This window comes from Pusillimonas sp. T2 (assembly GCF_002236805.1).
Classification (GTDB): domain Bacteria; phylum Pseudomonadota; class Gammaproteobacteria; order Burkholderiales; family Burkholderiaceae_B; genus Neopusillimonas.
Map to the genome: position 1 here is coordinate 230,133 of NZ_NIQA01000004.1, position 57,671 is coordinate 287,803.

Sequence of the window (57,671 nt, forward strand, 5' to 3'; positions counted from 1 at the left end):
GCCTTGCGGAAATCGGCGAAAATACTAATAGCGTTTTGCAATATTTTGTTTGTTAACCTCGAGGCCATCATGTCCGATTCAGCTTCCAAGCCGCGTCCGCAGTTTCGCAATATCAGCGTTCCGCAGATCTTAAGCTACCGTCTTCCCTTGGCGGGAAAATCGTCAATTCTGCACCGTGTCAGCGGCGCATTGCTGTTTCTCTGTCTTCCGCTTGTTCTGGTGCCGCTGTTCGCGCTTAGCGTCACGTCGCCCGACAGTTTCGCGTCTATTCAGGGCTGGGTGGCCAACCCAATCGTAAAACTCATTTTGCTTGCGCTTATCTGGGGTTATTTGCACCACTTCTGTGCTGGCATCCGCTACCTGATTCTTGACCTGCATATTGGCATGGACAAGGTCTCTGCTCAAAAAAGCGCCGGCGTTGTTTTTGGGGTCAGCCTAGCGCTAACACTGGTTTTTGGTCTTAAATTGTTTGGGGTTTGGTAATGGCTACTAAAGAACGCGTAGGCGCAAAGCGCCTGGTCGTTGGTGCGCACTACGGCACCTTTGACTTCATCGTTCAGCGTTGCACGGCCGTCATTATGGCGATCTACACGCTGGTTCTCTTTTTCGGGGTTCTGTTTACTTCCGACATGAGCTTCGAAAGCTGGCAAAACCTGTTCACCTTCACCGTGGGCGTCATCCCGGTAGGGCAGTTGCTGGCGACGCTGGCTTTCTTCTCGCTGGCATGGCATGCCTGGATCGGTGTGCGCGACATCTGGATGGATTACGTCAAGCCTGCAGGCGTTCGTCTGCTGTTGCAAGTGCTGACCTTGCTCTGGCTTGCGGGTTCAATTATTTATTTCGCTAAAGTTCTCTGGAGTTTATAAGCCGTGGCTGCTGTCAAAAATTCCTTACCTCGCCGCAAGTTCGATGTTGTGGTCGTAGGCGCCGGCGGGGCCGGCATGCGTTGCTCTTTGCAACTGGCGCAGGCGGGCTTGTCGGTCGCCGTCTTGTCCAAAGTGTTTCCTACCCGTTCGCACACTGTAGCCGCTCAGGGTGGCGTTAGTGCAGCGCTGGGTAACATGAGCGAAGACAACTGGTACTGGCACATGTACGACACCGTTAAAGGGTCTGACTGGCTGGGTGACCAAGACGCCATCGAATTCATGTGCCGTGAAGCGCCGTCCGCCGTTTACGAGCTCGAACACTTCGGTATGCCGTTCGACCGTAACCCCGATGGCACCATTTATCAGCGTCCGTTCGGTGGTCACACTGCCAATTTCGGCGAAAAGCCCGTTCAGCGCGCCTGTGCCGCAGCCGACCGTACGGGTCACGCCATGTTGCATACGCTGTATCAGCGTAACGTTTCCGCTCGCACCCAGTTCTTCGTCGAATGGATGGCCCTCGATTTGCTGCGCAATGACGACGGCGATGTCGTCGGTGTTACTGCACTCGAAATGGAAACCGGCGAAGTCTACATCCTTGAAGCCAAGACAACAGTGTTGGCAACCGGCGGTGCAGGCCGTATCTGGGCAGCGTCCACCAACGCCTTCATCAATACCGGCGACGGTTTGGGTATGGCCGCGCGTGCGGGTATTGCGTTGCAAGACATGGAGTTCTGGCAGTTCCACCCCACCGGCGTGGCCGGTGCCGGCGTACTCATCACTGAAGGTGTGCGCGGCGAGGGCGGTATCTTGCTGAACAAAGATGGCGAGCGCTTTATGGAGCGCTACGCACCTACGCTGAAAGATCTGGCCCCGCGCGATTTCGTTTCTCGCTCGATGGACCAGGAAATCAAAGAAGGTCGTGGCTGCGGCCCCAACGGTGACCACGTGCTGCTTAAGCTCGATCACCTGGGCGCCGACGTCATCAACAAGCGTCTGCCGTCCATTCGCGAAATCGCGATCAAGTTCGGAAACGTCGACCCCATCAAAGAGCCTATTCCTGTTGTGCCCACCATCCATTATCAAATGGGCGGTATTCCGGCTAACTATCATGGCCAGGTTGTCGACTTCAAGAACGGCGAAACCAAAGTGGTTAACGGTTTGTATGCCATCGGCGAATGTGCGGCTGTTTCGGTGCACGGCGCCAACCGCCTGGGTACAAACTCGCTGCTCGACCTCATCGTTTTTGGTCGCGCCGCCGGCAAGCACATTGTCGAGTCGCACCTCGAGCGTCAACTGTCGCACCAACCTCTGCCTCAGTCGTCCGTCGATTACTCCCTCGACCGCCTCAACAAGCTCGAAAGCCGCACTTCGGGTGTCAAGGCGCAAGAAGTGGGCAACGCAATTCGCACCGGTATGCAAACGCACTGTGGCGTTTTCCGTACCCTCGAACTGCTCAATAAAGGCGTCGACGTCATCGAAAGCCTGGCACCTCAGGTCGAAGAAATCTACTTCAAAGACAAGTCCAAAGTATTCAATACCGCGCGTATCGAAGCCCTTGAATTGTCCAACATGATCGAAGTCGCGCGCGCCACCATCAAGTCGGCCGCAAGTCGTACCGAAAGTCGTGGCGCTCACGCCCTCGACGATCACCCCAATCGCGACGACGAAAACTGGTTGCGCCACACTCTCTGGTATTCAGAAGGCGGCCGTCTCGACTACAAGCCGGTTCAAATGAAACCGCTGACCGTCGACAGCTTCCCACCCAAAGCACGGACCTTCTAAGCAGGAACTGAAATGAGCCAAAAACGTATCGTTAAGTTTGAAATCTACCGCTACGATCCTGACAAGGACGAGCGTCCGTACATGCAAAAGCTCGAAGTCGAGCTGCAGCCGACCGACAAAATGTTGCTCGACGCGCTGGTGCGCATCAAGAACGATGTTGACGACAGTCTGGCTATCCGTCGTTCGTGCCGCGAGGGTGTTTGCGGTTCCGATGCCATGAACATCAATGGCAAGAACGGTCTGGCTTGCACGACCAACCTGCGCGAACTGTCCGAGCCTATCGTTCTGCGTCCGCTGCCTGGTTTGCCTGTGGTGCGCGACCTGATCGTCGACATGACCCAGTTCTTCAACCAGTACCATTCGGTCAAGCCGTTCCTCATCAACGACACACCGCCGCCCGAGCGCGAGCGTTTGCAGTCGCCCGAGGCGCGTGAAGAAATCGACGGTCTGTACGAGTGCATTCTGTGCGCATGTTGCTCGACATCGTGCCCGTCTTTCTGGTGGAACCCCGACAAGTTCGTTGGTCCCGCTGGCTTGCTTCAGGCCTATCGCTTTATCGCCGACTCGCGCGACGAAGCCACCGCCGAGCGTCTCGACAATCTCGAAGACCCATACCGTCTGTTCCGTTGCCACACCATCATGAACTGTACAGACGTCTGTCCTAAGGGGCTGAACCCCTCGAAGGCGATTGGCAAAATCAAAGAACTGCTGGTTCGGCGCAGTATCTAAGTGCTGCACTCATGAGCACTCTGACCGAACTTGAGCGTGCCCGTCTGCGTTGGCGGGCACGCCGTGGTCTGTTGGAAAACGATTTGATCATCACGAATTTTCTGGATCAATACGAAACCCAACTTACCGATACTGATGTTGTCGCCTTAACCCAATTATTCGAGATGGGTGACAACGAATTGCTCGACGTTTTGTTGGGCCGCAAGTCGCTAGAGGGGGTGTACGATACGCCCGATATTCAGCGGCTGGTTGAGCAAATGCGAGCGCTGTAAATTTTTGAGGAAGAAAGATGCAACTGTCAGATAAAAAAGCAACCCTATCGTTTTCGGACGGTAGCGCATCGGTTGATTTCCCGGTGTACAAAGGCTCGATCGGCCCAGACGTCATCGACATTCGCAAGCTGTACGGCCAAACCGGCATGTTCACGTATGACCCGGGTTTCTTGTCGACCGCTTCTTGCGAGTCGGCCATTACCTACATCGACGGCGACAAAGGCCAGTTGCTGTACCGTGGTTACCCCATTGATCAGCTCGCTCAAAACAACGACTTTCTCGACGTCTGCTACCTGATTCTTAACGGTGAGTTGCCTAGCGCCGAGCAGAAGCTTCAGTTTGACAGCGAAGTCACCAACCACACCATGGTGCACGAACAGTTGGCCACTTTCATCAGTGGCTTCAGCCGCGATGCACACCCAATGGCCATGCTGACCGCCGCCGTTGGCGCTTTGTCTGCGTTCTACCACGACGCTACCGACATTACCAACGCCGAGCACCGTCGTCTGTCGGCGATCCGTCTGATCGCGAAGATGCCGACGCTGGTGGCCATGGTCTACAAGTACTCGTTGGGTCAGCCGTACATTTATCCCCGCAACGACTTGTCGTACACCGGCAACTTCCTGCGCATGATGTTCGCTAATCCTTGCGAAGACTACAAAGTTAACGACGTCGTCGAGCGCGCGCTTGACCGCATCTTCATCTTGCACGCCGACCACGAGCAAAACGCCTCTACTTCTACGGTGCGTTTGTGCGGTTCGTCGGGCACCAATCCGTTTGCGGCCATTTCGGCGGGTATTGCCTGCTTGTGGGGCCCCGCGCACGGCGGCGCCAATGAAGCTTGCCTGCAGATGCTTGAAAACCTTCAGGCCAACGGCGGTGTTGCCAAAGTTGGCGAGTTCATGGAAAAGGTCAAAGACAAAACATCGGGCGTTCGTCTGATGGGTTTCGGCCACCGCGTATACAAGAACTACGACCCACGCGCCAAGCTCATGCAAGAAACTTGCAAAGAAGTGTTGTCGGCATTGGGTCTCGAAAACGATCCGTTGTTCAAGCTGGCCATGGAACTCGAGCGTATTGCCCTCGAAGATCCTTACTTCGTCGATCGCAAGCTGTACCCGAACGTCGACTTCTACTCGGGTATTGTTCAGCGCGCTATTGGCATCCCCACACCGTTGTTCACCGGCATTTTCGCCCTGGCACGTACAGTGGGCTGGATCTCCCAGTGGGACGAAATGATTTCCGATCCAGATTACAAGATCGGCCGTCCGCGTCAGCTTTATACAGGCTCACCAGTTCGCGATATCAAGCGTTAATTGGTTCAGTGGTCGTAAAAAAACCGCCTTCGGGCGGTTTTTTTATGGGCCTCCATGTCTTGACGTTGCACGCTGCCGGCCGATGGGTGCCTTTTGCGTATAAAAATCACTGGTTGCCAGAGCCCGCCGGCATATAAAAAAGCCCCGCTTGTGACAAGCGGGGCTTTGGACTGGGGCCTGCGGCGCGCGCAGGCGCGCTAGGCCAATACAACGCGCTTATTTGCTGCTGGCGCGTTGCTGTGCTTCTTGCTGAGCATCGACTACGGCCAGGGCCGTCATGTTAACGATACGGCGAACGGTCGCGCTTGGCGTCAGGATATGAACCGGACGTGCCGCGCCCAGCAGTACCGGGCCCATAGACACCCCGTTGCTGCCAGTCATTTTGAGCATGTTGTACGTGATGTTGCCTGCATCGAGGTTTGGCATGATCAGCAGGTTTGCCGGCCCTTTCAGGGGTGAGTCGGGATATGCGCGCAAGCGGATCTTTTCGGACAGCGCCGAATCTGCATGCATTTCGCCGTCGACTTCAAGGTGTGGTGCACGTTCGTTGACCAGTTGACGTGCACGTGCCATCTTGCGCGACGATTCGGTAGAGCGGCTGCCAAAGTTGGAGTGCGATAGCAGTGCAACTTTGGGCACGACACCAAAGCGCAATATTTCTTCGGCCGCTTGGATCGTCATGTCGGCGATTTCTTCGGCGCTGGGGTTCTCATTGACGTGGGTATCGCAGATGAACAGCGTTTGGTCTGGCAGCATCAGTACGTTCATGGCAGCAAACGTTTGCACGCCTTCTTTCAGCCCGATGACTTCTTGTACATACTTAAGCTGATTGTCGAACTTGCTGGCTACACCGCAGATAAGGGCGTCGGCATCGCCGCGCTGCAACAGCATCGAACCGATGAGCGTGTTGTGTTTGCGCACCATGGCCTTGGCGATTTCGGGTGTGACGCCGTTGCGGCCTTGCAGCTTGTAATAGCCGCTCCAGGTTTCGTTGAAACGATCATCGTCTTCTGGGTTGACCAGTTCGATGTTCTGACCCGGGATCAGGCGCAAGCCAAATTTCTTGACGCGCATTTCGATTACAGCGGGGCGGCCAATAAGAATCGGCTTGGCGATGTTTTCGTCGACGACCGTTTGAACCGCACGCAGTACGCGTTCATCTTCGCCATCGGCATAAATTACGCGCATAGGCGTATTTTTGGCCTGCATGAACAGCGGGCGCATGAGCTGGCCGGTGTGGTAGACCAGGCCCATCAGGCGCTGGCGGTAGGCTTCGATGTCTTCAATTGGGCGCGTGGCCACGCCTGACGCCACAGCCGCTTCGGCGACGGCCGGTGCGATCTTGATGATAAGGCGCGGGTCGAAGGGCTTGGGAATAATGTAGTCAGGCCCGAAAGACAAGTCTTGCCCGGCGTAGGCCATGGCAACTTCGTCGTTTTGTTCGGCTTCGGCGAGCTCGGCGATGGCCTTCACGCAGGCCAGCTTCATTTCTTCGTTAATAACGGTTGCGCCGACGTCTAAAGCCCCGCGGAAAATGAACGGGAAGCACAGTACGTTATTGACCTGGTTGGGGTAATCGGAACGACCAGTGGCGATGATCGCGTCGGGGCGAGCGGCCTTGGCGACTTCGGGGCGAATTTCCGGTTCGGGGTTTGCCAGCGCCAGAATAAGGGGCTTGTCGGCCATGGTTTTGACCATGTCGGCGGTCAGTACGCCGGGTGCAGAACAGCCCAGGAATACGTCAGCGTCTATGCAAACGTCTGCCAGGGTACGGGCCTCTGTCTTTTGCGCGTACTCGGCTTTGGTCGGCTCCATGTTGGCTTCGCGGCCTTCCCAAATCACGCCGCGTGAATCGACGACAAAAATGTTTTTGCGTGGGATGCCCAGGCTGACCAAGAGGTTAAGGCATGCGATGGCTGCCGCACCTGCGCCCGAACACACCAGCTTGACGGAATCGAGTGCTTTGCCAACGACCTTCAAGCCGTTCAGGATAGCGGCCGCCGAAATAATGGCTGTGCCGTGCTGGTCGTCGTGGAAAACGGGGATCTTCATGCGCTCGCGCAGCTTCTTTTCAATGTAGAAGCACTCGGGCGCCTTGATGTCTTCGAGGTTGATGCCGCCCAGGGTGGGCTCGAGCGCGGCGATGATATCGACCAGTTTGTCCGGGTCCAGCTCGTTGAGCTCGATGTCGAAAACGTCGATGCCCGCAAATTTCTTGAACAGGCAGCCTTTACCTTCCATGACGGGTTTGGCCGCCAATGGGCCGATGTTGCCCAGCCCCAATACAGCAGTACCGTTGGTGACAACACCCACCAAATTAGAGCGCGATGTGTATTTCGCAGCGGCTTCTTCGCCGCCTTCGTAAATGGCCATACTGGCCACTGCAACACCCGGAGAATACGCCAGCGAGAGGTCGTCTTGGTTGGCCAGTGTTTTAGTTGGCGTTACCGAAATCTTACCGGGAGTAGGGTAAGCGTGGTAATCGAGGGCCATTTTTGAGAGGTCCGCCTTGGCGTCCATAAGGTACTGCTCCTGAAATTGTACGAGTAAAAGAAACGTAAAAAATACACCATTAGCGCGATGTCTGCATCTCGTCGCCCCGGTTTTGCGCCGGGTGTCAGTAAAAATCAACGTCTGGTTTTCAAAATGCCCGTGTTTCGGGCCTCGCGGTTACATCCGCAGGTGTTTGTGGTTATACTAACTTCAATACGGCTACTCAAGGCGTCGTACTGTTGCCTTCTGCCCCCGCTATCCGCTAACCGGTCTGGCCGTGTCGCGGAAGGTTGTCCCCCCTGCATCAAACGAGTGAAGCACTCGGTAAGGTGAAGCGAACACATGTCATCACAATCAGAGTCCCTTTCAAATTCCTACCTTTTTGGTAGTAACGCCCCTTACGTAGAAGAACTCTACGAATCCTACCTCGACAATCCCGGCTCAGTTTCCGACGAATGGCGCGCCTACTTCGACCAGTTGCAGCATCTGCCTGCCACCGACGGTAAAGAAGTCACCCGCGACCAGGCCCATGCGCCTATCATTCAGTCGTTTGCCGAGCGTGCCAAAGCCAACGCGTTCCTTACCGTTCGTGCTCAGCAGCCCGATTTGTCGGTAGCCAGCAAGCAGGTTTATGTTCAATCTCTGATCGCTGCGTACCGTACTCTTGGTTCGCGCTTCGCCGAACTCGACCCGCTCAAGCGTCACGATCGCCCGGTTATCCCCGAGCTCGATCCTTCGTTCTATGGCCTGACCGAAGCTGACCTTGACCAGGTGTATTCAGCCACCAACACATATTTCACCAAGTCCGAGACCATGACGCTGCGCGACATGCTCAAGGCCTTGCGCGACACTTATTGTCGCACCATCGGCGCCGAGTTCATGCACATGTCCGATCCGGCCGCCAAGCGCTGGATCCAGGAACGCCTGGAATCGTCTTTCGGCGTGCCTTTGTACTCGCCCGAACGTAAGCGTCACATCCTTAAACAAATCACCGAAGCCGAAGGCCTCGAACGCTTCCTGCATACCAAATATGTGGGTCAAAAGCGCTTCTCCCTCGAGGGGGGTGAAAGCTTCATCGCCTCTATGGACGAGGTCGTTAACCACGCCGGCGAAAACGGCGTTCAGGAAATCGTTGTGGGCATGGCTCACCGCGGCCGCCTGAACATGCTGGTTAACATCATGGGCAAAATGCCCGGCGACCTTTTCGCCGAGTTCGAAGGTAAGTACGCTCAAACCCTTACCGACGGCGACGTCAAGTATCACAACGGTTTCTCTAGCGATTTGTCCACCCGTGGTGGTCCGGTTCACCTGTCGCTGGCGTTCAACCCGTCGCACCTCGAAATCGTCAACCCCGTGGTCGAGGGCAGCGCACGCGCACGCCAAGACCGTCGCGGCGATACCGAAGGCGCACAAGTGTTGCCCGTGCTGGTACACGGCGACGCGGCTTTCGCCGGCCAGGGCGTCGTCATGGAAACTCTTAACATGGCGCAAACCCGCGGTTACGGTACCGGCGGCACGCTGCACATTGTTATCAATAACCAAATCGGCTTCACCACGTCCGACCCGCGCGACTCGCGTTCTACGTTGTACTGCACCGACGTCGTCAAAATGATCGAAGCGCCGGTGTTCCACGTTAACGGCGACGACCCCGAAGCGGTTGTCTACGTTACCGAATTGGCCCTTGACTACCGTCGTCAGTTCAAGCACGACGTTGTCATCGACATCGTTTGCTTCCGCAAACTGGGTCACAACGAGCAAGACACGCCGTCCCTGACACAACCCTTGATGTACAAGCGCATTGGTCAGCATCCCGGCACACGTAAGCTCTACGCCGACAAGCTCGTCGCACAGGGCGTGCTGTCCGAAGAAGAGGTCGATGGTCTGGTCAAAGAGTACCGTCAGCTCATGGAAGACGGCCAACGTACTGTCGAGCCAGTCCTGACCGACTACAAAAACAAGTACGCGACCGACTGGACGCCGTTCCTGAACGCCAAATGGACAGACCATGCCGACACCGGCGTACCTTTGGCTGAACTTACCCGTATCGGCGAGCGTATCACCCAGGTCCCTGAAGGTTTCACCGTTCATACGCTGGTCAACAAGCTGCTCAACGACCGTCTTAAAATGGCGCGCGGCGAAGCCCCCCTCGACTGGGGTATGGGCGAGCACCTGGCGTTTGCCACGCTGGTGTCGTCGGGCTACACCATTCGTATTACGGGTCAAGACGCCGGCCGCGGTACCTTTACACACCGCCATGCCGTACTGCACGACCAGAAGCGCGAGCGCTGGGACGACGGTTCGTACATTCCGCTGCAAAACGTCTCCGAAAACCAGGCGCCTTTCACTGTTATCGACTCGGTACTGTCCGAAGAGGCCGTGCTAGGTTTCGAATACGGTTACGCGTCGGCCGAGCCCAACACACTGACCATCTGGGAAGCCCAGTTCGGCGACTTCGTCAACGGTGCGCAGGTTGTTATCGACCAGTTCATCTCGTCGGGCGAAGCCAAGTGGGGCCGTCAGTGCGGTCTGACACTCATGTTGCCTCACGGCTACGAAGGTCAGGGCCCAGAGCACTCATCGGCTCGCATCGAGCGCTTCTTGCAGCTTTGTGCCGACAACAACATTCAGGCCGTTCAGCCGACCAACGCGTCACAGATTTTCCACGTGCTGCGTCGTCAGATGATCCGTCCTTTCCGCAAGCCGTTGGTGATCTTCACGCCCAAGTCGTTGTTGCGTAACAAAGACGCCACGTCGCCGCTGTCCGATCTGGCCACAGGTACATTCCTGCCCGTTATCGGTGAAACAAACGCCGACATCGATCCGGCCAACGTCAAGCGCGTTCTGGTTTGTTCGGGCAAGGTGTACTACGACCTGGCCAACGCCCGTGCCGAGCGTGAGCGTTCCGATGTCGCGATTGTGCGTATCGAACAGCTCTATCCGTTTGCTCACAAGGCATTCCAGGCCGAGCTGCAAAAGTACAGCAATGCCAAAGAAATCATCTGGGTACAAGACGAGCCTCAAAACCAGGGGCCATGGTTCTATATCCAGCATCACCTGTACGAGAACATGGTCGAAGGTCAGCGTCTGGGTTATGCCGGTCGTCCTGCTTCTGCCTCACCGGCGGTTGGCTATTTGGCCAAGCACCAAGAGCAGCAAAAGGCACTGATCGAACAGGCGTTTGCCGAAAAATTCAAGGGCGTGTCCCAGTCGTCCAAGTAAAGAACACACTACATTACGGAAAATATCTATCATGGCTATTACAGACGTTCTCGTACCCCAGTTGTCAGAGTCCATTTCTGAAGCGACTTTGCTCAACTGGAAAAAGCAACCCGGCGAAGCAGTCCAGGCCGACGAAATCCTCATCGAAGTTGAAACCGACAAGGTTGTTCTCGAGGTGCCGGCGCCTGCATCGGGCGTGCTTAGCGAAATCGTTAAAGCAGATGGCAGTACGGTTGGTTCAGGCGAGGTTCTCGCACGTATCGATACCGAAGGCAAAGCCACTGCAGCAGCTGCACCCGCAGCCGAAGCACCTGCTGCCGCGGCAGCGCCCGCTGCTGCACCTGTTGCTGCTGCGTCTTCTTCAGTTGCGTCGCCTGCCGCCGGCAAAATTCTTGCCGAAAAAGGCATCGATGCCGCCAACGTCGAAGGCACAGGCCGCGGTGGTCGTATCACCAAAGGTGATGCCCTGGCTGCTGAAGCCGCGCCTGCCAAGAAGCCCGCTGCGGCTCCTGCGCCAACCAGCCTTTCTCTCGACGGTCGCCCCGAGCAGCGTGTGCCCATGAGCCGCCTGCGCGCTCGTGTTGCCGAGCGCTTGCTTCAGTCGCAATCCGAGAACGCCATTCTGACAACGTTCAACGAAGTCAACATGCAAGGCATCCTCGACTTGCGTGCCCGCTACAAAGACCAGTTCGAAAAAGAGCACGGCGTCAAGCTGGGTTTCACCTCGTTCTTCGTCAAGGCCGCAGTGGCTGCGCTTAAAAAGTACCCCGTCGTCAACGCGTCGGTCGATGGTAAAGACATCATCTATCACGGCTATTTCGACATCGGTATTGCCGTCGGTAGCCCACGCGGTCTGGTTGTGCCTATCTTGCGCAACGCCGACCAGCTCAGCATTGCCGAAATCGAGAAGCAGATCGCCGATTTTGGTGCCCGTGCGCGCGACGGCAAGCTCAGCCTCGACGAACTCACTGGCGGCACGTTCTCCATCTCTAACGGTGGTGTGTTCGGCTCCATGTTGTCCACGCCTATCATCAACCCACCTCAATCGGCTATTTTGGGCATTCACGCCACTAAAGACCGCCCGGTTGTCGAGAACGGTCAAATCGTGATTCGCCCCATGAACTATCTGGCGCTTTCCTACGATCACCGTATCATCGACGGTCGTGAAGCGGTGTTGTCGCTGGTTGCCATGAAAGAAGCGCTCGAAGATCCTCAGCGTCTGTTGCTCGACGTCTAAGGCACACACGCCGGGCCCCCGGCTTAGGTCGTTGCGCTGTGTTGCGCGCGGCCCGAGCCCGGGCCCTTTTCTTTTCAGGCAGCGCGCACCCGGTGTGCGTTCGCAGAACAAATTACTGGAAATACAATGGCTAAAAATTTTGATGTCGTCGTAATCGGGGCCGGCCCCGGTGGGTATATCGCCGCAATTCGTGCGGCTCAACTGGGTATGTCGGTCGCATGTATCGACGCGGCTTCCAACGCCGATGGCAAGCCGGCGCCAGGTGGTACATGCACCAACGTCGGTTGCATTCCTTCAAAGGCGTTGTTGCAGTCTTCCGAGCACTTCGACCAGGTCAATCATCACTTCTCTGAGCATGGCATCGAAGTTAAAGGCGTTAGCCTCAAGCTCGACACCCTAATTGGTCGCAAAGACAACGTTGTTAAACAAAACAACGAAGGCATTTTGTACTTGTTCAAAAAGAACAAAGTGACGTTCTTCCATGGTACGGGTACGTTTTCGGCCTATGTTGACGGCGGCTGGTCCATCAAAGTGTCGGGTCAAACCGAAGAAGAGCTTATCGCCAAGCATGTCGTGGTTGCCACCGGTTCGGCACCCCGTCAGTTGCCCGGCCTCGATTTCGACGAGAAAAAAATCCTGTCCAACGATGGCGCCTTGCGCATTCCAGCCGTACCTAAAAAGTTGGGTGTGATTGGCGCTGGTGTTATCGGCCTTGAATTGGGTAGTGTCTGGCGTCGTCTGGGTGCTGAAGTTACCGTCCTCGAAGCTGCACCCGAGTTTCTGGCCGTTTGTGACCAACAGGTCGCCAAAGAGGCCCACAAAGTTTTCACCAAGCAGGGTTTGAATATTCAAACCGGCGTCAAAATCGGCGAAGTCAAAACGGCTGCCAAGTCGGTGACGGTACCCTACACTGACGCCGCTGGGGCAGAGCAGTCCATTACTGTCGATCACCTGATCGTGTCCATTGGCCGCGTGCCGCACACACAGGGCCTGGGCGTTGAAACAGTTGGCCTCAAGGTCGATGAGCGTGGTTTTGTCGTGGTTGACGATGACTGCCGCACCAACCTGCCTAACGTATGGGCAGTCGGTGACGTGGTTCGTGGCCCTATGCTTGCACACAAGGCCGAAGAAGAGGGCGTTGCCGTTGCTGAGCGTATCGCTGGTCAGCATGGTCACGTCAACTTTGGCACGATCCCCAGCGTTATCTACACCTCGCCCGAAATCGCGTGGGTTGGCAAAACCGAGCAGCAGCTCAAGACTGAAGGCGTTAACTATCGCGCCGGAAGCTTCCCGTTTTTGGCCAACGGCCGTGCACGGGCCTTGGGCGACACTACCGGCTTTGTCAAGATTCTTGCCGATGCCAAGTCAGACGAAGTCCTGGGTGTACACATTATTGGCCCCAGCGCGTCCGAGCTGATCGCAGAAGCCGTGACTATCATGGAGTTCCGTGGTGCTGCCGAAGACATCGCCCGCATCTGCCATGCTCACCCCACGTTGTCCGAGTCGGTTAAAGAAGCCGCTCTGGCTGTTGATAAGCGCTCGCTCAATTTCTGATCGGGCGGTTGTCGTTGGCAATTGCTGATTCAAAAAGGGGCTGCAATGCCCCTTTTTGTATTTAACCTATGAACGTTAAACAATATTACGAGCACGCACTGGCCGAGCGCGGCTACAAACCAGATCTGGCTCAGATCGAAGCCATCGACCGGCTGCAGCAGTTCTACGACGACTGGGTCGTATACAAGCAGGCGCGTTCGAGCACACTAAAAAAAATCTTTCGTCGGCCCGATATCCCTCGTGGGGTGTATATGTGGGGCGGAGTCGGCCGTGGTAAAAGTTTTTTAATGGATGCCTTTTACGCCACGGTGCCATTGAAACGAAAAGGGCGTCTGCACTTTCACGAATTCATGCGGGGCGTGCATCAGCAGCTCGATGAAGTCAAAGGCCAGCAAGATCCGCTCGACGAAGTCGCGCGGCGTATTGCCAAGCGGTATCGCCTGATCTGCTTCGACGAGTTTCACGTCTCGGACGTTGCCGACGCCATGATTCTGTATCGTTTGTTACTGAAGCTTTTCGAGCACGGCACGTCGTTTGTCATGACCTCAAACTACGAGCCCTCTACCTTGTACCCCGATGGGTTGCACCGCGACCGTATTTTGCCAGCCATCAAGCTGATTCAAGAGCGTATGGACATACTGAATGTCGATACGGGTACCGACTATCGTCGACGGGCGCTTGAGCAAGTGCGAGTGTATTTGTCGCCCATTAATGCCGATACACGTGCCGAGATCCAGGAGGCGTTTGATCGCTTGTCTGATACGGCGCCCATGAAGCCCGTGCTAACCGTCGAAAATCGCGAACTTAAGGCGGTGGCCTTAAGCGGTAGTGTCGTGTGGTTTGATTTTGCGACTTTGTGCGGCGGCCCGCGCTCGCAAAATGATTACCTCGATCTGGCCAGCCGTTTCCAGACAGTGGTTTTGTCTGACGTACCACGCATGACGGCCCGTCAGGCTTCGGAAGCCCGGCGTTTTACATGGCTGGTCGACGTTTTTTACGACCATAAAGTTAAACTGATCATGTCGGCCGAATGCGAACCTGAAGGCTTGTATACCGACGGCCCCATGGCCAACGAGTTTCACCGTACGGTTTCGCGTCTGCTCGAGATGCAATCGCGTGAGTATCTCGAATCCGAGCGCCGTGTTGCGGCGACCCTGTAATCCATCAAGAATAAATTCAACATGAAAACCCGAGTCCTGACCGGCATCACTACGACCGGTACCCCGCATCTGGGCAATTACGCCGGCGCTATTCGTCCGGCCATCGAAGCCAGTCGCCAACCCAATGTCGACGCCTATTTCTTCATGGCCGACTATCACGCGCTTATTAAATGCGAAGACCCTGCGCGGGTGGCACGTTCGCGCCTTGAAATCGCAGCTACCTGGTTGGCGGGCGGGCTTGATGTCGATAAGGTCACGTTCTATCGGCAGTCCGATATTCCCGAAATTCCTGAGCTTTGCTGGTTGTTGACCTGCGTTACGCCTAAGGGGTTGATGAACCGGGCGCATGCCTACAAAGCCTCTGTCGACCAGAACACGGCACGCAATATTGACCCTGACGATGGCGTAACCATGGGTCTGTTTTCTTATCCGGTACTCATGGCAGCCGACATCCTGATGTTCAACGCTCACAAAGTACCCGTGGGCCGTGATCAGGTTCAGCACCTTGAAATGGCTCGCGATATTGCTCAGCGGTTCAACCATTTGTATGGTCAGGGTAAAGAGTTTTTTGTCTTGCCCGAGGCTCAAGTCGACGATGAGGTCGCGACGTTGCCCGGCCTGGATGGCCGAAAAATGTCCAAAAGTTATGACAACACCATTCCGTTGTTCGAGGGCGGCAGTAAGGCCATGCGTCAGGCGGTTTCGCGTATCGTGACCGACTCGCGCCAGCCTGGCGAACCGAAAGACGCCGAAGCATCGCATGTCTACGCCCTGTATCGTGCTTTTGCCACACCGGCGCAAGCGACAGCGTTCAAGGCAGCACTCGAGGGTGGGCTTGCGTGGGGCGAAGCCAAAGAGGCCTTGTTTACTTTGCTTGATGGTATCGTCGCACCCATGCGTGATCGCTACGCACAGCTGATGGCCGATCCCCGACAAATCGAGGATATTTTGCAGGCGGGTGCAGCCAAGGCGCGTCGTGAGTCGGCCGAGCTCATGGGGGCTTTGCGTGAGGCTGTGGGTTTGCGTCAACCCAGTCAGGTTGCCGCAGCCTCAAAAGCCAAGCCCAAGGCCGGTAAGACCGCTCGTTTGGTCAGTTTCCGCGAGGGCGAACGGTTTCATTTCCGATTGTTGTCGGTCGATGGTGCCGAGCTCTTTTTATCTGAAGGGTTTGATAATCCCAAAACAGCAGGTCAGCTGATGTCCGAGCTCAAAACCCGGGCTTTGTCAGGCCTTGCCCAGGTCGAGAACGGTCAGGTGACGCTGGTTGTCGATAATCAGATTGTCTGCCGATTCCCCGAAAGTGAACTCGAGGCGGTCGAGCAGGCATTGGCGTCGCTCAAACAAGACTGACGCAGGGCAGACAGCTAGCTTTTAGCCAACAAAAAAACACCCCGCGGGCCTATGGTTGGCCGGCGGGGTGTTTTTGTTTGGAAGGTCGACGGCTTACTTCTTCAGCTTTGCGAAGGCGGCAGCCATGGCACCCAGACCATCTGCCGCGCCCGTTGCTTTGTCGCGGCGATCACCCGAGCTACGCTGATTACCACCGGCATTGCGGCCGCCCTGGGCTCGGCCGCCGCTGCTCGCGCTTGTCCGGCCCGATGGTGCATCATCGTTCAAGCGCATTGTCAGGCCAATGCGTTTGCGTTCGATGTCTACCTCCTGGACTTTGACTTTGACGGTCTGTCCGACACGTACGACATCGCGCGGGTCGCTGACGAAGCGATCGGCCAGTGCCGAAATATGCACCAGACCGTCTTGGTGGACGCCGATGTCAATAAAGGCACCGAAGTTGGCCACGTTGGTGACGACTCCCTCAAGAATCATGCCCGGTACCAGATCTTTCAATGTGTTCACGCCTTCTTTGAATTGGGCGGTTTTGAACTCCGGACGAGGGTCGCGCCCTGGCTTTTCAATTTCGGTAAAGATATCGCGTACGGTGGGTAGACCGAAGCGTTCGTCGGTAAATTCGGCAGGTGACAGCCCGTTAAGGGCGCCTTGACGTCCCATGACCTGTTTGGCGTCGGCCTGAATTTTCTCAAGAATACGTTTGACCACCGGGTAGGCCTCTGGGTGAACGGCAGAGGCATCTAGCGGGTTGTCGCCATTGGCAATACGCAAGAAGCCTGCGGCTTGCTCAAAGGCCTTGTCGCCGAAGCGGCTGACTTTCATCAGCATCTTGCGGTTCTGAAACGCGCCGTTCTCGTCACGCCAGGCCACAATGTTGCGGGCCAGGCTAGCATTCAGGCCCGATACCCGGCTCAGCAGCGGGGCGGATGCTGTATTGACATCTACACCCACGGCGTTCACACAGTCTTCAATGACGGCATCAAGCGATCGGGCCAGTTCGCGCTGGTTTACATCGTGCTGGTACTGGCCAACCCCAATAGCCTTGGGCTCGATTTTGACGAGCTCGGCCAATGGGTCTTGCAGGCGGCGCGCGATCGAAACGGCACCGCGCAAGCTGACGTCAAGGTCGGGAAATTCGTGAGCGGCAAGCTCCGAGGCCGAATACACCGAGGCGCCAGCCTCGGAGACGACGACGCGTGTCGCCTTGATGTCACTGAATTTTGCGGCCATGTCGGCAGCCAGTTTTTCTGTTTCGCGCGATGCCGTGCCATTGCCGATGGCAATGAGCTCAACTTTGTGTTTTAGTGCGAGCGCTGCCAATGTATTGATCGAACCCTCGTAGTCGCGCCGAGGTTCAAAGGGATAAATGGTGGCCGTGTCCAGCAGCTTGCCCGTGGGGTCGATAACCGCTACTTTGACCCCTGTTCGGATCCCCGGGTCCAGGCCCATCACGGCTTTTGGGCCAGCGGGTGCAGCCAGCAGTAAGTCTTTCAGGTTGGCGGCAAATACGCGTATGGCTTCTTCTTCGGCCTTCTCGCGTAGCTGATTGACCAATTCAGTTTCGAAGGTCGTCAGGAGCTTCACACGCCAAGTCCAGCGGCAGACTTCGCCCAGCCACTTCTCGCGAGGCTTTGCGTCGGCATCAAAGCGGGCACCCAGCGCAAGAAAAGCGGCGACCCGGCTCACGCACGGATGAGGCGTTTGTGTTTCAAGTTCAGGGGCCAAGCCGATACGAAGATCGAGTACGCCTTGTTGACGGCCGCGCAACAGAGCCAGGATGCGGTGTGATGGTAGTGTGCGCAAGGGTTCGTGAAAGTCGAACCAGTCTCGGAAATTGGCGCCCTCGGTTTCTTTGCCCTCAACAACTTTTGCATACAGCAGACCCGACTGCCAGAGATGATCGCGCATGTCGGCCAGCAAATCGGCGTTTTCGGCAAAGCGCTCGGCCAGAATGTCGCGTGCACCGTCGAGTGCGGCTTTTCCATCGTTAATATTTGCCTCGGCATTCAGGTAACTCTCTGCCAGTGCGGCCGGGTCGGCCGTGCGGTCAGCCAGAATGGCGTCGGCCAGCGGCTCAAGCCCGGCTTCGCGCGCAATTTGTGCGCGAGTGCGACGCTTGGGCTTGAAGGGAGCGTACAAGTCCTCGAGGCGCTGTTTGGTCGTCGCCGCCAAAATTTCGCCGGTCAGTTCGGGGGACAGTTTCCCCTGTTGCTCGATCGACTCGATCACGGCAGCGCGCCGGTCTTCGAGTTCGCGTACGTAGACAAGCCTTACCTCCAGGTTACGCAACACCGTGTCATCCAGACCGCCCGTGACTTCTTTCCGATAGCGGGCGATAAACGGGACGGTTGCGCCGCTGTCCAGCAGCTCAACGGTAGCGGCTACCTGTACCGGGCGCACGCCCAGTTCTTCGGCCAGCAAGGCAACGATGCGTTCAGGGGAATTGTTCAGCGCCACTTTGGGTGCTGCATTTGAGGTAACTGTCATGGGTAAGTCATCTGGTTTACATCATCAAGCGGGGCATTTTGCCACATCCAGGCCGAACAGGTCTTCGCGCGCGGTTATCATTCTGGTTTAGTCTGATGTGTCTGGAACGTCCCATGTTGCTGCAAGAGCTCGATGCCATTTTTGCCGAAGACGGCCCTATTGCGGCTGCGTTGCCGGGCTACCACGCCCGTCAGGCTCAGTTGGAGTTGGCGCGTGCTATCGATCAGGCGATCACCGACGGCAGTACGCTCATCGCCGAGGCCGGTACCGGCACAGGCAAAACCTGGGCGTATCTGGTGCCTGCTTTTTTAAGCGGGGTGAAGGTGCTCGTGTCGACCGGCACCCGAACTTTGCAAGACCAGTTGTTTCGGCGCGATTTGCCCCGGCTACGCAATGCGTTGGCCTTGCCTGTGACGACGGCCCTGCTTAAAGGTAGGGGTAATTATGTCTGCCACTACCACCTCGAACGTCTGCAAGGCGACGACCGCGCACTCAAGTCTCGTGCCGAAATCGGTCAGCTTCGTCATATTCAGGTGTTCGCACAGCAATCGCGTACCGGCGACAAGGCAGAACTGGCCGAGGTGCCTGAAGAGGCAGATATCTGGAATCGCGTTGTATCGACACGCGACAACTGCCTGGGCCAAGACTGCCCCAATGTGCGCGACTGTTTTGTGCTCAAAGCGCGTCGCGAGGCGCAGGAAGCCGATATCGTCGTGGTCAACCACGCCTTGTTCATGGCAGATCTGGCGCTTCGTGAAGAGGGGATCACCGATTTGTTGCCTGAAGTGCAACTGGTGGTGTTCGACGAGGCTCATCAGCTTCCCGATGTGGCCACGCGCTTTCTGGGCAGCAGTGTGTCTTCGCATCAGCTGATCGACCTGGCCCGTCAGGTCGAGGCCGCCGGGCTGGCTCACGCCCGCGAAGCCTGTAACTGGACAGAGCAAGGGCAGCGCATCGAGCACGCCGCTCGTGAGTTGCGTTTGGCGACTGCGGCGATAGACCGTTTACCTGGTAAAAAAGCGACTTTCGAAACTTTGCCTGATGCCGAGGCTTTCGACACTGCACTTGAACGTTTGATTGAAGTGCTTGACGATTGTGTGCAACGGCTGGGCATCGTGGCAGAAAAACACCCAGACCTTACTGCCGCCTCAAAAACATCGCTCGATTTGCGGGCGCGTCTATTCCGCTGGAGCCAGCCCGACAGGCAGGGCCGGAACGCACTGGCCGCTGCTGCTGCGGCCGACGGTGGCCCGGGGGCAGACGAAACGGCCGTTAGGTGGGTGGAGTCCAGTAGCCATGGCATGCGCCTGCATAGTGCCCCTTTGTCGGTAGCGCGTATTTTTTCGCGGTTTCGCCGGCCCGAGCAGGCCTGGGTCATGACCTCGGCCACTCTGTCCATCAATGGTGATTTTGGTTTTTTTCAACGGCAATTAGGCCTGCACGATGCGGTCACCGGCCGCTGGGAGTCACCGTTCGATTATTCGGCGCAGGGGGTTTTGTTTGTACCGTCTACGCTGCCTTTGCCTAACCACCCGCAGTTCAACGAAAAATTTGTTGACCTGCTGGTGCCGTTAATCAAAGTTGCGCAGGGTGGCGTACTGGTTTTGTGTACCACTTTGCGTGCGGTTGATCGTATTGCCGAGCTACTTGATGAACGGCTCGACGCCGCAGGTATTGATCGTCTGCTGTTAAAGCAGGGTGACACTTCAAGGCGGTTGCTGCTTGACCGGTTTCGTGACGCGCGTAATGCGGTGTTGGTCGGTAGCGCCAGCTTCTGGGAAGGGATCGATGTGCCTGGAGACGCGTTGACCCTGGTTGCGATCGACAAGCTGCCGTTTGCGCCGCCTGACGACCCAGTGCTTGAGGCACGTTTAAACGAAAGTCGTCGCCGTGGGGGTAACCCCTTCATGGAGTTCCAGTTGCCCGAGGCCGCCATTGCGCTTAAGCAGGGTGCTGGCCGATTGATTCGGTCGGAAGGGGACTGGGGGGTATTGATGGTAGCCGATACCCGTATTGTTGATAAACCCTACGGGAAGCTGCTTTGGCGGGGTTTGCCGCCGTTTTCACGCACCCGAGAAGTTGCTCAGGTGGTGAAATTTTTCAAGGCGAGGCAGGTTAGAACCAGTTGACGGGGTTCCACATACTGCCGCTGGCTTTGGCAAAACCCTGTTCGTAGTACTTGCTGTTGGGGAAGTTGCTGTCGAGTACGCGCTTGGTGTCGTCACGCAGCTCGGGCATATTCAGCTTGTCGTAGGCCATGACCATGATGTACAGCGCTTTTTCGGCGGCCGGGACGCCCTGAAATTCGGTAATGACGGTTTGTGCGCGATTGATGGCGGCCAAATAAGCGTAACGCTCGTAGTAGTACTGCGCCACAATGACTTCGTTTTCTGCCAAGGTGTTAACCAGCCAGGTCAGACGCTTTTTGGCGTCGGGCGTGTAACGGCTGTCGGGGTAGCGGGAAACGAGCTCGCTAAAGGCCTCGTAAGATTCACGCAAGCCCTTCGGATCGCGCTCGGCCGGGTCTTGGCGTGTAATGTTCGAAAACAGTGCGCTGGGCGGCGTAAACGTGACCAGGCCCTTCAGGTAGAGCATGTAGTCAGTACCTGGATGATTGGGGTATTGCTGCTGGAAACGGTCGATGGCTGCCAAGGCCTGCTCTGGCTCGTCGTCTTTCCAGTTGACATAGGCCAGGTCAATGAGGGCTTGTTGAGCGTAGCCGCCAAACGGATAGCGGGCCTCGAGTGCCTCGAGGCGCTGGCGGGCTTCGGGCCAGTTGGCATCGCTGATTTCGGTACGTGCTTCGCGGTAAAGACGATCAGCGCTCCAGCCTGCGGTGGGGTCGACATCGCCTTTGCTTAGCGCGCCGCAGCCTGCAACAACTGCAGCCACGAGAAAAACGCCGGCCAGACGGGCTACCCGGGAAGCCCCGGAGCAAAGTACAGAATTGAAGTTAACGCGAGTCACAAAAGCATCCTTGGTGTTAGCATTGCAGGCTGATTATATGATTTGTCGCCATGCCTGACACAGATATTACTAAAGAAAGTTCTTCGTGCACGCCAGACGATGAGCCCCTACTGTTCGAGCTACCACTTAAAACGATGCCCGAACGCCTGGATAAGGTCCTGGCCCGTCTCATGCCAGACCACTCCCGCAGTCGTTTGCAAGCCTGGATCGAATCAGGGCACGTCAAGGTAAATGGCCAAGCGGCGCGTGTGCGTCAAACGGTTGGCCCTGCTGACTGCATCGAAGTCTGGGAACAGGTCGCGCCAGAGCAACAGGCGTTCAGTCCTGAGCCTGTCGATTTTGATGTGGTGGCTCAAAGTCCGGACTGGGTCGTCGTTAACAAACCCGCCGGTCTCGTGACGCATCCGGGCGCCGGAAATTGGTCGGGTACCTTGCTCAATGGTTTGTTATACCGGTTCCCCGAACTGGCCATCGTACCGCGTGCTGGCATTGTGCACCGACTCGATAAAGATACATCGGGCCTGTTGGTCGTGGCCCGCCACGAAAAATCACAAACGCATCTCGTGCGTCAACTGCAAAGTCGCAGCGTTAGCCGGCAGTACACCGCTTTGGCACACGGCTGGGTGCGTCATGGCGGTACCGTCAATGTGCCCATTGGCCGCGATCCGCGTGTGCCCGTGCGCATGAGTGTCGAGAATCCCATTGCCCCGCGCGAGGCCATTACGCATTACGAACCGCTTCGCATCGGCACAACCGCCGAAGGTCAGCAGGTCAGCCAGGTCATTTGTCGGCTGGAAACGGGGCGAACCCACCAAATACGCGTTCATATGGCCAGTGTGTGTCATCCGCTTGTCGCCGACGTGCTGTATGGTGGCCGACTGATTGCCGGCGCTTCGCGCCAGATGTTGCATGCGCAGGCATTGAGTTTCGATGATTTTTCCAGTGGCGAGCGGGTTTCTTTCGAGGCGCCGTTGCCTGCCGATTTCGAACAGGTATTAGGGCATCTTGCGTGGCAATAACAACACAGTTGGGTTCGTTTCAGGTGGTTAGCGGCACCCCTTGGCGGGGTGTCAGGTACTTTTGTACGACCCGTTTAGGTGGGTACAGCGTACCTCCCTTCGACACGCTCAACTTTGCCGCCCATGTTGGCGACGACGCTGCTTCTGTTCAGGCGTGTCGTGAGGCGTTGGCAGCCCAAATCGGCGTTACGCCGGTCTGGCTTGATCAGGTGCACGGCACGACTGTTCACGATGCCGACGCCTCTGCATTTGCCCCGGGGGGCGCACCAAGCGGTCAAGCCTCATTGGTTGCGCCGGTTGCCGACGCAGCGATCACATCGTGCGAAGGTCGTGCACTGGCTATTCTGACGGCCGATTGTTTGCCAGTGGTTGTTGCCGACGAAGCGGGGCGGGCGGTGGCCGTTGCGCACGCCGGATGGCGCGGCTTGGCCGCGGGGGTGCTCGACAATACCGTTTTGGCCCTTCGGGCGCGTTTGCCTGACCAAGCTGTATTGCGGGCCTGGATCGGGCCCGCCATCGGCCAGTCGGCCTTCGAGGTCGGGCCAGACGTCTACGCCGCTTTTTGCGACAGTCAGCCCGAATGCGCCGTTTACTTTGCGCAGCGTCCTGGCACCGAAAGCGTTGGAGGTAAATGGCTGGCCGACCTTGCCGGTTTAGCCCGACACCGGTTGGCGGCACTTGGGGTGCGTTATATTGAACAGAGCAGTTGGTGTACGTATCGTCATCCCGAGCTTTTTTATTCGTATCGATTCAAACACCCCACCGGACGCATGGCAACGTTGGCCTGGCTTGATCCGGCTACCGACTTACCCTGATTGACAGTCAATCGCCAGGCCCGCAACATGAAGGTGTTCTGATGCAAATAGTCACACAAGGCAGGTTTACTTAATGAGCATTCCGTTTTCAGCTCAACAATTCAATGAAATCCAGGCGGAATTCTCCAAAAGCTGGCAAGAATTGCTCCACAAGGCCGAGCACGGCCAGCTAGAACTGCCCAAAGACAGGCGCTTCAGCGCTCAGGCCTGGGCCAGTCATCCAGCCTATTTGCTTATGGCGCATGCCTATCTGTTGTCAGGGCAGGCCATGCAAAAAATGGTCGATACGGCCGATGTCCCCGATGACACCCGCGAACGCTTGCGGTTCTCCGTCATGCAATGGCTCGATGCCATGGCGCCGTCCAATTTTCTGGCCACCAACCCCGATGCTCAGCACACCTTGCTGCAAACCAAGGGGTTGTCACTGGCTCAGGGCATTCAAAATTTTTTCACCGACCTCCAAAAAGGCCATTTGTCGCAAACCGACGAAAGCCATTTTTCGGTGGGCGAAAACCTGGCGATCACCGAAGGGCAGGTCGTCTTCGAAAACCCTCTTTTTCAGTTGATTCAATACACGCCCTTGACTGCGCAGGTTTATCGCACGCCGCTTCTGGTGGTGCCGCCATGCATCAACAAGTTTTATATCCTCGACCTCCAACCCGACAACTCCTTTGTTCGCCATGCTGTCGAGCAAGGGTTTACGGTGTTCATGGTGTCGTGGCGTAATCCGCAGCTTACGGATACTGACGGCATTTTGCAGGCGACCTGGGCCGATTACCTTCAAAGCGGCGTGTTACAGGCCATCAAGGTGGTTCAAGACATCAGCGGAGCCGCAAAAATCAATGCGCTGGGTTTTTGCGTGGGCGGCACATTGCTGGCCAGTGCCCTGGCTCTGGCCAAGGCCCGGGGCGAAGACCCAGTCAACAGTCTTACCTTGCTGACCACGCTGCTTAATTTCGAAGATACTGGTGTGCTCGACGTCTTTATCGACGAAGGTCATGTCAATGCGCGCGAGCATCAATTGGGGCAGGGCGGGTTGTTGTTTGCGCGCGAGCTGGCCACCACGTTTTCGTTCTTGCGGCCCAACGAGCTCGTCTGGAACTACGTCGTCAATAACTATCTCAAGGGTCAAAGTCCGCCTGCATTCGACTTGCTCTACTGGAATGCCGACGGCACGAATTTGCCCGGTCCGTTTTTTGCCTGGTATCTGCGCAATACCTACTTAGAGAATAATCTGGTTGTGCCTGGCAAAGTGGTTGTCGACGGCACGCCTGTCGACCTGGGGGCGATCGACACCCCTGCTTATGTGTACGGCTCCCGTGAAGATCACATCGTGCCCTGGAAGGCGGCTTATGCCAGTATGTCTTTGCTTCAGGGGCCCAGACAGTTTGTCATGGGGGCGTCTGGCCATATAGCGGGAGTGGTTAATCCGCCCGCAAAAAACAAGCGGTGTTATTGGGTTGGTCCTGATACAACCGGCAAAAAGGTGGTACCAGCCCGCGATTGGTTTGACGCAGCGCAAGAGCATCCGGGAAGCTGGTGGTTACATTGGTCCGATTGGCTGGCTGGCCACTCGGGCACGCGTCGCAAGGCCGTCAAACGCCTGGGCAATACTCGCTTCGTACCCACCGAAGCTGCCCCCGGGCGTTATGTGAAGGTCAAGGCGGTTTAAACAGAATTACAAGGAGAACTCCATGAGTGGAAAACTGGCATACGTGACTGGCGGCATGGGAGGGATCGGCACATCAATTTGCCAGCGTCTCGCCAAAGAGGGCTTTACCGTGGTAGCGGGTTGCGGGCCCAGCCGCGATCACACCAAATGGCTCGACGAGCAGGCTGCATTGGGCTACAAATTTCATGTGTCGGTGGGGAACGTCTCCGACTGGGATTCCACCGTCGAAGCCTTCGACAAGGTCAAGTCTGAACTTGGCAATATCGATGTGCTTGTCAACAATGCAGGTATCACGCGCGATGGCCTCTTCCGCAAAATGTCCCGCGACGACTGGCGTGCGGTTATGGACACCAACCTCAACAGTCTGTTCAATGTCACCAAGCAAGTCATCGAGGGCATGATCGAGAAAAACTGGGGACGTATCATCAATATCAGCTCAGTTAACGGGCAAAAGGGTCAGTTTGGTCAAACCAACTACTCTACCGCCAAGGCCGGTATTCATGGCTTTACCATGGCGCTTGCCCAAGAGGTCGCCAGCAAAGGGGTTACCGTAAACACGATATCGCCTGGTTATATTGGTACAGACATGGTCAAGGCCATGCGTGCCGATGTCCTTGAAAAGATTGTGGCTACGATTCCTGTGCGTCGATTGGGTACGCCCGAAGAAATCGGCGCCATGGTCGCCTGGATCGCTTCCGACGACGCCGGTTTTGCCACCGGTGCCGACTTTTCGCTTAACGGTGGTTTGCACATGGGGTAGTAATACCCATTACAAGCGCATATGACACAAACTAAAAACGCGTCCGGCCTGCGGTTGATCAAAAAGTATCCCAACCGCCGCCTCTACGATACCCAGACCAGTGCCTACATTACGTTGGTCGATGTCAAGCAACTGGTGCTCGATAACGAAAACTTTCAGGTGGTCGATGTAAAGTCAGGCGAAGATCTGACACGCAGCATTTTGTTGCAGATCATTCTTGAAGAGGAAACGGGTGGGGTGCCCATGTTTTCTGCGGCAGCACTGTCGCAGATCATTCGTTTTTATGGCAATGCCATGCAAGGCGTCATGGGCGCTTTTCTCGAAAAAAACATCCAGGCGTTTATCGACGTTCAAGAGCGGATGGCCGAGCAATCAAAAAATTTGTACGGGTCTGCGGTAGGGCCCGAGGCATGGACTCAGTTCATGAGTGTGCAAACCCCGGTCTTGCAAAGCATGATGAATAATTACATCGATCAAAGCAAAAATTTGTTCGTGCAAATGCAAGATCAAATGCAAGATCAGACCCGGTCTATTTTTTCAACTTTCCCGTTTGTGCCGCCCGCAGGCGGTGATGGGCCGCAAAAAAAATAAACCCGTCTTAACGGAACGGGCTGTGTTCGACCAGCGTATCCGCGTACTGGTCAACAGCTCGTGTTTCTTCATCTAGAAAATTTGCGATAGCTTGGGCAAACCTTGCGTCGCGCACCCAGTGTGCCGACCAGGTTTTTACGGGGAGCATGCCCCTGGAGAGCTTATGCTCGCCCTGAGCTCCGCCTTCAAAAATATTTATCTGGTGGGCAATGCAGTACTCAATGGCCTGCAAGTAACACGTTTCGAAGTGCAAACCTGAGATAAATTCGGTGGTGCCCCAGTAGCGGCCGTACAGCCGTTCCTCGCCAATAATGTTCAAGGCGCACGCCACAGGTGTTTCACCTCGGCGCGCCAGCACCAGCAGAAGCTGGTCGCCCATGGTGCGCCAGACCCGTTCAAAGAAGTCGGCATTCAGGTAGGGGGCATTGCCATGCTCATGGTACGTGCGTTCATAGCATCGGTAAAAAAAGGCCAGGTTGTCTGGGGTAATTGCTTCGCCGCGCAGCCATTCAAAGGTGACCCCGGCTGCTGCCACCTTCTTTCGGTCTTGTTTCAGTTTTTTGCGCTTTTGCTGGGTCATGTCGGCCAGAAAATCCTCGACAGTGCCGTAGTTATTGTTGTGCCAATGAAATTGCACCGTTTCCCGAAACATGAAGCCTGCCTTGCGCAGTGCGGCCTGGTCCGTCTCGTCGGGGAAAAGAATATGCAGTGATGACAAGGCATTTTGTTCGGCAAGTGATACGGCTGCCTGGGCTAACCGGATGCGGTCGTCGGACGATTTGGCCAGTAAACGGGGCCCCGGCACCGGAGAAAATGGGATGGCAGACAGCAGCTTGGGGTAATAGGGCAAGTTGTGCTGCATGAACGCCCGTGCCCAGGCATGGTCGAAGACATACTCTCCGCGCGAATGGTATTTGACGAAAAGAGGCATGGCGCCTGCTAATTGGTCATTTCGTTTTAATAACAGGTAGTGCGGATCCCAGCCTGTTTCAAGCGATGCGCAACCGCTGGCTTCAAGGGCATGTAAAAAAGCATGGCTAACCAGCGGATGACCGTTCGCCAGTGCGTTCCATTCTTCGGGGTCAATATCGTCTAAAGTACGAGCCAGCGAAAGTTCTGCAGTCAAGGTGTGCCACTTTGAGGTTTGGTGATGGGTAATGGCGTAAATTTTAGGGTAACTACGGCGTGACGTCTGAAATTCCGGTATTGGTGCTGACGGGCTTTTTGGGGGCAGGTAAAACAACCTTGCTTAATCGTCTTCTGGGCGGCACGCAGCCAAGTTCGGCGCCAGCGACGTCTGCGGATGCCGTCGCCCCTGCTGGCAGCGCGGTTCACGCCGGTACTTCCATCGACATCGGCATCGACGCCGCTTCTGACGACGGTGTGACTGATACGGTCACGTCGATCGACCCGGACCGGCTTGTGGTGCTGGTCAACGAGGTTGGGCAAATCGGACTCGATCATCAATTGGTTCGTCATGTCGATGATCGTCTCGTGATGCTTGAGTCAGGCTGCATTTGCTGCTCTGTGCGCGGTGGGTTGGTCACTGCGTTGCAAGATTTGTTCATGGCGGCGCTTCAGCGGCGCATTCGCCCATTCACGCATATTGTCATTGAAACCACAGGGATAGCCGATCCGGCAGCAATTCGTTATACCCTGGCTTTTGAGCGCTTTCTGGCCGATCGGTATCGTTATGCGGGTTGCGTGACGGTTGTCGACGCTGGCAATATACAAGCCCAGTTTGTGCAGCAGCCCGAGGTCGCACCCCAATTGGCGCAAGCCGATTGCCTGCTCATCAGCAAAGCCGACCAAGTTAATACGCAAGCGTTGGGTCTAACCCAGACTTGGCTGGATACGGTGTGTCCGCAGGTGCCCAGGCTGCTTGCCGGGCAGGTGACGTCGGTGGGGCAGTTATTCGACGTTGTGCAGGGTCAGGCGCGCCGTGTGCCAGCGTTGGGCGGGGCCGTTCGTCGTCATACGGCAGGACTTTTTGGGGTGCCCGGTCAGGGCTTGTTTACCTCATCAGGCTCACCGACGCCTGGCGCCGTGTTTCCGGATGCGCAAGTGGTGGGTGACTTTTCCCAGCCGGTGGGTAGGCATGCGGATCTTGATGTTGCGAGTTGGGAACTGTCGGGTACGGTTAAGCGAGCAGATTTTTCGCGTGCCCTGGATGCTGCCGTGGCCGATACAGGAGCGGGGCTGCTACGTTTTAAGGGTATTTTGTTTTTCGAGCCAGGCGGCTGGCAGGTGGTTCAGGTCGTACACAATACCGTTTACCCACCCCAGCCCTTAGAGGCCGGGCCGACTGACGCCCCTGGCGCTCAAGCAGTTGTGATTACTCGCGGCAGCCCAGCCGAAGATTTTTTCAAAAAACTGGAAGCTGGTTTGGCTAAAAGCTAAAAGCCGTTGTCCCTATTTGCTCAAGGTAAAGTACGGCCAAAGTGTGGCTGTACTTGGTCTGGCCATGTTGGCGCGTAAGGGGCAGGCAAAAAAAATGCCTGCATGTAATATGCAGGCATTTTTAATTTGGTTGCGGGGGCAGGATTTGAACCTACGACCTTCGGGTTATGAGCCCGACGAGCTGCCAGACTGCTCCACCCCGCGTCTGAAGAACTGAATATTAACCTACCTAAAAAAATAATGCAAATCCGTAGCAAATAGTTCACACCCTGAGGTACAAAGTAGGGGCTAGCAGTGCAACTTTGAAAAATTACGCGTAGAATTGTGCAAAACCAGAATACATGACCGAGAACGAAATCATTCGGGTGCTCGAAGCCGCGCTATTATGCGCCGACGCACCCTTGCCTTTATCCGAGTTACGCAAGCTGTTTCCCCCTGAAGACGTCTCTGCAGACGATCTCAGGAGGTTGCTTTCTGTGCTGCAGCTTGATTGGTCAGAAAAAGGGCTCGAACTGGTCTGTCTGGCCAGCGGGTGGCGGTTTCAAAGCCGCCCCGAAATGCAAAAGTTCCTAGAACGTCTTAACCCCGAAAAGCCGCCCAGATACTCAAGGGCTGTCCTCGAGACTTTAGCCATTATTGCGTGGCGTCAGCCGGTAACGCGCGGCGACATCGAAGATATTCGCGGGGTTACGGTTTCGTCTCAAATTGTCAAAGCGCTCGAAGAGCGTGGCTGGATCGAAGTGTTGGGTCATCGTGACGCCCCTGGGCGTCCCGCATTGTTTGGCACAACACGCCAGTTTCTCGATGACTTGGGTTTACGAACACTCGACGATTTGCCTGCACTCGAGTCGCAAGAATCTATGCAGGTGCTCGAAGGCTTGCAGCTCGACGACCCGCCGGCCCCTGATGCCGATTGATACGGAGTATCCGAACAAACTTATGAATGAAACCACTACCGAGGCCCTGTCGCAGGCCGTCGATGCCGTACATGACGACAACACAACCAAGGCGCCGGCCAAAGGCCGCGGGCGAAAACTGCGTACGCCGTTTCGTCGTCGCCGAGGCGATGAGTCTGCGGTTGAGGGCGCGCCCGACGAGTCGTCGGTGTCAAATCATCCCGAGGGTGTGACTCCGGCAGTCGGCGCTCCTGCCAAAGCACCGGCGCAAGCGCGCAAGCCTCGGGCTCGCGGTCCGGCCCCCCGGGGTAAAAAAGCACCGGTGTCGTCACAGGTAGCGTTGTCCGATGCCGAAGACAGCGCCGATGCCGACAAAGCTTTGGGCTACCTTGATAAAGCCCAAAAAATCGAACAGCGTTTAGGTAAGTACCTTAACAGCGATGCTGTGACACCCAAGCTGCATAAAGTGCTAGCCGATGCTGGTGTTGGTTCGCGACGCGAAATGGAAGAGCTGATTATTGCCGGGCGAGTGTCCGTCAATGGCGAGCCGGCGCATATTGGCCAGCGCGTTGGGCCTAACGATCAGGTGCGTGTCAATGGTCGCCCCATCACGCGCCCCAATGCCGCCAAGCCGCCACGCGTTATTCTTTATCACAAGCCAGCTGGCGAAATTGTCAGCCACGACGACCCGTCTGGGCGTGCGACGGTTTTTGCCCGCTTGCCCAAAATGCGAGTCGGTAAGTGGTTGTCGGTAGGGCGCCTCGACCTCAATACCGAGGGCCTGCTGATTCTGACCACATCTGGCGATCTGGCTAACCGGCTCATGCATCCGCGTTACGGCGCTGAGCGCGAGTACGCGGTGCGTGTGTTGGGCGAATTGGCCGACGAGCAACAAAAGCAGTTGGTCAAGGGTATTCAGCTCGACGACGGCATGGCGCAGTTTGGTTCGCTCGAATTTCTAGGGGGCGAGGGTAGTAATCGCTGGTACAGAGCAACGCTGCACGAAGGTCGCAACCGCGAAGTGCGTCGTATGTTCGAAGCCGCCGGTGTTACGGTCAGTCGCCTTATTCGTACTCGTTTTGGCGAAATCGTGCTGCCGCGCAACTTGCGTCGCGGTCGCTGGGAAGAGCTCGACAGTACGTTGGTTACCGCCTGGATGGTGCAGCTTGGTCTAATTAAAGACGACACCGCAGGCGGGCGCCGTGGTGAGCGTCCGCGTCAGCCGCTGTCTCACGACAGTGCCTTGCCGCCGGGTTTCGGTACGCTCGAGCGCAATGGCAGTAGTGGCGCCAAAATCAGTCGGCGAGGCAAGTTGTCGGGTGGGCGTCCGGGTGCGGTCGCTGCGGTGGCCCAGTCTTTCCCTTCCGATCCATACGGCACGGGGAAAATGCTTCCGGGCGGCTTGCCTAACGGGCATCCCGACGGTAAGGGCGCGAAGGGCCGCAAGCGGCCTGCTGCTGGTGGTGGTAAGCCCAAAGGCCCCGAAACAGCTCAGGGTAAATCGGCATCCCGTGCTCCAAGGGCCGCTGGTCCAAAGAGTCAAAAGCCTGGTCGTACGCCGCGTGCGGGTAAGCCGAGCACCGGTCGTGGCGACGACTGGCAGCCTAAGGGCGCCTCCGCGCACGAGTCCCGCTTGGGTGTGCTTAAGTAATCTTGTTGTTTTTTAAGTCTAAACCCCGGACAGAGCACGATTTTTTCTAAAATCTGTTAAAATACCGGCCTTTACAGGTATATGTTTGCTTTGTCGTTTGTTTGGCGGCAGGCATAGCCTTCGCTAAAGTGCAGGTAAGCCGGGGGTTTGCGCGCAGTGTACTCAGGTACAAAGTGCAGGCCGGCGCACCAGTCTTTAATAAGCGCAATAACAATGGGCTGGCGTACAGCCCTTTTTTTTTGAATTCTATGGCAGATATTTTCGCATTGACACAAGACGTCCTTGAAGGCACAGATCTCGAACTAGTCGATATCGAACGTATGCCGCTCGGGTTGCTTCGTGTCACGCTCGATCGTCCGGGCGGTGTGAGAATCGAAGACTGCGAACAAGTTTCCAAGCAACTATCCCGCGTATTCGAAGTTGAAGGCGTCGATTACCAGCGTCTCGAAGTCGGCTCGCCCGGCATCGATCGCCCGCTCAAGAAAGAGTCCGATTTCGTTCGCTTTGCTGGTGAGCGCGTCGAAATTCGTCTGCGCGAACCCCGCGACAACCGGAAGGTCTTCGCTGGTACTTTGCAGCTTGCTGAAACGACAAATACTGAAAGACGTGTTTTTGGCCTAGTGCTCGATCCCGTGGCCAAAAACAGCAAAGCTGAAGTCATCAGCTTTGCATTTGACGATATTGATCGTGCCAAACTGGATCCCGTACTTGATTTCAAGGGTAAAAAGCGATGAGTCGCGAAATTCTTCTGTTGGTTGACGCCCTTGCGCGTGAAAAAAACGTATCGCGCGAAGTGGTTTTCGGCGCGCTCGAGAACGCGCTGGCCTCTGCCATGAAAAAGCGTTTCAAAGAAGACGCTGATATCCGTGTGTCTATCGATCGCAATACCGGTTCCCACGAAGGGTTCCGTCGCTGGTTGGTCGTGCCCGATGACGCCGGTCTGCAAGAGCCCGATCAGCAAGAGCTTTTGTCCGAAGCCCAGGAAATCGTTCCAGGCATCGAGGTTGGCGAATACATCGAAGAGCCGCTTGAACCCATCGAGTTTGGCCGTATTGGCGCTCAGGCTGCCAAGCAGGCTATTTTGCAGCGCATCCGCGACGCCGAGCGCGAGCAGCTCCTCAACGACTTCCTCGATCGCGGCGAAACTATTGTCTCTGGTACCGTAAAGCGTATCGACAAGGGTGATGTCATCATCGAAACCGGGAAAATCGAAGCGCGTTTGCCGCGCTCGGAAATGATCCCCAAAGAAAACATTCGCGTGGGTGACCGCATTCGCGCCTGGGTTTTGCGTGTCGATCACTCGGCGCGTGGCCAGCAAGTGATTTTGTCGCGTACGTCGCCCGAGTTCATTCGTCAGCTCTTCGAGAACGAAGTCCCCGAAATCGAACAGGGCTTGCTTGAAATCAAAGCAGCTGCCCGCGACCCGGGTGTGCGTGCCAAAATTGCTGTTGTTGCATACGACAAGCGTATCGATCCTATCGGTACTTGCGTCGGCATGCGTGGTTCGCGTGTTACTGCGGTGCGCAACGAGCTGGGCGGCGAGCAGGTCGATATCGTCCTCTGGGCCGAAGATCCTGCCGAATTCGTCATCGGTGCGCTGGCACCGGCAACGGTCGAGTCCATCGTGGTCGACGAAGACAAGCACGCGATGGATGTCGTGGTCGACGAAGAGAACTTGCCCAAGGCAATTGGCTCCCGTGGCCAAAACGTGCGTCTGGCCTCCGAGCTCACCGGCTGGCAAATTAATATCATGACGCCCGAAGAAAGCCAGAGTCGTTTCGAGCAAGAGCGCACCGAATTGCGCTCGACCTTCATCAGCAAACTTGATGTCGACGAAGAAGTGGCCGACATCCTTATCGATGAGGGTTTCACCGGTCTCGAAGAAATCGCTTATGTGCCTATTCAAGAGCTTCTCGAAATCGAAGCCTTTGACGAGGACACCATCAACGAGCTGCGTGCCCGTGCCCGCAATGCGTTGCTTACCGAAGCTATTGCCCAGGAAGAGCGCGTGCAAAACACTGAACCTGCCATGCTCGAGCTAGAGGGCATGACGCCCGAACTGGCTGCCAAACTGGCCGAACACGATGTATACACCCGCGATGATCTGGCCGAGCTGGCCACTGACGAGCTGTCCGAAATTGCACAGATCGACGAACAATCCGCCAGTGACCTCATCATGAAGGCCCGCGCGCACTGGTTTGCAGACGATGAAACCTGATTTTTGGGTTATGTCTAGCCACCAGGTTGTTTTTAATGAATGAAGTAGTCGTATAAAGAGAGAGTCGAATGTCGAGTAACACCGTCGCCCAGTTCGCTGTTGAACTGAAAATGCCTGCAGATGTACTGCTTGATCAGTTGCGTTCTGCCGGCGTTGAACTCAAATCAGTAGACGATGCCGTCACTGATGCAGACAAGGCGAAACTGCTCGAATCGTTGCGCCGGTCGCATGGGGGTAGTGCTGCTGAGGGTAAAAAAATTACTCTCACGCGCCGCCAGACGTCCGAAATCCGCCAAGCAGACAGCTCGGGTCGGTCACGCACGATTCAAGTCGAGGTGCGAAAGAAACGCGTGTTCGTAAAGCGTGAGCCTGCCGAGTTGCTGGCTGAATCCGCTGCCCAAAAAGAAGCTGAGGTCGCTGCAGCGTCTGCTCCCGAGCCCGAAGTGCCGGTCGTAGCCGCACCTGCAGAGGCTGCGCCTGCAGTGTCCGTGCCCGTCGCTACGGCACCGGCGTCCGATGCTTCCCCGGCGGCCCAGGCGCCCGAGCCAGAAGCACCTGCAGAACAAAAAGCCGAAGCAGCGCCCGTTGAAGCGGTGCAGCCCGAGCCGGTAGCCGAAGCAGCACCTGTTGTTCCTCAGGCGTCTGAAGAAACTCCTTCGGCCGAGCCTGAAACGCCAGCAGCGCCGCCAGCCCCCGAGCAGGCGCCCGAAAAGGTCGAGCCTGCAGAAGCCAAGCCCGTCGCCGCTGAGCCCGTGGCCAAAGCTGCACCAGCAAAATCTGCCGAAAGGCCCACAGCCCGCCGTGCGGCCCCTACGCCTGCGCCCGCTGCCGACGAAGATCGCGAGCGCGCACGCAAAGCCGCCGAAGCCGAAGCAGCCGCATTGCAGCAAATGCTTAACCGTCCGCGTAAAGTGCTTAAGGCGCCCGAAGACGAAGGCGGCATCAGCGGCACGTTGCATAAGCCTGCCGGAAAAGCCGGTAAAAAAGAAGTTAAGGCGCCCGAGAAAAAACCTGTTCGCGCTGGCGAAGGTGGTGCTTGGGTCGACGATGGCTCGCGTAAAAAGCCAGTCGCGCGTACCGATGCTCCCGCACCCGCAAGCCGCGATGGCTGGCGTGCCGGTGGCAAAGCCGGTAAGTCGGGTCGTGGCCGTAACGCCCGCCAGTCGCAGGCCGAGCAGCGTCAACCTCAGGCGGTCGAATTCATCGCTCGCGAAGTGCACGTCCCGGAAACCATCAGTGTGGCCGATCTGGCCCACAAAATGGCCGTCAAGGCGGCCGAGGTCATCAAGCACCTGATGAAGTTGGGCCAAATGGTCACAATCAATCAAGTGCTCGACCAGGAAACCGCCATGATTGTGGTCGAAGAACTGGGCCACAAAGCTATCGCGGCCAAGCTCGACGATCCTGAAGCTTTCCTCGACACCTCCGAAGCCGAAGTGCAGGCCGAAGCCTTGCCGCGTGCACCTGTTGTAACGGTCATGGGTCACGTCGACCACGGTAAAACTTCGTTGCTCGACTACATTCGTCGCGCCAAAGTGGCGTCGGGCGAGGCCGGTGGCATTACGCAGCACATCGGTGCTTACAGCGTCAAAACCGATCGCGGTATGGTCACATTCCTCGATACCCCGGGTCACGAAGCGTTTACTGCCATGCGTGCACGTGGTGCCAAGGCGACCGACATCGTCATTCTGGTTGTTGCTGCCGACGACGGCGTTATGCCGCAAACCAAAGAAGCTATCCACCACGCGAAGGCAGCCGGTGTGCCGCTGGTGGTCGCCATTAACAAAATTGACAAACCCGATGCCAATCCAGACCGCGTTAAGCAAGAGCTGGTCTCAGAACAGGTCGTGCCTGAAGAGTATGGCGGCGACGTGCCGTTCGTACCTGTGTCGGCCAAAACCGGTCAGGGCATCGACGACTTGCTCGAAAACGTATTGCTCCAAGCAGAAATTCTCGAGCTCACCGCACCCGTAGAAGCGCCTGCCAAGGGTATCGTTATTGAAGCCCGTCTCGACAAAGGTCGTGGCCCCGTTGCTACTATTCTTGTTCAAAGCGGCACCTTGTCGCGTGGCGATTCGGTACTGGCTGGTGCAAGCTATGGCCGTGTACGTGCCATGCTCAACGAGAACGGTAAACCTATCAATACAGCCGGGCCTTCAATTCCCGTCGAAATCCAGGGCCTCACCGAAGTGCCCGCAGCAGGCGACGAGGTCATTGCCATGGCCGACGAGCGCAAGGCGCGCGAAATCGCCTTGTTCCGTCAGGGCAAGTTCCGTGACGTCAAGCTGGCTCGCCAGCAGGCCGCAAAGCTCGAATCCATGTTCGAAAACATGGGCGAAGGCTCGAAGAGCTTGCCGCTTATTGTCAAAACCGACGTTCAAGGTTCGCAGGAAGCATTGGTTCAGTCCTTGCTCAAGCTGTCCACCGACGAAGTCCGTGTTCAGGTCGTTCACGCTGCAGTTGGGGGAATCTCCGAAAGCGACGTCAACTTGGCCATTGCTTCTAACGCGGTCATTATTGGCTTTAACGTCCGTGCCGAACAAAGCGCCAAAAAACTGGCTGAAGGTAACGGCATCGATTTGCGCTACTACAACATCATTTACGACGCCATCGATGACGTTCGCAAAGCGATGTCCGGTATGTTGGCGCCAGAGCAGCGCGAAGAAATCATCGGTTCGGTCGATATCCGCGAAGTGTTCACTATCTCGAAAGTGGGCAACATTGCCGGTTGTATGGTTACCGATGGTGTGGTCCGCCGCGACTCCCAGGTTCGTTTGCTGCGTAATAACGTGGTTATCTGGACAGGCGCTCTCGAATCGCTGCGTCGCTTCAAAGACGACGTCAAAGAAGTCAAGGCCGGTTTCGACTGCGGTATCACCCTCAAAGGTAACGTCGACATCGAGGTGGGCGACCAGCTTGAGGTCTTCGAAATCAAACAAATCGCTCGGACACTATAAGCATGGGGCGCCACAAGTCTAAGCCCGCTTCGGGTCGCAACACCCGCCTGGCTGACCAGATCCAGAAAGATCTGGCCATCCTTATCCAGCGCGAACTCGATGTCTCGCGGGCGGGTCTTATCACCCTGACGGGTGTCGAGCTTTCTGCCGACTACGCGCATGCCAAGGTGTACTTTACGGTCATGGGCGCCGAACCCGATGTCGCGCTTGCGGCATTGCGCGAAAAGGCCGGCTGGCTGCATTCGCTGTTGTTCAAGATGCTGCATATCCATACGGTGCCGACCTTGCATTTCCACCACGATGATCAGCTCGCACGTGGTCTGGCACTGTCACAACTTATCGACCAGGCCAATGCGCCACAGGGCGGGGCCGTACGCGCCGCCGAACCCGACGAACCTGACGAACAGCCCTGAGGGGCTGTCGTTTTTTTGCCAAGAGACGCTAAACGATGGCTTCACGACGCGGGCAGCTGCTCGATGGCGTGCTGTTGCTCGATAAACCCGAAGGACTATCCAGCAATCACGCTTTGCAGCGCGCTAAGCGCACACTTGATGCGCGCAAGGCGGGCCACACTGGCACGCTTGATCCGTTTGCGACGGGGCTGCTTATTTGCTGTCTTGGTCGAACTACAAAAATTGCCGGCGCCATGCTCGACGCCGATAAGGTCTACGAAGCGACGCTAGCCTTTGGCGAGGAAACCGACTCTGGCGACCTGACTGGCAATGTCGTAACTTCTGTGCCTGATTTTCAGGGTATCGATCCACAGGCGCTCGATGCCGTTTTGCCGGCCTTTCGTGGTCCCATCGAACAAGTGCCGCCGATGTATTCGGCACTCAAACGCGATGGCAAACCGTTATATAAATATGCTCGAGAAGGCATTGAACTCGAGCGACCGCCCCGTCAGGTGACGATTCACGACTTGCAAGTTTTGTCGTGTGATGGTCTTCAGGCCCGACTGCGGGTGCATTGCAGCAAAGGTACGTATATCCGCACGCTCGCACAAGACATTGGTCGTGCGCTGGGTTGCGGAGCGCATTTATCGGCGTTACGCCGTACCGCAGCAGGGCCGTTCAGCATCGACGATGCCATCACGCTCGATGCGCTTCAAAGTATGGAAAACCCGATTTCGGTGCTGATCGCGCCAGATCATTTACCCGCCGGCCTGATGCCTGCGGGCGCTAAACAAAAGGATGAACAGTTATGAGTCGCGCATTGCGCAATGTGGCAATTATTGCCCACGTCGATCACGGTAAAACTACGCTGGTTGACCAACTGCTGCGTCAGGCAGGTACGTTCCGTGACAATCAGCAGCTTACTGAACGCGTTATGGACTCCGGTGATATCGAGCGCGAGCGCGGCATCACGATTCTGTCCAAGAACTGTGCGGTTGAGTACGAAGGCACACATATCAACATTATCGACACCCCCGGTCACGCCGACTTTGGCGGCGAGGTTGAGCGTGTGCTGTCGATGGTCGATGGCGTGTTGTTGCTGGTTGACGCTGTCGAAGGCCCCATGCCGCAGACGCGTTTCGTTACGCGCAAAGCGCTGGCCTTGGGCCTGAAGCCAATCGTGGTCGTCAATAAAATCGATCGCCCTGGTGCCCGGATCGATCACGTAATTAATGCCACCTTCGATTTGTTTGACAAACTGGGTGCGACCGAAGAGCAACTTGATTTCCCGATCGTTTACGCGTCGGGTTTGTCGGGTTACGCTGGTCTTGATCCCGATGTGCGCGAAGGCGATATGCGCCCGTTGTTCCAGGCCATCATTCAGAACGTTCCCCAGCGTGAAGACGACCCGAACGGTCCGCTGCAGTTGCAAGTCATCTCCATGGACTACAGCAGCTACGTTGGCAAAATCGGTATTGGCCGTGTGAATCGCGGTCGCGTTCGCGCGGGACAAGATGTTGTGGTCAAGTTCGGCCCCGAGGGCGACGCGATCAAAGGCCGCATCAATCAGGTGCTTAAGTTTAAAGGTCTCGAGCGTGAGTTGGTCGATGAAGCACAGGCCGGCGATATTGTCCTGATCAATGGTATCGATGAAATCGGTATCGGCTGCACATTGCTCGACCCCAGCAATCAAGAGGCGTTGCCGCTGCTGCGTATCGATGAGCCCACGCTGACGATGAATTTCATGGTTAACTCGTCGCCGCTGGCAGGCCGTGAAGGCAAGTTCGTCACAAGCCGTCAGCTTCGCGATCGTCTCGAGCTCGAGTTGAAATCGAACGTTGCGTTGCGTGTCAACCCGACTGACGACGACATGACCTTTGAAGTGCGTGGCCGTGGTGAATTGCACCTGACCATTTTGCTCGAAAACATGCGTCGTGAGGGCTACGAGTTGGCCGTGTCGCGTCCGCAGGTTTTGCTCAAGGAAGTCGACGGCGTCAAAATGGAGCCATTCGAGCTGTTGACCGTAGACGTCGAAGAAGCGCACCAAGGCGCAGTCATGGAAGAGCTGGGCCGTCGTAAGGGTGATCTGCAAGACATGCAGTCAGATGGTCGTGGTCGTACTCGTCTTGAATACCGCATTCCGGCTCGTGGCCTGATCGGTTTCCAAAGCGAGTTTTTAACACTGACGCGCGGTACTGGCCTGATGAGCCACATTTTCGACGACTATGCACCTATGCGTGAAGGTGGCGTGGGCGAGCGTCGTAATGGCGTGCTGATCAGTCAGGATGACGGCAATGCTGTGGCTTATGCACTCTGGAAGTTGCAGGACCGTGGCCGCATGTTTGTCAGCCCTGGTGAGCCGCTTTACGAAGGCATGATTATCGGTATTCATAGCCGTGACAACGATTTGGTGGTTAACCCCACCAAAGAGAAGAAGCTCACCAACATCCGTACCACCAGTAAAGACGAGCACATCGACCTGGTGCCGCCGATCCGGATGTCGCTTGAATACGCTGTCGAGTTTATCTCCGACGACGAACTGGTCGAGGTGACGCCCAAGTCGATTCGTTTGCGTAAGCGCTACTTGCAAGAGCACGAGCGTCGTCGTATGTCTCGTGAGGGTGCCGTTTAATAACGGTTTGCTTGCGTAAAAAGGGCCGCCCATGGGCGGCCCTTTTTTTATGTGCTTATGCCCGTGAGGCATGCGGGCTATTCAGGGATGATGGCGGCGTAACCCAGCTCATCGGCCCGGTCGGCCAGGAAGGTTTCAATGTGCCGCATGGCGGTCTCGACATCGTCGGTCAGGGTCATCAGGGCAAGATCGTTAGGGCCGATAAGGTGCTGCGTGCTTAACGTGGCCTTGATCCATTCAATTAAGCCGCCCCAGTAATCGACCCCCATCAGGATGACCGGCGCGGCGGGTACTTTACCGGTCTGAATAAGGGTCAGGACCTCGAAGAGTTCGTCGAGGGTGCCAAACCCGCCGGGCAGAGCGACATAGGCCGCGCTGTGCATGAAAAAAGTGGCTTTGCGCGAATAGAAATATTCGAAGCTCAGGCTGTGGGTTTGGAAGATATTGTTTTTGGTTTCGTGGGGTAGCTTGATATTCAGGCCGATACTATGCCCCCCGGCATTGAATGCCCCTTTATTGGCGGCCTCCATGATGCCAGGGCCTCCGCCGGCAATAACAGGCAGCCCGGCCTTTGCCAGCCGGGTGCCAATGGCCTCGGCCAGGGCGTAATAGGGTGATTCTGGTTTAATACGGGCACTGCCAAAAACGCTGACGCCCCAGCCAATTTCCTGAAGCATGTCGGCAGCTGTCTGCATCTCTGACATAATCACGGGGATCTGCCGGTCGACCGGCGTACGAACAAATTTATTGCTACTCATGAAAAAAACCTTGTTGCTTGTTGATGGTTCCAGTTATCTGTACAGGGCGTTTCACGCTCTGCCCGATTTGCGTAACGCCAAAGGTCAGCCGACCGGAGCCCTCTATGGTGTCATCTCAATGTTACGTAGGCTACCGCAAGATTACAAGGCAGATTACATGGCTTGTATTTTCGATGCCAAGGGCGGAACCTTCCGCGACGACATCTACCCCGAATATAAAGGTCATCGTCCGTCCATGCCCGACGACCTGGCGGCGCAGATCGAACCCATCCACCAGGCTGTGACGGCTTTGGGCTGGCCCGTACTGTCGGTATCCGGGGTCGAGGCCGATGACATTATTGGTACGCTGGCCCATCGCGCCACCGGTCTGGGGGTGCACACTATTATTTCTACCGGCGACAAAGATCTGGCGCAGCTGGTCAACGAACACGTCGAGCTGGTCAATACCATGAACGGCGGGCGTCAGGATATTGCGGGCGTCATCGACAAGTTCGGGGTCAGGCCCGACCAGATCATCGACTTCCTGATGTTAACTGGCGATGCAGTCGACAACATACCAGGTGTCAACAAGGTTGGGCCCAAGACCGCAGCCAAATGGTTGAACGAGTATGGTTCTGTCGACGAGCTTGTGCGCAATGCCGACAAAATTAAAGGGGTGGCGGGTAACAATCTGCGTGAAGCCATTCCTAACTTCGAAATGACGCGTCAACTGATTACGGTCAAGCTCGATTGCGATATCCCGTTTTTATCCGATGACTTGTCCGATCTGACGCCCAAACCTCAAGACACCGATACGCTGGTGCGTCTGTATGATGAATACGGCTTTCGTACCTGGTTGCGCGAACTCACCGGCGATGAAGAGCGGGTTCCTGTACAAGACAGTCGCGTGGCCGCCGACCCTCCACCCGAGCCGGTCGACGCCGATTACGATACCGTACTCGATTGGAAAACATTCGATAAATGGCTCGATCTGATCACGCAGGCTGACTTGGTTGCAGTCGATACAGAAACCACGTCACTTGACCCAATGCAAGCGCAAATGGTGGGTGTTTCTTTCGCGGTTGCGGCAGGCAAGGCGTGCTACATACCCGTGGCCCATCGTGGTCCCGACCGCGTCGAACAATTGCCGCGCAACGAGGTCCTGGAGCGTTTGCGCCCCTGGCTAGAAGACGCGTCTGCGGTCAAGTTGTTGCACAACGCAAAATACGACGCCCATGTGTTCATGAACCATGGCGTCCGGGTGGCAGGTATTACCGAAGACACGATGCTCCAGGCGTATGTGCTTGAGTCTCACCGCCGGGTCAATTTGCAAGAGTTGGCCGAACGTTGGCTGGGGCGGCAAGGCGTCAGCTACGAGGCATTGTGTGGCAAAGGCGCCAAGCAAATCGGGTTCGACGAAGTCGATGTCGAGAAGGCGTCTTTTTATGGTTCTGAAGATGCTGACTTTACCTTGCAATTGCATCAGGTATTGCGGCCCAAAGTGTCGGCCGAAGGGCATTTAGACGACATTTACCGGCTTGAGGTCGAGGTTTCCGACGTCTTGACCACCATTGAGCGCAATGGTGTGAAAATCGATGCCGACGTTCTGGCGCGTCAAAGTCATGAAATTGGGCTGCAGTTGCAGACACTCGAGGCCAAGGCGCACGAGTTGGCGGGTCAACCTTTCAATTTGAATTCTCCCAAACAGTTGGGTGAAATCCTTTTCGACCGCATGCAGCTTCCGGTTGTGCGTAAAACCGCCAGTGGTGCGCCGTCTACCGACGAAGACGTGCTGACCAAGCTTGCCCAAGACTACCCCTTGCCACAGGTGTTGCTCGAGTATCGCGGTCTGGCCAAACTCAAGTCAACCTATACCGACAAGCTGCCGAAAATGATCAACCCGGCGACGGGTCGGGTCCATACGCGCTATTCGCAGGCTGCCGTCATTACAGGGCGTCTGGCCTCGTCCGATCCCAATTTACAGAATATTCCGGTTCGAACGGCCGAGGGCCGACGTGTTCGAACGGCTTTTGTGGCCGGGCAGGGAAAGATTGTGTCCGCCGATTATTCGCAAATCGAACTTCGTGTCATGGCGCATGTTTCGGGTGACGAAGGGCTTCAAAAGGCTTTCGCCGAAGGGCAGGACATTCACCGGGCCACGGCCGCCGAAATTTTTAGCGTGGCTCTTGACGCCGTCACCGCCGATCAACGCCGTTCGGCAAAAGCCATTAATTTTGGTCTGATCTACGGTATGGGCGAGTTCGGACTGGCAAGCGCATTAGGCATTACGCGCGACGCCGCCAAGTCTTATATCGACCGCTATTTCTCGCGTTACCCGGGTGTGGCGCGTTATATGGAAGAGACCCGTGCCAAGGCGCACGAGCAGGGCTATGTCGAGACGGTCTTCGGTCGTCGCCTTTGGTTGCCCGACATCAAGGGGTCTAAAGGGCCACGTCGTGCTGGCGCCGAGCGCGCTGCGATTAATGCGCCAATGCAGGGGACGGCCGCCGACCTGATCAAAAAGGCGATGGTGGCGGTGCAGCGCTGGATCGTTGCTGAAAAACTGGCGACCCTGATGGTGATGCAGGTGCACGACGAATTGGTCTTTGAAGTGCCCGAGCACGAAGTCGATTTACTGGTGTCGCAGTTACCTGGCCTGATGTGCAATGTGGCGCAGCTGGCCGTGCCTTTGGTGGCTGAGGTCGGCGTAGGCCCCAACTGGGAGCAGGCGCACTAACTCCTAACCTTTACACTTTGCGAACAAAACCTAAACAGGAGGAACAATGGCATTTTCACCCATCACGGGCGCTGCGCCCACAACAATTTATACCGACGGGGTCGGGCTGGCGTGCGGCGAGTTCCAGATGCCTACGTTTGACGGCACTATTACGGCTTACTATGCCAAGCCCGAAGCCAGGCAGCAGGCGCCTGTCGTACTGGTCATCCAGGAAGTTTTTGGGTTGCACGAGCATATTCGTGATGTTTGTCGGCGCTTTGCCAAAGAAGGGTATTTTGCGGTGGCCGTGAATCTCTTTGAGCGTCAGGGTGACTGTAACCAGTACACCGATGTTCCGACCCTGATCAAGGAAATCGTTTCTAAGGCTTCCGATGAGCAGGTCATGGCTGACCTGGATGCCAGCGTGGCCTGGGCTCGCGAACAGGGCGGTGATACTGCGCGTCTGGCAGTCACTGGTTTCTGTTGGGGTGGTCGTATCACCTGGATGTATGCCGAGCACAGTTCAACATGCCGCGTAGGTGCGGCGTGGTATGGCAAGCTGGTGGTGGGCCATGGCCCGTTGCAAAAGCGTAATCCTATAGACGTAGCCAATACGCTCAAAGCCCCGGTACTGGGTTTGTATGGCGGTCAGGATGCCGGCATTCCGTTAGCTGACGTTGAGCGCATGCAGGCCGCGTTGGCTCAAGGCAATGATCATGCCCGGGACTCCAAGATCATCGTTTATCCCGAGTCGAACCATGCGTTTTATTCTGACTACCGGGGGAGTTACAACGAGCCCGACGCCAAAGACGCCTGGCAACGTACATTGGCCTGGTTCGACAAGTATTTATAAACCCAGGCGGGCAGTTGCCGTCAGGTGCAATCTGCCGCTTGTTTCTAGCGGCAGATTGCCTTTAGCAGTTAGAGCGTTTGCGCACTACGAAGGGCGCGAATGCGGTCTTCGATGGGAGGGTGGGTCGAGAACAACGCAGCGATGCCTGCCCCACCCGAAATGCCCGAGGCTTCGAATGATTTGGGTAATTCGCCGGGCTCAAGTCCTCCTAAGCGGGCCAGGGCCTTGACCATGGGCTCGCGTGCGCCCATAAGCTTGGCACTGCCTGCGTCGGCGCGATATTCGCGCTGGCGCGAGAACCAGGCCACAATAATAGACGCCAGCAATCCGAAGATGATTTCGCACACAATGACGGTAGCGTAATAGCCCATACCGACATCGCGGTCGTTTTTGAGTACCACGCGATCAACGAAGTAGCCGACGACGCGCGCCAGGAACACCACAAACGTATTGACGACACCTTGGATGAGCGTGAGGGTAATCATGTCGCCGTTGGCAATGTGCGCCACTTCGTGGCCCAGCACGGCAGCCACTTCCTCTTCGGTCATGCTTTCAAGCAAGCCGGTTGACACCGCCACGAGGGCGTCGTTTTTAAAGGCGCCGGTGGCAAATGCGTTGGGTGGGCCATCGTAAATGGCGACTTCAGGGTGACCAATGCCGGCTCGGTCGGCCAACTGATGCACGGTATCGACCAGCCAGGCTTCGCGAGCATTGCCCGGTGCCTGCGGGTTGATGACACGTGCGCCTGTGCTTTGCTTGGCCATCCATTTGCTAAGCAGTAACGAAATGAACGAACCAGTAAAGCCCACCAGTGCCGAGAAAATCAGTAGCTGGGTAAGGTCAAGGCCTTGGGCCGTCATGTAACGTCCCACACCCAACACACTCATGGTGATGCTTAGCACGACCATGACAGCGATATTGGTTAGCAAGAAAAGGAAAATGCGTTTCATAGGGTGGATATCCTGCAGGATTGGAAAGTAACACCGCGGTGTGGATTTTGACGATTTATATTGGGGCCAAGTTCCGTATATCAACAGTGTCGGGCATGTAAAAACTGACAATTTGCTGAAAATAAATTTTTCCGGGCGGCAGTATAGTATCGCCTTTAATGTATTACCGGAACTATACCGCGCCATCATGCAGTCTTTATGGATGATTCTGGCTTGTGCCATGTTTGCAATTATGGGGGCATGCATCAAGGTGGCCGCAGGATTAGGGGTCTCGCTACCGCAAATTGTATTGTTTCGTGGCGTGCCTTCGGTGCTGTTGTTGCTTGTCTGGTCTATCTCGACGCACCGGCGGGTCTGGCCCAAAAACCCCAGGCTGCACCTGTGGCGTAATCTTTCAGGCATTACCGCCATGTGGATGGGCTTCTATGCCTTGTCTCATCTGCCCTTGCCGACCGCGGTCAGTCTCAACTACACGTCCCCTTTGTTTATCACCGGCTACATGCTGATGTGGGGCGGCGCGCGCAACGACTTTGTTCGTGCGGCGGCCGTTGTCATGGGTTTTTTTGGGGTTTTGGGCATTTTGCGGCCAAGCATTGGCGACGAGCAGTTCTTTGCCGCCCTTATGGGGTTGGGGGCAGGTGCTTTGGGAGCAATAGCCATGATGCAGGTGCGACAGCTGGGGCAGGCGGGTGAGCCCGAGTGGCGTACTGTGCTGGTTTTTTCAGCCTGCGTTTGTCTGACCGGTCTTGTGGTGCTGTTTGCCCAGGGTTGGCAACCTTTGTCTTTGAATGCCTGGTTGGCCGCCATTGGGTTGGGTGTGTCGGGGTTGGTGGGGCAACTGGCCATGACGCGTGCGTTTGGCGCCGGCAAGGCGTTATTGACAGCAGCCTTGCAGTACACGACGATTATCTTTGCAACGCTGTTGGGTATCGTGTTCTGGGATGAGCACCCCGATGCGTTGGCCTGGCTTGGTATGGCGCTGGTCATCGGGGCCGGTTTACTGTCAACATGGCGTACTTATACCGAAAGCAGGCGGCACCGGCGGGCATGACCGTAACCCTGTGCCGGTCACGATACTGTCAACCGTTTGTTTATGCGCTTTACCCAGAAAAGGAACTCTATGCACGAGCTTTTGATTGATGCCGCCACCCTGAAGCCTCTGGTTGAATCCGGGCAATGTATTGTGTTCGATGTCCGCCACGATCTGGCAGATCACGCTGCAGGGCGGCGCCAGTACGAGCAAGGCCACATACCCGGCGCCATCTTTCTTGACCACGAGCAAGATCTGGCTGCACCCAAAACCGGCACTAATGGCCGTCATCCGTTGCCTTCGCTACCAACCTTCCAGGAACTGTTGCAGAAGCATGGTGTACAGCCGGGCGTGCAAGTTGTGGTTTATGACGGCGGGACCAGCGCTTTTTCGGCGCATCTATGGTGGATGCTGCGGTGGGCGGGTCATCGGCCGGTTGCTATTCTTGATGGCGGTTTGCCTGCCTGGTCGCGTGCAGGGTTTGCGCTGAACTCAGTTGGGGCGTCGTCCGAAGGTCATCAGCCTGAAGCGTTAACTCAGGGGGCAGATGTGGCGTCTGGGTCGGGTGCGGGGGCGTCTGTCTCTGCGTCTGGATTGGCAAGCATGCCGACGTTCTCAGCCGATGATGTCTTGGCAAATATCGGCCGTGGGCCTTATGTGGTGCTCGACGCACGTGCCGAGAATCGCTTCCGTGGCGAGGTCGAGCCCATGGATCCGGTAGCAGGACATATCCCCGGAGCATTGAATCGCCCCAATAGTCTTAATTGCCAACCCGACGGGCGTTTCCGGCCGGCTGACGAATTACGGGCCGAGTTCGAGCAGATGCTGGGTAATACACCGGCAGACCATGTCATTCACCAGTGCGGGTCAGGTATTACAGCCTGCCATAATTTGTTTGCCATGGAGCTGGCGGGGTTGGGCGGGTCGGCCTTGTACCCGGGGTCGTGGAGTGAGTGGTGCAGTGATGCGTCCCGCCCCGTGGCTGTCGGGGCGGGTACCTGAGTGCCGTTGGCTGGTCAGTCGCCTGACATCATTTGGCGGTACCAGGCGTGGAAGTGCATCATGCCGTCTTCCATAGGCGATTGATAAGGCCCGGCCTCATTCACACCCCTCAACATCAGGGCTTTCCGGCCGGCGTCCATGCGTTCGGCAATTTCATCATCTTCGATGGCCGTTTCCATGTAGGCTGCCCGTTGTGCCTCAACAAACTCGCGCTCGAAAGCGACAATTTCTTCGGGGTAGTAAAACTCGACAATATTGACGGTTTTTTGCGGGCTGACCGGGTGCAGGGTAGAAAGCACGACCACATGGGGGTATAGCTCGATCATGTGCGTCGGGAAATACGTTACCCAGACGGCGCCGAAGTCGGGCGTCTGGCCTGCCCGAAACTGCAGCAGCTGGTCGTGCCAGCGTTTGTAGGTATCGGACCCCGGTTGCGCCAGTGCATTGTGTACGCCTACTCGCTGCAGGCTGTACCAGTCTGAAAACTCCCAGGTCAGATCGTCGCAGGTAACAAACCGGCCCAGACCGGGGTGAAACGGCCCCACATGGTAGTCTTCAAGGTAGACCTCGATAAAGGTCTTCCAGTTGTAATTGCACTCATGAACCTCGACGTGGTCGAGCACGTAGTCACCGAAGTCGAATTCGGGGCGGCTGAATAGCGGCGCCATATCAGATGCCGGGTCGCGTGGCCCCTCGAACAACAAGCCGTGGCAATTTTTTAGGGTGAATTTCTGCAGGTTCATGCAGGGTGTTTTGGGAAACTGTGGCGCACCCAAAAGCTCACCTTGTTTGCTGTATGTCCAGCGATGTACAGGGCAAACAATATTACCGCCGGTGTCGCGCAAGTTACCTCGATGCGCAGCGGGCTGGTTCTGGGCATCGGCCGAATCAAACCCCAGCATGACGGCTTGGCGGTGACGACACACGTTCGAGATCAGTTCTACCCCGGCGGCGTTGCGAACCAGGGCGCGACCGGCGTGCTCGTGCGCGAGCGTGTACCAGTCGCCGGGCTCGGGGACCAGTTTTTCGTGCCCGACGTACAGGGCCGAGTTCTTGAAAATACGGGCTTTTTCGCGAGCGAAGATGTTTTCGTCGAAGTAGCTGTCGACCGTTAGCTGCGATTGCGCCAGCGCGAATTGCGCTTCCCGACCAATGTCGGTCATGATTTGTCCCCCGCGTGGTTACTTACCAGCCAAATACATAAAGGTTTTGGGGCTGGTGCGAAGAAAAAACGGACTGGCCGATGAAATTAAAGGGGGCATTGTACCTTAGTTTTTTGCTTTAAAAACAAGACCTACAGCCAATGCCGGCCGTCTTGACCCGGCATCTCGTACAATCGCATTAATTCAATTCAGGAAACACAGAATGGCTGATCAATCTGCCGATTCCGCGCCGGGTGTGCGCAAACCGAAATCAGAACCGTTGCCCAAAGACTTCGAAACCGCGCTGGCGCAGCTCGAAGCCTTGGTGGCGCAAATGGAAAATGGCGAATTGCCTCTCGAGGCTTCGCTTGCGGCCTACGAACGTGGGGTCGAGCTTTCCAAAATTTGCCAAAAACTGCTCGATAAGGCCGACGAGCAGGTCAAGGTCCTGCAAGGTAATTTACTCAAGCCGCTCGACGACCGCGGCCCAGACGAGGAGTAACACCGATGCCTGTGACGCAACCGGTTTTCTCCGACTGGATCAAAAGTACTGCCGCGCATATTGAAACGGTAATCGACGAGTTCATGCCCGAGGCCGATCAAACGCCGGAGCGTTTGCACGAAGCCATGCGGTATGCCGTACTTGGCGGCGGTAAACGCATCCGCGCCGCTCTGGTGTATGCCGCCGGCGAGGCTTCGCTAAGCGCCGGTGCAAACCTGTCTTCCGCGCAGGCCCGAGCGCTCGATCACGCTGCCGCTGCGGTCGAGCTTATTCACGCTTATTCTTTGGTGCACGACGATCTGCCCTGCATGGACAACGACGACCTGCGTCGCGGGCGGCCCACCGTGCACCGGCAGTTCGACGAGGCTACGGCCATGCTGGCTGGCGATGCTTTGCAGCCGCTGGCATTCGAACTGTTGGCGCAAACGCCGGTCGCGCCTGCGCTGGTTGTTCAGGCCGTCGAATTGTTGGCGCGTTCGGCCGGTAGCCTGGGTATGGCCGGTGGGCAGGCCATCGATTGCGCGGCGGTTGGTCAATCGCTTACGCAAGATCAGCTGCAGCTCATGCACACCATGAAAACGGGTGCGATGCTACAGGCCAGTGTTTTGCTGGGCGGGATTGTCGTTGGTGCGGGTTCGGCTGCGCGCGAGGGTCTCGAGCGCTACGCAGCAGCCGTAGGGTTGGCTTTTCAGGTCGCCGACGATATTCTTGACGTTACCGCCGACACTGCAGTCTTGGGTAAAACGGCGGGCAAAGATCAACAAGCCAACAAGCCAACGTATGTGTCTTTGCTGGGTGTAGACGGAGCGCGCGATTTCCTCGAAACATTGCGCCTCGAGGCCCACGCTGCTTTGCGCCCTTTGGGCCCAACTGGGCAGCGTCTGGCCGAGATCGCCGACTACATTGTGGGTCGCGATCGCTAATTCACGATGGCGCGCCCGGCAACTCATCTAAAATAGGGGGCCCAATGGCGCCCGACGCCGGACTTTTACTCGTATGACTTATCCCGTTCTAGAACAGATCAATTCGCCTGCCGACTTGCGAACGCTTGAGCCACGTGCCTTGAAGCAAGTCGCCGATCAGCTGCGCGCGTTCATCTTGCAGTCGGTAGCCAAAACCGGTGGCCATTTGTCGTCCAATTTGGGTACGGTCGAGCTTACCGTTGCCTTGCATTATGTCTTCAATACCCCCGACGACCGCATCGTCTGGGATGTCGGCCATCAATCGTATCCGCATAAAATTCTTACGGGCCGCCGAGAAGCTATGGCGCAGTTGCGCCATTTTGGTGGCATTTCAGGGTTTCCAAAGCGAAGCGAATCGCCGTACGACGCGTTTGGCACAGCACATTCTTCGACGTCAATTTCTGCCGTGCTGGGCATGGCGGTGGCGTCTCGCAACCTGGGCAAGTCCGAACGTCAGCATATTGCCGTTATCGGAGACGGCGCAATGACAGCCGGTATGGCTTTCGAGGCGCTGAATAATGCGGGTGTCACCCCCGGCGTCAATGTGCTGGTCATTCTCAATGACAATGACATGTCTATTTCGCCGCCCGTGGGCGCGCTTAATCATTACTTTGCGCGATTGATGTCCGGCCGTTTCTATGCGGCAGCTAAAAACATGGGCCGTGCGGTGTTGCAGCATATGCCACCGGTACTCGAGCTGGCCAGGCGTGTCGAGGGGCATGCCAAAGGGCTAGTCTCGCCAGCCACTTTATTCGAAGAGCTGGGTTTCAATTATGTCGGTCCCATCGACGGTCACGACCTTGATGCCTTGGTGCCCACGCTGCAAAACCTGCGTCAGTTGGGTGGTTTGCAGTTTTTGCATGTGGTGACTAAAAAAGGGCAGGGCTACAAGCTGGCTGAAGCCGATCCGGTGTTGTATCACGGTCCCGGAAAATTCGACCCTTCCGTCGGTATTCAAAAGTCCAAAGCGCCGACTCGCCAGACATTTACGCAGGTTTTTGGTCGTTGGTTATGCGATATGGCCCGTCAAGACGACCGTCTGGTTGGTATTACGCCTGCCATGCGCGAAGGTAGTGGCATGGTCGAGTTCCATCGCGAGTTTCCCGAGCGCTATTTCGATGTGGGTATTGCTGAGCAGCACGCGGTAACTTTTGCAGGCGGTGTTGCGTGCGAGGGCCTTAAGCCTGTCGTCGCTATTTACTCGACGTTTTTGCAACGCGGTTACGACCAGCTCATTCATGACGTGGCCCTGCAAGACCTCGATGTTACGTTTGCGCTCGATCGGGCAGGTCTGGTGGGGGCCGATGGCGCCACGCATGCGGGCAACTACGACATCGCCTTTTTGCGTTGCATTCCTAACATGGTGATTGCTACGCCGTCCGACGAAAACGAGACGCGGCTGCTGCTCAGCACCTGTTATCACTACAATGGGCCGGCGTCGGTGCGTTATCCGCGTGGGGCCGGTTGCGGCGCCGAGGTCAGCAGCGCGCTCGACACTGTCGAGATTGGCAAGGGCCGGTTGTTGCGTCAAGGGCAGCGCATTGCCATTTTGGGTTTCGGCACATTGGTGCCCGTTGCATTGCAAGCGGCAGAGTCCCTCGACGCCAGTGTCGCTGACATGCGTTTCGTCAAGCCGCTCGACCATGCCCTGGTCGATGCCCTGGTCGATTCTCACGATGTGTTGGTTACCCTCGAAGAAGGCGCCATCATGGGTGGTGCCGGTAGTGCCGTCCTAGAGTATCTTAGCGTCAAAGGCGCTCAGGTGCCTGTGTTGCAACTGGGTCTGCCGGATGAGTTCATTGATCATGGCGATCAGGCACTGCTGCTCAAAATGCAGGGGCTAGATGCCGACGGTATTGTCCATGCAATTCGACAACGCTTTCCAGAATTTGACTTTGTCCAGGACAAAGTCGTGTCACGCTAATCTGGGTCAAAAACCTGTCGAACTCAGGGGTTATGCTCGACAGGGGGCTGATCAGCAGGGTAACGTATAGGCGTTGCTTATTATTGTCCCGGGTCGCCGGGTTTCATACAGGTTGAACAATGAACTCTATTACTGATTCCGCCGCAGTCATGCCCGACGTCCAAAGCTCGGCCGATACGCGCCGTATGCCGATTCAGCGCGTAGGGGTTCGGGGTGTTCGGCACCCCATGCTTGTCAGTGCCGGTCCAGAGGGGCAGGCGATGCCCACCGTGGCCGACTGGGAGCTCACTGTGGCCCTGCCTGCCCACGAAAAAGGCACGCACATGTCGCGCTTCGTGGCGCTACTCGAGCAACATCGCACAACGCCGATGACCCCGCAACTGTTTTGCGACATGGCTCAGGCGATGCTGCCTTTGCTCAATGCAGAAAAAGGCGACATTCGTGCGCGTTTTCCTTATTTCATCGAAAAGGTTGCGCCGGTATCGCAGGTGGCCAGTCTGATGGACTACGAAGTCAGCTGGAAGGCCACGGCGACAGCCGACGATGTCTTGTTCGAACTGCGTGTGCTGGTTCCGGTGACTAGTCTGTGTCCGTGTTCAAAGGCTATCTCGCAATATGGCGCACACAACCAACGCTCGCACGTTACTGTCGATGTCGTATTCGACAACCCCGCGCAAATCGATATCAATGCCCTTATTCAGGGTGTAGAACAGCAGGCGTCATGCGAGCTGTGGGGTCTGCTGAAACGCGGCGACGAAAAGTTTGTTACCGAGCGCGCCTACGAGAATCCCAAGTTTGTCGAAGATCTGGTTCGTGATGTGGCCGTACGTCTGCAAGCCATCGAAGGTGTGCAGCGCTTCCGTGTCGAAGCTGAAAACTTCGAGTCCATTCATAACCACTCGGCATACGCTGTTGTAGAAGGCTAAATACACTGCGTGATTAGATGTAGGTTGTTCAAAGCCTACACATAGGCCCCGGTTTTTGCCTGCTGCTGGTGGGTAAAAACCGGGGCATGTTATTATTAGCGGTTTCTTGCTCGACTTTGCTTTTCGGGTTGGCGCATTTTTTGCGGCCACCTCGTTAGCCAGGCGGGCTATCCCTTTTGTTGCTATCGCAGGCAATAAAAGCCATCCACAAGGAGTATCACTTATGCGTCACTACGAAGTAGTGTTTATTGTGCACCCCGATCAAAGCGAGCAAGTGCCCGCCATGATCGAGCGCTACCAGGGTTTGGTTACAGGTAACGAAGGCAAGATCCATCGCCTCGAAGACTGGGGTCGTCGTCAACTGGCTTACCCCATCCAGAAGCTGGTCAAGGCCCACTATGTGTGCATGAACATCGAGTGCAACCAAAGCACCCTCGACGAACTCGAACACTCGTTCCGCTACAACGATGCTGTTTTGCGTCATTTGGTCATCAAGACCAAAAAAGCTGACACCGCGCCTTCCGTCATGATGAAATCTGTCGAGCGCGAAGAAGCACGCAAATCCAGCAACGACGCTGCGGCCGACGCCGAGTAAGGGCGCGTAGCGCGCAGGCAACCGGGTGAATCAGGTTTCTGTTACCGCCAGTGTGCTTGAAATCAAGCCATTGCGTTATACCCCGGCTGGGGTTCCGGTCACCGAACTGACATTGCACCACGAGTCCGAAGTGGTAGAGGCAGGGGCGGCACGCCGCATCCAGTTTTCTATTCCGGCAGTTGCACTGGGCGATATCGCTTTGCTGGTTTCGCAAACGCCTTTGGGCGTTGCCTTGGCAGTACAAGGTTTTTTGGCCCCGGTAAAAAAAGGGGCATCAAAACTGGTATTGCACATACAGCAGGCGTCACGCGTTCATGCAGGCGGGGTCTTGGCTACCGTCTAGCATCGTTGAAGTAAATCGTTTCGCACGGGCGCACAAGCAGCTCGATGCATAATTAATACCGATTGGGCTTCAGGCCCAAGCACTCAAGAGGCACATTATGGCTTTCTTCAAAAAAGGCAAAGAAAAACGCAAGTTCAATCAGCAAAACCCACTGTTCAAGCGCCGCAAGTTTTGCCGCTTTACAGCTGCTGGTGTAGAACAAGTCGACTACAAAGATCTCGACACCCTGCGTGATTTCATCCAGGAAAACGGCAAGATCATTCCTGCCCGCCTGACCGGCACCAAGGCTCACTACCAGCGTCAGCTCGACACCGCTATCAAGCGTGCGCGCTTCCTGGCACTGTTGCCTTACACCGACAACCACAATTAATCCGAGGTTAATCGTCATGCAAGTCATTCTGCTCGAAAAAGTCAGCAACCTGGGTAACCTCGGTGAAGTCGTTCGTGTTCGTGACGGCTACGCCCGTAACTACCTGATCCCCCAAAAAATTGCTCGTCGCGCCACCGAGACAGCACTTAAAGAATTCGAAGCACGTCGCGCCGAACTCGAAAAGCAACAGGCCGAGCGCCTGGCCGCTGCACAGGCAACCGGCGAGAAGCTCAGTGGCTTCCAGCTGGGCATGTCTCAGAAAGCCGGTGTTGACGGCCGTTTGTTCGGTTCCGTAACCACCATGGACATCGCTGCTGCGTTGCAAGAAGCCGGTTTCGCCGGTGTGGTCAAGTCGCAGGTTCGCCTGCCCGACGGCGCCATCAAAGCCGTGGGCGAGTTCCCCGCTCAGGTTGCTTTGCACGCCGACGTGGTCGTCGACATCACAGTCAACGTTGCAGGCGAGATGGTCTAACGCCAGCGCATACAATGCTGTCTGTAGGGGCGGGCCATGGTACATTCTGAACTCTCGGTTTGTACTAGGCCTGCCAATCAAAAAGCCGGTGCTAGCCGGCTTTTTGCTTTTTTGTTTCTCTCTGGGTTTTTGTCTTGGAAATCGCACGTCCTACGGGTGATGCACAGCTAGACTACTTGCGTGTGCCGCCTCACTCTATCGAAGCCGAGCAGTCGGTGCTGGGTGGCTTGCTGCTCGACAATGCGGCTTTCGACCGCATTACCGATGTCGTTGGCGAAGATGATTTTTATCGTTTCGATCATCGTATTATCTGGCAGCACATCACGCGGCTGATCAGTCTGGCGCGGCCGGCCGATGTCGTCACTGTGTACGAGTCGCTGAGCAGCGCAGGTAAGGGCGAAGAAGTTGGTGGGCTGGCCTACTTGAATGCGCTGGCGCATAACACGCCGTCGGCGGCCAACATCCGCCGCTACGCAGAAATCGTGCGCGAGCGCTCTATGCTGCGCAAGTTGGTGTCGGTGGCCGACGAGATTGCGGCGGCAGCGTTCAATCCTCAAGGCAAAGAAGCGCGTCAGTTGCTTGACGAAGCCGAATCCCGTGTTTTCCAAATTGCCCAAGAAGGGGCCCGTGGCGCCACGGGTTTTCAAGAAATCCAGCCGTTGCTGACCCAGGTGGTCGAGCGTATCGACGAGCTGTATCACCGCGAGGGCGGCTCCGATATTACCGGTGTCCCGACGGGGTTCTCAGATCTCGATCGCATGACCTCGGGCTTGCAAGCGGGCGATCTCGTTATCGTTGCGGGCCGCCCGTCCATGGGTAAAACATCGTTCTCCATGAACATCGGCGAGCATGTCGCTATCGAGCAAGGGCTCCCGGTAGCCGTGTTCTCAATGGAGATGGGTGCAGTGCAACTGGCTATGCGTATGGTGGGTTCGGTCGGCATGCTCGACCAGCATCGTATGCGTACCGGCAAACTCACTACCGAAGACTGGCCACGCCTCACCCATGCGGTGCAACAGGTCCAAGAGGCGCAAATCTACATCGACGAGACCCCCGCGCTCAGTTCTATGGAAGTGCGTGCAAGGGCCCGCCGTCTGGCTCGCCAATGCGGCCAGCTCGGTCTGATCATCATCGACTATATGCAGCTGATGTCGGCCAATTCGGCCGGTGAAAACCGCGCGACCGAAATTTCGGAAATCAGCCGCTCGCTCAAAGGCCTGGCTAAAGAGCTTAATTGCCCGCTGATTGCTTTGTCGCAGCTAAACCGAAGCCTTGAGCAGCGCCCTAACAAGCGCCCCGTCATGAGTGATTTGCGCGAATCGGGCGCTATTGAACAAGACGCCGACTTGATCTTGTTTATTTACCGTGATGAAGTCTACAACCCCGACTCACCCGACAAGGGTACAGCCGAAATCATTATCGGTAAGCAGCGTAACGGCCCTATTGGGACGGTACGTCTGACGTTCCAGGGCGCCAGTACCCGCTTTCTCAACTTTTCGTCTGGCTTGTAAGCCGTTACGGAGCAGCGGGCGTCAGGGCTATGGCCATATTGAAAGCCGCCCGCAACGAGCCGGCGTCGGCCAACCCTTTGCCGGCAATGTCGTAGGCAGTGCCGTGGTCGACACTGGTGCGGATAAACGGCAGCCCTACTGTAACGTTAACGCCTTCGTCAACCCCCAGGTACTTTACCGGTATCAGGCCTTGGTCGTGGTATTGCGCGACCACAATATCAAACTCCCCCCGACGTGCGCGCATGAATATGGTGTCGCCCGGCCAGGGGCCGGTGGCATCGATACCCTCGGCGCGTGCGGCAGTAATTGCCGGGGCGATGATGTCGATTTCTTCCCGTCCAAATTTTCCTTCTTCGCCAGCGTGGGGGTTAAGCCCGGCGACGGCGACTTTCGGATGCTTGATGCCCGCCTGCCTGCAGGCGTCGTGAGCCAGTCGGATGGTTTGTAGTTCTTTCTTGATACTTAACGTCGGGCTGACCTGAGCGAGGGGGATATGAATGGTGACCAGGATCACGCGTAGTTCAGTGTTGGCCAACATCATCGCGTAATGACGAGTGCGTGTGCGATCGGCCAGAATTTCAGTGTGGCCGGGGTAATCGATGCCCCCCAGTTGCATGGCGGCTTTGTTCAGCGGTGCCGTTACGATGGCGCGCAAACGACCGGCTAGGGCATCGTCGATGGCCTGGCACAGGTATTCGTAGGCGGCACGCCCGGCATCACCGTTGAGTTGGCCGGGTTGCAAGTCAGCGGGCAGGGGCAGATGCTGATTGACCACCACGACGGTGCTTGGGCTCATGACCGTTTGGGCCTGGGCGATATCGGTAACCGCCTTTACCGACAGGCGTGTGTCCAGGCCTGTCAGGTTAAGGGCACTTTGCATGACGCCTGCATCGCCATACACGACGGCGGGATGCAATGCGCCGGGCTCACCCAGCAGCCGGGCAATAATTTCGGGCCCGACACCGGCCGCATCGCCCATTGTGATGCCAATGGGCAGTGCGGCACGGTTCACCGGGTTTGGCGGTGTCTTCATGCCTTTACAACGCCTCGCTTGCGTAGTCGGCCAGACGGGAACGTTCCCCGCGTTGCAAGGTAATGTGCCCTGAGTGCGGCCAGCCCTTGAAGCGGTCAACGACGTACGTCAGGCCAGAGCTGCCTTCGGTCAGATAAGGCGTGTCGATTTGCGCGATATTACCCAGGCAGACAATTTTTGTGCCGGGCCCGGCACGCGTCACCAGCGTTTTCATTTGCTTGGGTGTGAGGTTCTGGGCTTCGTCAATAATCAGGAATTTGTTCAGGAACGTACGACCGCGCATGAAGCTCATGGACTTGACCTTGATGCGGGAGCGAATCAATTCCATGGTGGCGTTCTTGCCCCAGTCGGGCGAGTTGCCATTGCTCACGCCATCGGTGTTTGCTCCCAGTTGCAGCACTTCGAGGTTGTCTTCAAGCGCGCCCATCCAGGGCAGCATTTTTTCTTCTTCGGTGCCGGGCAAAAAGCCAATTTCGTCGCCTACAGGCACAGTGGCGCGGGTGATGATGATTTCGGTGTAGCGGCGCGTTTCGAGTGTTTGCGTAAGACCGGCGGCCAGCGCGAGCAAGGTTTTGCCTGTACCGGCCTGACCCAGCAACGAGACAAAGTCGCAGTCGGGGTTCATGAGTAGGTTCAGGGCGAAATTTTGCTCGCGATTTTTGGCGGTAATGCCCCACACATTGTTTTTGCCATGGCTGTAGTCACGCAACGTAGCCAGTACGGCAGTTTTGCCGCTGACTTCTTTAACCTGGGCATAAAGAGGAAGTTCGCCTTCAAGGTAGACAAATTCGTTGACAATAAGCTGTGCACACAGCGGTCCTTTGATGCGGTAGTAGGTTGTGCCGCCTTGCTGCCACGATTCAACATCTTTGCCGTGCTTGGTCCAGAAATTATCGGGCAGAGGCATTACTCCTTCGTACAACAGGTCGGAGTCATCGAGGACATGGTCGTTGTAATAGTCTTCGGCCGGCAACCCCAGCGACAGCGCCTTGAGGCGCATATTGATGTCTTTCGAAACCAGAATGACTTCGCGTTTGGGGTGTAGCTGTTGCAGCGCATGTACAACGCCCAAAATGACGTTGTCGGCTTTGCCCAGCGGCAGGGCGACGGGCAGGTCGGACGACAGCGCGGTTGTCTGGAAGTGCAAGGTACCCAGCGCTTCCTGGTTGCC

Annotated in this window: 47 protein-coding genes, 1 tRNA gene and 1 pseudogene (1 of these 49 only partly in view); 39 read left to right on the forward strand and 10 right to left on the reverse strand. The window is 56.5% G+C overall.

The annotated features are described in order from the left end of the window. Positions 1-69 precede the first annotated feature (69 nt). Genes sdhC through gltA form a run of 6 tightly spaced genes read left to right on the forward strand, consistent with a single transcriptional unit; the run spans position 70 to position 4,965 of the window. Positions 70-483: a succinate dehydrogenase, cytochrome b556 subunit gene (gene sdhC / locus PuT2_RS09245; RefSeq protein ID WP_093970839.1), complete on the forward strand. Its 414-nt coding sequence runs from the start codon at positions 70-72 to the stop codon at positions 481-483. After that, complete coding sequence (gene sdhD / locus PuT2_RS09250) at positions 483-866, forward strand: succinate dehydrogenase, hydrophobic membrane anchor protein (RefSeq protein ID WP_093970747.1); 384 nt, start codon at positions 483-485, stop codon at positions 864-866. The genes sdhC and sdhD overlap by 1 nt, the downstream gene beginning before the upstream one ends. Positions 867-869: 3 nt before the next feature. Beyond that, on the forward strand, positions 870-2,648 hold the full coding sequence (sdhA, locus tag PuT2_RS09255; protein WP_093970748.1) for a succinate dehydrogenase flavoprotein subunit: 1,779 nt from the start codon (positions 870-872) through the stop codon (positions 2,646-2,648). Between the two features lie 12 nt (positions 2,649-2,660). Beyond that, positions 2,661-3,377, forward strand: a complete 717-nt coding sequence (locus tag PuT2_RS09260; protein ID WP_093970749.1) for a succinate dehydrogenase iron-sulfur subunit — start codon at positions 2,661-2,663, stop codon at positions 3,375-3,377. A gap of 11 nt (positions 3,378-3,388) precedes the next feature. After that, complete coding sequence (locus tag PuT2_RS09265) at positions 3,389-3,649, forward strand: succinate dehydrogenase assembly factor 2 (protein WP_093970750.1); 261 nt, start codon at positions 3,389-3,391, stop codon at positions 3,647-3,649. Between the two features lie 17 nt (positions 3,650-3,666). Then, entirely contained in the window at positions 3,667-4,965 is a 1,299-nt protein-coding gene (gene gltA / locus PuT2_RS09270; protein ID WP_093970751.1) for a citrate synthase, read from the forward strand. A gap of 216 nt (positions 4,966-5,181) precedes the next feature. Here gltA and PuT2_RS09275 read toward each other — a convergent pair whose 3' ends face one another. Continuing rightward, a complete protein-coding gene (locus PuT2_RS09275; protein ID WP_093970752.1) occupies positions 5,182-7,485 on the reverse strand; it encodes an NADP-dependent malic enzyme in 2,304 nt (767 codons plus the stop codon). Positions 7,486-7,800: 315 nt separating this feature from the next. Here PuT2_RS09275 and PuT2_RS09280 point away from each other — a divergent pair, with 315 nt between their 5' ends. The 5 genes from PuT2_RS09280 (at position 7,801) to PuT2_RS09300 (ending at position 15,978) form a co-directional block, all read left to right on the forward strand. Then, complete coding sequence (locus PuT2_RS09280; protein WP_093970753.1) at positions 7,801-10,677, forward strand: 2-oxoglutarate dehydrogenase E1 component; 2,877 nt, start codon at positions 7,801-7,803, stop codon at positions 10,675-10,677. Between the two features lie 31 nt (positions 10,678-10,708). Then, on the forward strand, positions 10,709-11,914 hold the full coding sequence (gene odhB / locus PuT2_RS09285) for a 2-oxoglutarate dehydrogenase complex dihydrolipoyllysine-residue succinyltransferase (RefSeq protein WP_093970754.1): 1,206 nt from the start codon (positions 10,709-10,711) through the stop codon (positions 11,912-11,914). 126 nt (positions 11,915-12,040) lie between these two features. Next, the gene (gene lpdA / locus PuT2_RS09290; protein WP_093970755.1) at positions 12,041-13,468 is read left to right on the forward strand and encodes a dihydrolipoyl dehydrogenase; all 1,428 of its coding nucleotides are present in this window, start codon (positions 12,041-12,043) and stop codon (positions 13,466-13,468) included. A gap of 68 nt (positions 13,469-13,536) precedes the next feature. Beyond that, positions 13,537-14,628, forward strand: a complete 1,092-nt coding sequence (zapE, locus tag PuT2_RS09295; RefSeq protein ID WP_093970756.1) for a cell division protein ZapE — start codon at positions 13,537-13,539, stop codon at positions 14,626-14,628. A gap of 21 nt (positions 14,629-14,649) precedes the next feature. Continuing rightward, a complete protein-coding gene (locus PuT2_RS09300; RefSeq protein ID WP_093970757.1) occupies positions 14,650-15,978 on the forward strand; it encodes a tryptophan--tRNA ligase in 1,329 nt (442 codons plus the stop codon). Between the two features lie 93 nt (positions 15,979-16,071). On the opposite strand, the gene PuT2_RS09305 is transcribed toward PuT2_RS09300, so the two are convergent. Further along, positions 16,072-18,462 (reverse strand): Tex family protein, encoded by a 2,391-nt coding sequence (locus PuT2_RS09305; RefSeq protein WP_093970758.1) that lies wholly within the window; start codon positions 18,460-18,462, stop codon positions 16,072-16,074. 113 nt (positions 18,463-18,575) lie between these two features. On the opposite strand from PuT2_RS09305, the gene PuT2_RS09310 reads away from it, so the two are divergent. Then, positions 18,576-20,591: an ATP-dependent DNA helicase gene (locus tag PuT2_RS09310; protein ID WP_093970759.1), complete on the forward strand. Its 2,016-nt coding sequence runs from the start codon at positions 18,576-18,578 to the stop codon at positions 20,589-20,591. On the opposite strand, the gene PuT2_RS09315 is transcribed toward PuT2_RS09310, so the two are convergent. Further along, positions 20,578-21,372, reverse strand: a complete 795-nt coding sequence (locus PuT2_RS09315) for an outer membrane protein assembly factor BamD (protein ID WP_093970840.1) — start codon at positions 21,370-21,372, stop codon at positions 20,578-20,580. The genes PuT2_RS09310 and PuT2_RS09315 overlap by 14 nt on opposite strands. Positions 21,373-21,479: 107 nt before the next feature. Here PuT2_RS09315 and PuT2_RS09320 point away from each other — a divergent pair, with 107 nt between their 5' ends. The 5 genes from PuT2_RS09320 (at position 21,480) to phaR (ending at position 26,286) form a co-directional block, all read left to right on the forward strand. Then, positions 21,480-22,448 (forward strand): RluA family pseudouridine synthase, encoded by a 969-nt coding sequence (locus PuT2_RS09320; RefSeq protein ID WP_093970760.1) that lies wholly within the window; start codon positions 21,480-21,482, stop codon positions 22,446-22,448. Continuing rightward, positions 22,445-23,263 carry a peptidoglycan editing factor PgeF gene (gene pgeF, locus PuT2_RS09325; RefSeq protein ID WP_093970841.1) on the forward strand — a complete coding sequence of 273 codons (819 nt, stop codon included), beginning with the start codon at positions 22,445-22,447 and terminating at the stop codon, positions 23,261-23,263. Before PuT2_RS09320 ends, pgeF begins: the two co-directional genes overlap by 4 nt. A 73-nt stretch (positions 23,264-23,336) precedes the next feature. Next, positions 23,337-24,935, forward strand: coding sequence for a class I poly(R)-hydroxyalkanoic acid synthase (phaC, locus tag PuT2_RS09330; protein WP_093970761.1), 1,599 nt, complete (start codon positions 23,337-23,339; stop codon positions 24,933-24,935). A 22-nt stretch (positions 24,936-24,957) separates the two neighbouring features. Beyond that, on the forward strand, positions 24,958-25,695 hold the full coding sequence (gene phbB / locus PuT2_RS09335) for an acetoacetyl-CoA reductase (protein WP_093970762.1): 738 nt from the start codon (positions 24,958-24,960) through the stop codon (positions 25,693-25,695). 21 nt (positions 25,696-25,716) lie between these two features. Beyond that, complete coding sequence (gene phaR, locus PuT2_RS09340) at positions 25,717-26,286, forward strand: polyhydroxyalkanoate synthesis repressor PhaR (protein ID WP_093970763.1); 570 nt, start codon at positions 25,717-25,719, stop codon at positions 26,284-26,286. A 7-nt stretch (positions 26,287-26,293) separates the two neighbouring features. Here phaR and PuT2_RS09345 read toward each other — a convergent pair whose 3' ends face one another. Continuing rightward, on the reverse strand, positions 26,294-27,412 hold the full coding sequence (locus PuT2_RS09345) for a GNAT family N-acetyltransferase (RefSeq protein ID WP_093970764.1): 1,119 nt from the start codon (positions 27,410-27,412) through the stop codon (positions 26,294-26,296). Between the two features lie 59 nt (positions 27,413-27,471). Here PuT2_RS09345 and PuT2_RS09350 point away from each other — a divergent pair, with 59 nt between their 5' ends. Then, complete coding sequence (locus PuT2_RS09350) at positions 27,472-28,686, forward strand: GTP-binding protein (protein ID WP_093970765.1); 1,215 nt, start codon at positions 27,472-27,474, stop codon at positions 28,684-28,686. Between the two features lie 127 nt (positions 28,687-28,813). Here the strand turns inward: PuT2_RS09350 and PuT2_RS09355 are convergent. After that, positions 28,814-28,890: transfer RNA gene (locus PuT2_RS09355), tRNA-Met, on the reverse strand. A gap of 137 nt (positions 28,891-29,027) precedes the next feature. Between PuT2_RS09355 and scpB the strand changes: the two are divergent. The 8 genes and pseudogenes from scpB to typA form a co-directional block, all read left to right on the forward strand. Continuing rightward, positions 29,028-29,573 (forward strand): annotated as a pseudogene (scpB, locus tag PuT2_RS09360) (SMC-Scp complex subunit ScpB); the annotation flags it as partial. Between the two features lie 52 nt (positions 29,574-29,625). Continuing rightward, positions 29,626-31,233 carry a 23S rRNA pseudouridine(2605) synthase RluB gene (gene rluB, locus PuT2_RS09365; RefSeq protein WP_173862531.1) on the forward strand — a complete coding sequence of 536 codons (1,608 nt, stop codon included), beginning with the start codon at positions 29,626-29,628 and terminating at the stop codon, positions 31,231-31,233. A gap of 248 nt (positions 31,234-31,481) precedes the next feature. Then, positions 31,482-31,967: a ribosome maturation factor RimP gene (gene rimP / locus PuT2_RS09370; protein ID WP_093970842.1), complete on the forward strand. Its 486-nt coding sequence runs from the start codon at positions 31,482-31,484 to the stop codon at positions 31,965-31,967. Next, positions 31,964-33,451, forward strand: coding sequence for a transcription termination factor NusA (gene nusA / locus PuT2_RS09375; RefSeq protein ID WP_093970768.1), 1,488 nt, complete (start codon positions 31,964-31,966; stop codon positions 33,449-33,451). Before rimP ends, nusA begins: the two co-directional genes overlap by 4 nt. A gap of 68 nt (positions 33,452-33,519) precedes the next feature. Beyond that, entirely contained in the window at positions 33,520-36,408 is a 2,889-nt protein-coding gene (gene infB / locus PuT2_RS09380) for a translation initiation factor IF-2 (RefSeq protein ID WP_093970769.1), read from the forward strand. A gap of 2 nt (positions 36,409-36,410) precedes the next feature. Beyond that, positions 36,411-36,821: a 30S ribosome-binding factor RbfA gene (rbfA, locus tag PuT2_RS09385; protein WP_093970770.1), complete on the forward strand. Its 411-nt coding sequence runs from the start codon at positions 36,411-36,413 to the stop codon at positions 36,819-36,821. Between the two features lie 35 nt (positions 36,822-36,856). Beyond that, positions 36,857-37,612 (forward strand): tRNA pseudouridine(55) synthase TruB, encoded by a 756-nt coding sequence (gene truB / locus PuT2_RS09390; RefSeq protein WP_093970771.1) that lies wholly within the window; start codon positions 36,857-36,859, stop codon positions 37,610-37,612. Further along, positions 37,609-39,432, forward strand: a complete 1,824-nt coding sequence (gene typA / locus PuT2_RS09395; RefSeq protein WP_093970772.1) for a translational GTPase TypA — start codon at positions 37,609-37,611, stop codon at positions 39,430-39,432. Before truB ends, typA begins: the two co-directional genes overlap by 4 nt. 77 nt (positions 39,433-39,509) lie before the next feature. On the opposite strand, the gene PuT2_RS09400 is transcribed toward typA, so the two are convergent. Further along, positions 39,510-40,136: a TIGR00730 family Rossman fold protein gene (locus tag PuT2_RS09400; RefSeq protein WP_173862535.1), complete on the reverse strand. Its 627-nt coding sequence runs from the start codon at positions 40,134-40,136 to the stop codon at positions 39,510-39,512. Positions 40,137-40,188: 52 nt separating this feature from the next. On the opposite strand from PuT2_RS09400, the gene polA reads away from it, so the two are divergent. Further along, positions 40,189-42,906, forward strand: a complete 2,718-nt coding sequence (gene polA / locus PuT2_RS09405; RefSeq protein WP_093970774.1) for a DNA polymerase I — start codon at positions 40,189-40,191, stop codon at positions 42,904-42,906. Positions 42,907-42,952: 46 nt separating this feature from the next. Beyond that, the gene (locus PuT2_RS09410) at positions 42,953-43,738 is read left to right on the forward strand and encodes a dienelactone hydrolase family protein (protein WP_093970775.1); all 786 of its coding nucleotides are present in this window, start codon (positions 42,953-42,955) and stop codon (positions 43,736-43,738) included. A 68-nt stretch (positions 43,739-43,806) separates the two neighbouring features. On the opposite strand, the gene htpX is transcribed toward PuT2_RS09410, so the two are convergent. Further along, positions 43,807-44,688 carry a protease HtpX gene (gene htpX / locus PuT2_RS09415; RefSeq protein WP_093970776.1) on the reverse strand — a complete coding sequence of 294 codons (882 nt, stop codon included), beginning with the start codon at positions 44,686-44,688 and terminating at the stop codon, positions 43,807-43,809. Between the two features lie 187 nt (positions 44,689-44,875). Between htpX and PuT2_RS09420 the strand changes: the two genes are divergently transcribed. Further along, positions 44,876-45,739 carry a DMT family transporter gene (locus PuT2_RS09420; protein WP_093970843.1) on the forward strand — a complete coding sequence of 288 codons (864 nt, stop codon included), beginning with the start codon at positions 44,876-44,878 and terminating at the stop codon, positions 45,737-45,739. Between the two features lie 69 nt (positions 45,740-45,808). Further along, positions 45,809-46,720 carry a sulfurtransferase gene (locus tag PuT2_RS09425; RefSeq protein WP_093970777.1) on the forward strand — a complete coding sequence of 304 codons (912 nt, stop codon included), beginning with the start codon at positions 45,809-45,811 and terminating at the stop codon, positions 46,718-46,720. 14 nt (positions 46,721-46,734) lie between these two features. Here the strand turns inward: PuT2_RS09425 and PuT2_RS09430 are convergent, their stop codons facing one another. Beyond that, entirely contained in the window at positions 46,735-47,883 is a 1,149-nt protein-coding gene (locus PuT2_RS09430; protein WP_093970778.1) for an aromatic ring-hydroxylating dioxygenase subunit alpha, read from the reverse strand. A 202-nt stretch (positions 47,884-48,085) separates the two neighbouring features. Here PuT2_RS09430 and PuT2_RS09435 point away from each other — a divergent pair, with 202 nt between their 5' ends. The 9 genes from PuT2_RS09435 (at position 48,086) to PuT2_RS09475 (ending at position 55,467) form a co-directional block, all read left to right on the forward strand. Next, positions 48,086-48,364, forward strand: a complete 279-nt coding sequence (locus tag PuT2_RS09435) for an exodeoxyribonuclease VII small subunit (RefSeq protein ID WP_093970779.1) — start codon at positions 48,086-48,088, stop codon at positions 48,362-48,364. Positions 48,365-48,369: 5 nt separating this feature from the next. Further along, positions 48,370-49,287 carry a polyprenyl synthetase family protein gene (locus tag PuT2_RS09440; RefSeq protein ID WP_093970780.1) on the forward strand — a complete coding sequence of 306 codons (918 nt, stop codon included), beginning with the start codon at positions 48,370-48,372 and terminating at the stop codon, positions 49,285-49,287. Between the two features lie 73 nt (positions 49,288-49,360). Next, positions 49,361-51,250 (forward strand): 1-deoxy-D-xylulose-5-phosphate synthase, encoded by a 1,890-nt coding sequence (gene dxs / locus PuT2_RS09445; RefSeq protein ID WP_093970781.1) that lies wholly within the window; start codon positions 49,361-49,363, stop codon positions 51,248-51,250. 119 nt (positions 51,251-51,369) lie between these two features. Continuing rightward, positions 51,370-52,176 carry a GTP cyclohydrolase FolE2 gene (folE2, locus tag PuT2_RS09450; RefSeq protein WP_093970782.1) on the forward strand — a complete coding sequence of 269 codons (807 nt, stop codon included), beginning with the start codon at positions 51,370-51,372 and terminating at the stop codon, positions 52,174-52,176. A gap of 223 nt (positions 52,177-52,399) precedes the next feature. Then, positions 52,400-52,771 (forward strand): 30S ribosomal protein S6, encoded by a 372-nt coding sequence (gene rpsF / locus PuT2_RS09455; protein WP_093970783.1) that lies wholly within the window; start codon positions 52,400-52,402, stop codon positions 52,769-52,771. A 25-nt stretch (positions 52,772-52,796) separates the two neighbouring features. Beyond that, complete coding sequence (gene priB / locus PuT2_RS09460) at positions 52,797-53,114, forward strand: primosomal replication protein N (RefSeq protein WP_093970784.1); 318 nt, start codon at positions 52,797-52,799, stop codon at positions 53,112-53,114. 97 nt (positions 53,115-53,211) lie between these two features. Next, positions 53,212-53,484 (forward strand): 30S ribosomal protein S18, encoded by a 273-nt coding sequence (rpsR, locus tag PuT2_RS09465; protein ID WP_093970785.1) that lies wholly within the window; start codon positions 53,212-53,214, stop codon positions 53,482-53,484. 16 nt (positions 53,485-53,500) lie between these two features. Next, the gene (gene rplI, locus PuT2_RS09470) at positions 53,501-53,956 is read left to right on the forward strand and encodes a 50S ribosomal protein L9 (RefSeq protein WP_093970786.1); all 456 of its coding nucleotides are present in this window, start codon (positions 53,501-53,503) and stop codon (positions 53,954-53,956) included. 140 nt (positions 53,957-54,096) lie between these two features. After that, the gene (locus PuT2_RS09475; protein ID WP_093970844.1) at positions 54,097-55,467 is read left to right on the forward strand and encodes a replicative DNA helicase; all 1,371 of its coding nucleotides are present in this window, start codon (positions 54,097-54,099) and stop codon (positions 55,465-55,467) included. Positions 55,468-55,471: 4 nt separating this feature from the next. Here the strand turns inward: PuT2_RS09475 and pdxA are convergent, their stop codons facing one another. Both pdxA and PuT2_RS09485 read right to left on the reverse strand, forming a co-directional pair. Beyond that, positions 55,472-56,500 carry a 4-hydroxythreonine-4-phosphate dehydrogenase PdxA gene (pdxA, locus tag PuT2_RS09480; RefSeq protein ID WP_093970787.1) on the reverse strand — a complete coding sequence of 343 codons (1,029 nt, stop codon included), beginning with the start codon at positions 56,498-56,500 and terminating at the stop codon, positions 55,472-55,474. Positions 56,501-56,504: 4 nt separating this feature from the next. Beyond that, positions 56,505-57,671 carry the 3' portion of a PhoH family protein gene (locus PuT2_RS09485; protein WP_093970788.1) on the reverse strand. The gene runs 543 nt beyond the window's last position, so 1,167 of the gene's 1,710 nt are visible here — the last part of the coding sequence; its start codon lies off the right edge, out of view; its stop codon occupies positions 56,505-56,507.

Excerpts from the sequence above, each read along its gene's own strand:
- sdhC (WP_093970839.1), top strand. The coding sequence starts at position 70 with ATGTCCGATTCAGCTTCCAAGCCGCGTCCGCAGTTTCGCAATATCAGC.
- sdhD (WP_093970747.1), top strand. The coding sequence starts at position 483 with ATGGCTACTAAAGAACGCGTAGGCGCAAAGCGCCTGGTCGTTGGTGCG.
- PuT2_RS09260 (WP_093970749.1), top strand. The coding sequence starts at position 2,661 with ATGAGCCAAAAACGTATCGTTAAGTTTGAAATCTACCGCTACGATCCT.
- PuT2_RS09265 (WP_093970750.1), top strand. The coding sequence starts at position 3,389 with ATGAGCACTCTGACCGAACTTGAGCGTGCCCGTCTGCGTTGGCGGGCA.
- gltA (WP_093970751.1), top strand. The coding sequence starts at position 3,667 with ATGCAACTGTCAGATAAAAAAGCAACCCTATCGTTTTCGGACGGTAGC.
- PuT2_RS09275 (WP_093970752.1), bottom strand. The coding sequence starts at position 7,485 with ATGGACGCCAAGGCGGACCTCTCAAAAATGGCCCTCGATTACCACGCT.
- PuT2_RS09280 (WP_093970753.1), top strand. The coding sequence starts at position 7,801 with ATGTCATCACAATCAGAGTCCCTTTCAAATTCCTACCTTTTTGGTAGT.
- odhB (WP_093970754.1), top strand. The coding sequence starts at position 10,709 with ATGGCTATTACAGACGTTCTCGTACCCCAGTTGTCAGAGTCCATTTCT.
- lpdA (WP_093970755.1), top strand. The coding sequence starts at position 12,041 with ATGGCTAAAAATTTTGATGTCGTCGTAATCGGGGCCGGCCCCGGTGGG.
- zapE (WP_093970756.1), top strand. The coding sequence starts at position 13,537 with ATGAACGTTAAACAATATTACGAGCACGCACTGGCCGAGCGCGGCTAC.
- PuT2_RS09300 (WP_093970757.1), top strand. The coding sequence starts at position 14,650 with ATGAAAACCCGAGTCCTGACCGGCATCACTACGACCGGTACCCCGCAT.
- PuT2_RS09305 (WP_093970758.1), bottom strand. The coding sequence starts at position 18,462 with ATGACAGTTACCTCAAATGCAGCACCCAAAGTGGCGCTGAACAATTCC.
- PuT2_RS09310 (WP_093970759.1), top strand. The coding sequence starts at position 18,576 with ATGTTGCTGCAAGAGCTCGATGCCATTTTTGCCGAAGACGGCCCTATT.
- PuT2_RS09320 (WP_093970760.1), top strand. The coding sequence starts at position 21,480 with ATGCCTGACACAGATATTACTAAAGAAAGTTCTTCGTGCACGCCAGAC.
- phaC (WP_093970761.1), top strand. The coding sequence starts at position 23,337 with ATGAGCATTCCGTTTTCAGCTCAACAATTCAATGAAATCCAGGCGGAA.
- phbB (WP_093970762.1), top strand. The coding sequence starts at position 24,958 with ATGAGTGGAAAACTGGCATACGTGACTGGCGGCATGGGAGGGATCGGC.
- phaR (WP_093970763.1), top strand. The coding sequence starts at position 25,717 with ATGACACAAACTAAAAACGCGTCCGGCCTGCGGTTGATCAAAAAGTAT.
- rluB (WP_173862531.1), top strand. The coding sequence starts at position 29,626 with ATGAATGAAACCACTACCGAGGCCCTGTCGCAGGCCGTCGATGCCGTA.
- rimP (WP_093970842.1), top strand. The coding sequence starts at position 31,482 with ATGGCAGATATTTTCGCATTGACACAAGACGTCCTTGAAGGCACAGAT.
- nusA (WP_093970768.1), top strand. The coding sequence starts at position 31,964 with ATGAGTCGCGAAATTCTTCTGTTGGTTGACGCCCTTGCGCGTGAAAAA.
- infB (WP_093970769.1), top strand. The coding sequence starts at position 33,520 with ATGTCGAGTAACACCGTCGCCCAGTTCGCTGTTGAACTGAAAATGCCT.
- rbfA (WP_093970770.1), top strand. The coding sequence starts at position 36,411 with ATGGGGCGCCACAAGTCTAAGCCCGCTTCGGGTCGCAACACCCGCCTG.
- truB (WP_093970771.1), top strand. The coding sequence starts at position 36,857 with ATGGCTTCACGACGCGGGCAGCTGCTCGATGGCGTGCTGTTGCTCGAT.
- typA (WP_093970772.1), top strand. The coding sequence starts at position 37,609 with ATGAGTCGCGCATTGCGCAATGTGGCAATTATTGCCCACGTCGATCAC.
- PuT2_RS09400 (WP_173862535.1), bottom strand. The coding sequence starts at position 40,136 with ATGTCAGAGATGCAGACAGCTGCCGACATGCTTCAGGAAATTGGCTGG.
- polA (WP_093970774.1), top strand. The coding sequence starts at position 40,189 with ATGAAAAAAACCTTGTTGCTTGTTGATGGTTCCAGTTATCTGTACAGG.
- PuT2_RS09410 (WP_093970775.1), top strand. The coding sequence starts at position 42,953 with ATGGCATTTTCACCCATCACGGGCGCTGCGCCCACAACAATTTATACC.
- htpX (WP_093970776.1), bottom strand. The coding sequence starts at position 44,688 with ATGAAACGCATTTTCCTTTTCTTGCTAACCAATATCGCTGTCATGGTC.
- PuT2_RS09420 (WP_093970843.1), top strand. The coding sequence starts at position 44,876 with ATGCAGTCTTTATGGATGATTCTGGCTTGTGCCATGTTTGCAATTATG.
- PuT2_RS09425 (WP_093970777.1), top strand. The coding sequence starts at position 45,809 with ATGCACGAGCTTTTGATTGATGCCGCCACCCTGAAGCCTCTGGTTGAA.
- PuT2_RS09430 (WP_093970778.1), bottom strand. The coding sequence starts at position 47,883 with ATGACCGACATTGGTCGGGAAGCGCAATTCGCGCTGGCGCAATCGCAG.
- PuT2_RS09435 (WP_093970779.1), top strand. The coding sequence starts at position 48,086 with ATGGCTGATCAATCTGCCGATTCCGCGCCGGGTGTGCGCAAACCGAAA.
- PuT2_RS09440 (WP_093970780.1), top strand. The coding sequence starts at position 48,370 with ATGCCTGTGACGCAACCGGTTTTCTCCGACTGGATCAAAAGTACTGCC.
- dxs (WP_093970781.1), top strand. The coding sequence starts at position 49,361 with ATGACTTATCCCGTTCTAGAACAGATCAATTCGCCTGCCGACTTGCGA.
- folE2 (WP_093970782.1), top strand. The coding sequence starts at position 51,370 with ATGAACTCTATTACTGATTCCGCCGCAGTCATGCCCGACGTCCAAAGC.
- rpsF (WP_093970783.1), top strand. The coding sequence starts at position 52,400 with ATGCGTCACTACGAAGTAGTGTTTATTGTGCACCCCGATCAAAGCGAG.
- rpsR (WP_093970785.1), top strand. The coding sequence starts at position 53,212 with ATGGCTTTCTTCAAAAAAGGCAAAGAAAAACGCAAGTTCAATCAGCAA.
- rplI (WP_093970786.1), top strand. The coding sequence starts at position 53,501 with ATGCAAGTCATTCTGCTCGAAAAAGTCAGCAACCTGGGTAACCTCGGT.
- pdxA (WP_093970787.1), bottom strand. The coding sequence starts at position 56,500 with ATGAAGACACCGCCAAACCCGGTGAACCGTGCCGCACTGCCCATTGGC.